Origin of the sequence: Capnocytophaga canis (assembly GCF_043187445.1) — a bacterium.
Classification (GTDB): domain Bacteria; phylum Bacteroidota; class Bacteroidia; order Flavobacteriales; family Flavobacteriaceae; genus Capnocytophaga; species Capnocytophaga canis.
Window position 1 is genome coordinate 1,528,528 of record NZ_CP171121.1, and the last position, 57,671, is coordinate 1,586,198.

Below are 57,671 nucleotides of genomic sequence, written 5' to 3' on the forward strand. Positions count from 1 at the left end.
CTTCCTGTGGGCGACCCAACGCTTTCTGATAAGGAGATCATCGGGAACGAATCGCAGGAACGTATGGGATTGGTTATTGGAAACAAACATATTGAAAAATTAAAAACCATAGCTGAACGTGAACGAAGCCCAATGTATGAGGTAGGAGAGGTAACTTCTGATAAGCGTTTTTCAATAACTTCTAAAAAGAAAAACACGAAGCCTTTGGATTTCCATCTGTCGGATATGTTTGGAAGTTCTCCAAAAACCATAATGGAGGACACTTCTGTCAAAACAGAATATGAAGATTTAGTGTACTATCAAAGTAATATAAAATCATATTTAGAACAAGTTTTACAACTTGAAGCTGTTGCTTGTAAAGATTGGCTTACTAATAAAGTTGACCGATGCGTGGGTGGGCGTGTAGCGAAGCAGCAATGTGTAGGAGCTTTGCAGTTACCACTTAATAATGTGGGAGTTATGGCTCTTGATTATCAAGGCAAAGAGGGAATTGCGACAACCATAGGGCACTCGCCTCTTACAGCATTGATTGACCCTGTGGCAGGAAGCCGAAATGCAGTTGCAGAAGCTCTGTCTAATATTGTGTGGGCTCCGCTTAAAAATGGAATCAAGGGAGTCTCGCTTTCAGCTAATTGGATGTGGGCTTGTAAAAATAAGGGAGAAGATGCTCGTCTGTACGAAGCTGTAAAGGGCTGTTCGGATTTTGCTATTGAATTGGGAATCAATATTCCAACAGGGAAAGATTCACTCTCAATGAAGCAAAAATATCCTAATGGAGACGTGATTGCCCCTGGTACGGTAATCATTTCATCTGTTGCGAATTGCACGGATATTACCAAAGTAGTAGAACCCGTTTTGAAACGAAACGGCGGAGCGATTTATTATATCAATCTCTCACAAGATAGATTCAAATTAGGAGGTTCTTCATTTGCTCAAATTTTAAATAAAATTGGAAAAGAAGCTCCGACTATTAAAGATGCTGAATATTTCAAAAAGGCATTCAGCGCTATTCAATATCTTGTAAATCAAGGACAAATACAAGCGGGACACGATATAGGAAGTGGAGGACTCATTACTACTCTGTTAGAAATGTGTTTTGCTGAAAATGATTTGGGAGCTGATTTTGATTTTTCAGTTTTTAAAGAAGAAGACACAGCAAAATTATTATTTAATGAAAATATTGGTCTTGTTTTTCAGGGAGATACAGAAGCAGAAAATTATCTGAAATCAGAAGGGATTGAAGTTTTCAAAATTGGAACGGTAACAAATTCTGATATCCTGAATGTTAAGAATTTTGATACAGAATTATCGTTTAATATTTCAGAATTCCGTGATATTTGGTTTTTAACATCTTATTTGTTAGACAAAAAACAAACTAAAAACGATAAAGCAACAGAAAGATATCAAAATTATTCTGAACAACCACTAAATTTTGTATTTCCGAAGCATTTTACAGGTCAAAAACCTAAACTTTCGAGTGTGAAACGACCAAAAGCAGCTGTAATTCGTGAAAAAGGAAGTAACTCTGAACGTGAAATGGCAAATGCAATGTATTTGGCAGGTTTTGATGTGAAGGATGTGCATATGACTGACCTTATTTCAGGAAGAGAAACGTTAGAAGATGTGCAATTTATCGGAGCTGTGGGCGGATTTTCAAATTCGGACGTGTTGGGAAGTGCCAAAGGTTGGGCAGGAGCTTTTCTCTATAACGAAAAAGCAAAAACGGCTTTGGAGAATTTCTTCAAGAGAGAAGATACGCTTTCGGTAGGAATTTGTAATGGTTGTCAGTTATTTATGGAATTAGAGGTTATCAATCCTGAGCACAAAACACACGGAAAGATGATTCACAACGATAGTGGAAAACACGAAAGTGGATTTACTTCAGTAACCGTTCAGAAAAATAATTCCGTGATGCTTTCTTCGTTGGAAGGGACAACATTAGGCGTTTGGATTTCGCACGGAGAAGGAAAATTCTCCTTGCCAATGGCTGAAAATGAGTATAATATTGTAGCAAAATATGCCTATGAGGGTTATCCTGCGAATCCTAATGGTTCAGATTATAATACGGCAATGCTTTGTGATAAAACTGGACGTCATTTAGTAACGATGCCACATATCGAACGCTCTATTTTCCAATGGAATTGGGCAAATTACCCCGAAAACCGGCACGATGAAGTTTCACCTTGGTTAGAGGCTTTTGTAAATGCACGAAAGTGGATTGAGGAAAGGAGTAAATAATGTTTTAAGGTGCGTAAACACGCACCTTTTTTCATATTTTCAACTTAATAATTATTTTGTAACTTTGTGCTGATTTTCAGCAAAAACTAAAAATATTGTATTATGAAAAGTAATAATCTAATTTTTCTGGGACTTATCGGACTGGTGCTTTCCTTTGTAGGTTGTAAAGACAACTCGAAGCAACAAGCTACCCAACAGAATGTACAAAGCAATATTGCATCCGACTTTCATAAACCGGATGAAAATATCAAAAAAAATGCGGAAGGCTACAAGGAATATTTCTATGAACCCTCTATATCGGTAATTTCTGGTATTATAAAGATCAAAACATTTTTCGGACCTCCGGGGTATGGTGAAAGTCCAGAGGTAGATGCAAAGGAGGAGGTATTTATATTAGAACTCAGAAACCCTATAAATCTTGTTGCAGACGAAGAAGATGACGGGTTTAATCCTGCACAAACTAATATTTTAGAAGTTCAATTAACCTCAACTTCGGATATTAAATTTACAAATTATATTGACAAAAACGTCCGCTTGACGGGAAGTTTCTTCGGAGCACATACAGGACATCATTTTACTGATGTTTTGATGGATGTTGCACAAATTAAGAAAGAATAGATTGATTTATAAAAATACTTCAAATAGAGTTGTTTGTCATTTTGTTTTTAGAAGTAAAAATGGAACGTCTAAATTTTATTTTTGTCAGCAAAATAAAATTGCTAATTATTAAATAAAATCTTAATATTCTCAAAAAATAGACAACGAAAACGTTTGTGAGGTAATAAACTTTTGTTAAAGTTGAAATTAACTATTGTGTATTGAAAATTATTTGTACCTTTGCAATGCAATGAGGGTGGTAGCTCATTGCAAAACTTCAAATAATAGTTTTCATAATTTAAAGTTTTGGTTGGTTAATGGAAAAGTCCGGTATTATTATCGGACTTTTTTCCTTTCCAAATAAAATAAGGGTAAATTACAAGAGGGTAAAATACAGTGAAAAGTATACCCCAATGTTCGTTTATAAAATAAAGAATCATTGTTCCACCAATGAACGATGAAATTCCCAAAAACAGATGAAATCTCTTAAAAAATGGAATATAAGTCCTTATATCCACTCTTTTGCGTTCTTCTTCTGAAATTGTATTGTAGCCTGAAAGGGTTTGTTCAGCATTCTTTTCTGTAACTAAAAAAGCTACGACAATATAGCATAAACTTAAAATAACTATCGCGATCATTAGTATATAAATTTATTGTAAAAAAAACTGCCATAGCGTTCACAACCACAGCAGTTTATTATATTACTTTTCTTCCAAACGTACCTCAAAATCACTCAAAACGTTCATATAGTTGATAAACGCCTCATACGGAGAATCATACGGAGTGAAATACTTATGATAATCCGAAGTAGAGAAGAGTTTAGTCCGCATATGATAAAAATGTTCACTCGCTTGTAATCGTCCGTAATCGTCGGACAATTCTGCGTTCTTTTTCTTCTTTACAATAGACTGAATCCTAAATAATTGGTTGAACGCCTCTTTCTGTAATTCATTTCCAAGCCACGAAGTAATATCACGTTCTTCGTCTGTCCACGAAATTGGGAAAGGAACGGGCAAAACATCTTTCGCAGTATGTTTTTTAACAACTTCTTTTGGAATAAGAAACTGATAATCATCGTCTTCCATCATATTTTTTACAAAATACTCCAAAAAGTCGAAAATGCCACTTTCTTTGCGATTGTAATGACCGATAACATCGTAATTCATAAACAGATTAAGCACTTCGGTTTCTGCCAAACTATGTTTTACCCACGAAGCATATTTCTCGGAAGTAAGCGGATATTCGCCCCATTGTCTGTCAGAAAATCGAATGGCAATATCGTCACTTAACTTACTGTTTTTCAGTAATAAATTTAGATTTTCATCTATCGGATTTTTATACACAAAGTTCGGACTTTTCCAACCCAAAACGTGTTTTGCTCCGTCGGTAAGCATTGTTTTGAAACCAAGTTTGGCTACCCGTTCTCCGATTCTGTCAGAATAAATCAAAGACGTATTTCGGAACGTTACGGGCTTCTTCCCGAAAAGACTTTTTACCACATTTACGTGGCGTTTTACTTGTTGTTCAAACTCGTCCGAATCCTCTGAAAGAGAAGCCAATGAATGCGAATAGGTTTCCGCCAGAAATTCCACATTGCCAGTTTCAGCAAGTTCTTGAAACGAGCGAATAACCTCAGGAGTATGCATATTTAATTGGTCGATTGCCGAACCCGAAATCGAAAAGGCAACCTTGAACTTTCCGTTGTATTTTTTGATTAAATCCAACAGCAATGCATTGGTTGGGAGGTAGCAATTTTCGGCAAGTTCTTCCAATTCAGAACGATTGGCGTAATTGTCAAAATAATTATGTTTCTTTCCTATATCAAAAAAATGATATTTTCTAAGTCGTTCGGGGTGATGTATTTGGAAATAAATACAGATTGACTTTTTCATAAATAAAGTTGTTTTTTGCTGTTTACACTGATTTTTATGCTAAAAAGTTAGTCTTATCAGATTGGTTTTTGATTTTGTCATTCAACGCTCAAAATTATAAATTTTTAATGATTAAAGCAAGAGATTAACAAAAAAAGAAATTATATTTTACTGAAATAGAAAGCCCAGATTACAATGAAATGTAATCTGGGCTTTACTATTGACTTTTTAGTTTTTTTAAAAATTATATATTAAAGACAATTTCAATAGATTATAATTTTTCATTATGTATTTTTTGGTTTTATTTCCTACAAAATAATTATTCTGTGAATAAATACCAAAGCTACAATCTTTTCCTAATGGAATTTCTACACCAATTTCTAACGGAAAATCAACGTACCAGTCTGTTTTAGGAGGTTCAAAAGTTACACTGTTGATTTTTTGATGGTATTTTATCGCTTTATTGAACTGAAAACCCGCACTAAGTGTAAATTTTATATTTGTTTGTTCAAAATTCCATACGTATCCTCTTAATTTAAAAGGAATTTCTATGAATGTAGCTTTTACACGACTATAACCATCGGGAAGTAGCGCTCCATTGTTGAAATGAGTAACTCCAACACCAGTTAATATACCTCCTTTTGAAGAGAGTTTGTAAAATAATAAAGTGTTTATATTGTTTACATTTCCTGTGATTTCAAAGGCTTCTCCTTTGAGTTCTGCTGAACCTAATCCAAAAGAGATTTCACCTTTCCACTTCGACTTTTGTAAACTTTCATTCTGACTGTATATTACACAAAAACAAAACAAACATAAAATTGCTAAAAAGTATTTCATATGTATTTCATTTAATATTAAATAGGTTGTCCGAAAAGGGTTGTTTTGAGCAAAATTTTAAAAATAAAATGCTTATTTTCAATATATTAATTTTTGTGAAATCGCTAAAATTTGACTTTTCGGACAGTCTATTGGTCTCTTAGTTACTTAGGAGCTTCTGTAGTTTCTTTTTCTTCTTTTTCTGGAGCTACCCAATCTACTAAAACAGAAGCCGACACACTAGCTCCCAGTGCTCCAGCAACATTACCTGTAACTCCCCCAGCAACATCAGCAGCTCCTACTACAACCCATTTCCACCAAGGTCTTTTTCCAGTTTTAGAAGAAGGTTGTGATTGATTACTCCAAAAATAGAACGAATACCGAGCAACGGAAGTCATTTTTAAAACGAAATCTTTATCCTCTGAATTTAAAGAATAGGTATTGTCTAATATTTTAGATTCAAACTTAACAATTTCATCCTTTATAGATTCGTACTGTACTTCATCTTGTTTGGAAAAATCTTCTATTAGTCTAAAAAGGTCTTTAACAGCAATATTTACATTTACGTTATTTCCTGTATATTCTTCCAATATGTTCGCGTAGAAATTATCACTGTCATTAAGGATGTGTTTAATCTCATCTTTTGTTGATTCTCCCCCTAAGTCAACACCTTCCCTTCCATATTTTTCATTTAGTCTATTTAGGGCATAATCTAAATTCTCATCGCTTTTTACACTTTTTCCAAATAAATCAGGATTTTTTTTAAAATCTTTAATTTTCTTAGCTTTAAGTTCGTCTAAAATATCATTATGAATTAGTCCATAATGTTCCCAAGGGTTTTGTGGATTAGAAGCCTTTTTATATGCCTTATAAACTTTGGCATCAATTAAACCATTAACCCCTTCATGATTATTCTCTTTTTCTTTTGAACAAGAAAACAATAATCCCAAAACAACCACTGAATGAATAATTTTTCTTAACATAAACTTTAATTTTAAATTAATAATAGATTTATAATATGATACATACTACATCTTGCGCAAAATGAAAGTACGTAGCAAATATATTATTATGTTTTTACAAAAACAAGTTTTTTTAGCAAAAAAAATGCTATTATTTTTATTTTTTAATAATATATTTCATAGAATATTTCAGATAAAATTAAATTGTTGATAAATTTTTAACTAATAAAAAATGGTTTTAAAAATAAAAATGTTAATTTTTTGCTTTTTATTCTTGCATAAAATTCAGTATTTTTTAAATATAATAAAATATTTTAGGCTTATTCTTAGAGGATGAATTCTTAGAATAAGCCTAAATTTCATTACTTAAACCTAAAGTTATCTGAAAAATAATTTTGGATATGTTGAAGAGTCTGGAATCGAAATTTAATAATTAAAGGTTTTCAACTCTGTTCGTATGATAAACTACTTATCTTTCTCTCTATCATATTTATATATGCATCAATTTTTTATCTTTCCTTATTTCACAAGCTTTTCGTAAATGGTTTTGAGTTTCAAAGAGGCGTTTTCCCATTTGAGCTGATTTACCTCATCGTAACCTTCGCGTGACATATATTCGGCAAGAGTAGGATAGGAGAGGATTCCGTGAATGGCATCTGCCAAGGCATCAATGTCCCAATAATCGACCTTGATGGCGTGATCTAAAACCTCAGCCACACCCGATTGCTTCGAAATAATAGTAGGCACACCCGAACGCATCGCTTCCAAAGGTGAAATCCCGAAAGGCTCTGAAACCGAAGGCATCACATAAACATCGCTATAGCGGAACATTCTTTGCACTTCGCCTCCTTTGAGAAAGCCCGTGAAATGGAATTTTGTTCCGATGCCCAGCTGTGCCACTCGTCGGACAAGCGGATTCATCTTTTCGCCGCTTCCTGCCATTACAAAACGCACATTGGGCGTTCGTTTTAACACCTTTGCGGCGGCTTCAACGAAGTATTCCGGACCTTTTTGCAGGGTAATTCTTCCTAAGAAAGTTACGATTTTCTCCTTAACCCCTCGTTCTTCCTTTTCGGTAGTTTCAGCAGAAAAATCAACCGCATTATGCACCGTGATAACCTTTTCCGGATTGATGCCGTACTTCTCTACCACGATGTTGCGCGTCCAGTTACTCACCGTAACCACAATGTCGGCGGCTTCCATTCCTCGTTTTTCGATGTCGTAAACTAATGTATTTCGATTGTGTTCCCCGCCTCTGTCATATTCCGTAGCGTGCACGTGAACAACAAGCGGTTTTCCCGATAGTTTCTTAGCAACTATCCCCGCACTGTACGTGAGCCAATCGTGGGCGTGAATAACATCAAACTGATGATTCTTTGCCACTGTTCCGGCAACCAAAGCATACCGATAGACTTCCTCCATCAGGTTTGCGCCGTACTTTCCCGAGAATTGGAATTTATTTCTGAAAGAAATTTTCTCCTTACTTTCGCCCGTTTTCAGATAAGCTTCGCGTTCGCGGGCAAAGGTTTCGGGGTCTAAATACGGAACCAGATTCGAGCCGATTTCCATAAAGTTGATGTTCTTCCAGAATTCTTCAATGTTTTCCATATTTTGAAGCATTTCCACATCACTTGCGTTAATGATGTCAGCAACCGAACTATCTTCATCGCCTCCTGCCTTTGGCATCACGAATAAGACATTTACGTTGTGTTTTGCCAATCCTTTGGCGATGCCGTAACAAGCCGTGCCAAGTCCGCCACTGATATGGGGCGGAAATTCCCAACCGAACATTAGTACTTTTACACTCATATCACTCTTATTTATTTGGTGTTTCTATTTAAAATTCTATTGATTTTGATAATTTTTTCTATTTTCAAGCTGAATTAAGCTGTTTTTCTTGTTTATGATGAAAGATTTTTATTGTACTTCATCAGGTTTTTCATCTTCTTCATTTATTTCAAAATTTTCAATTTCTTTACGTATTTCATCTAAAAGTTGTTTTTCTGTTGGCAAATACAATTGGTATTTACTTGTTATAATATGCTTTTGATTCTCAGGAAGAGTATATTTTACCACAGCGTCATTTTTGTCGGCACAAAGTAAAATGCCAATAGTTGGGTTTTCGTGGCTGAGTTTCTGTGTGCGGTCATAATAATTGACGTACATCTGTAACTGCCCTATATCCTGATGGGTAAGTTTATCGGTTTTGATTTCGATAATCACAAAACTTTGTAACAAACGATTGTAAAACACTAAATCTACGAAAAACTCATCTCCCTCAATATGAATGTGTTTTTGCCGAGCTACAAACGAAAATCCGTTGCCTAATTCCAACAAAAATTCTTGTAAATGAGAAAGCATTTTAGTTTCTAAATCCTTTTCATAATAGGTACTTTGTTGTTTCAAACCCAAAAACTCCAAAACCATAGGGTCTTTGATTATTTCCTTTGGGTCAGAAGGTTGCCTTTCATTTCGAGCAACGGCAAGTACGCTTTCTTTATCGTTCGAAAGCAAAAGTCTTTCGTACAAAGAAGCGTTTATTTGTCGTTCCAACTGCCGAGAAGTCCAATTATTTTTTGTTGTTTCGGCGATGTAAAACTCTCGTTTATGTTGGTCATCTATTCGCATAAGTATCTTATACTGAGTCCAATTCAATTGTGAATGCAGTGCGTTCACAATTGGGAAAGTTTTGTAAAATTGCCTATATAAGTTCAGTTGTCGAAATGAACAAAGACTCCCGAAGTCGGGTTCTAACTTGGCAGAAAGCTCCTTAATGAGGTAACTTCCGTAATCTGCTCGTTTTTTACCTTGCTGTTCTTCCTCAAAAATACGTTTACCAATATGCCAATACATCAGCGTACGTGCGTTATTGACTGAGCGTACCGCCTTTTCACGAGCCTGTAAAATAATGTCTTTTATATCGGTAAATAACTTCATTGTTTAATAACTTCATCTTATTGAATTTCAGTGCTATTACTGAAAATACCTATTACTTGTGATTCATTTCGAAAATATTACAATAACAACTTCACACACGCCCTCACATTGATACGTTTCGTAACTGCGGAAGGGATATATCCCCTCCCTACATTGTGCAATCTTACCGCCTATCGTTTATCCTCAAAACCAAATTCTCGCCAACGTTCTTGCGGTTCGCCCATTTTGATGTATTTTTTCAAAAAGGCATATACCTCTTCCGTTTCGGCAATATGTTTTTCTAACTCGGCGGTTTTTTCTTTGAGTTGGGCTTTGAGTTTTTCCTGTTCTACATTGACTTCTGCTGCTTTTTGGTAGGCAGTGTTTAGTTTGTCACGCATTTGAGCGGTAACACCCACAGGCAAATTTTCACCTCGTTCGGTGAGGGCTTTTACTAATAGTTGTGCCGATGTGATGATTTCGGCAAATGACCTTTTTCTCATCTTAATTTGTCTTTTATATTATAAAAATAGTTATTCTTATTGATTTTACAATAAAACAGATGTAGAATTAAAATCTTCTTTAGTAGAACTTTTATATTCTAATGAAGAATTAAATAATTCATCAGTAGCATTATATTATCCATAAGAAGAAACATTTTCTTCATCAGAAGATTTTGTTTCTTCACGTGTAGAAGTATTTTCTTCTTATGAAGATAAAGATTCTACGTATTATCTGTTTTATTTTTTGTTATTATCATTTATATTTACTTATAAAAAGGTTTTCTTTCCTGAACATTTACACGCTTTTTCGTAACGTACATATTTACCGATTTCGTTTTTATTTATTCAATAACCCCTTGTTTTCAAACTGCTCACGTGCTTCAATGAAGGCTTCGTGTAATTTTTTTTCCAATTGTTTTTTAGGAGGTAACTCTGTCCAATACTCGGCAACCATAATACCATCTTTATGAATTTCCAAAAGTTCTACTTGTTCCTTGCTATTTTCAGCACACAAAATCAGTCCGATAGGAGCTTCTTCGCCCTCCTGACGTTCGTATTTATTTAACCATTTGAGGTAAAGTTCCATTTGTCCTTTGTGTTTGGCTTGGAATTTACCGATTTTTAGCTCAATGGCAATCAATCGCTTTAATTTTCTATGGAAAAACAAAAGGTCTAAATAGAAATCTTCTCCATCAATAATCATTCGTTTTTGGCGTTCTACAAAGGCAAATCCTTTTCCAAGTTCTAAAATAAAGGACTCTAATTTATGTAAAATAGCTGTTTCAATATCTTTTTCCAAATAATCACTTCGAAGTCCTAAAAAATCCAATAGATAGGGGTCTTTGAAAGTATTTATAGGAATAATTTCCGATTGTTGAACCTGTAAATTAGCAATTTGCATTCTCTCAAAGGCTTTGGTAGTGATTTGCTTACGAAGTTCTCGTTTTCCTAAATTTTCAGATACTGCCAACTCAGCATAAAACATTCTTGCTTCGTGATTTTTAAGGGGGATAAGTATCAAAAAATGCGACCAACTCAATTGTCGTGCCAGTGGAACGACAATTTGAAAATCAGGAAATACCTCTGCAAACTGCATCATTCTTCGGATATTTTTTTCCGTAAAATTACGTCCGTATTTAGATTCCAACTCATTGGCAATCATTGGTACAATCCGTTTTCCGTAAGTAGCTCGTTCATTATTTAATACATCTTCATTGATACGCTTTCCAACCTGCCAAAAGACAAGGGTAAGGGTGCTGTTGGCATAATAAACTATCTGTTGCTGACCGTTTTCTATTAAGACGGAAAGCTCCGAAAGTAAATTTTTGTTCAATGGTTTCGTATCTTTTTTCATTTCTTAATCGTTTATGGATTGTATTTTCCGCAGGGACGAAAAATATTTCACCCTTACATTTTACAACTCATAATTCATTGTCAGCTGTTTGGCTCGAAGGATTTCGGCTACATTTCGGGCTTTAGAAATGCAACCTCGCGAACGAAATGGCGGATTTCCATCATAAATTGCCGAAATGGTACTTACGCCGTGTCCGCTTAATTCTTCCTCGAAATCAGCTAAAATTGCTTCTGCATCAGGGATATAGGTTTTTCCATAAATTTTTAAATGAGCTTCTATATAAAATCCTATAAACCAAGGATGTACCGACCCGTTAAATGTAGCTCGGTCACGGTCGTACACGTTGCCAATACTTACGCTTTCGTAACTTTTATTTTTAGGTGATAACGAACGCAATCCTCGTGGTGTGAGCAATTCTTGTCTGACAATGTCCAAAACGCGTTTCTTACTTCGCTCATCCAAAGGAGAATACGCCAACGCACAAGTTATCAACTGATTGGGGCGAACATCACGATTTTGATGAGCATAATTCACATAATCTGCCAAGTATTTTTTGTCAGCAATCCAAAAGGTTTGATTGAAATTTTCAGCAATCATCGTAGGTAAATCGCTCCATTCTTTCAGAAAATCTTTATCCTTTGAGGCTTCTGCCAAAGCCAATGCGTAACATACGGCGTTGTACCACAAAGCATTAACCTCCACCACGTAACCATTTCGCGGAACAATCGCACCGCCGTCAAACTGAGCATCGACCCACGTAAGCGGACGGCTAATATCTTCCGACCAAATGAGTCCGTTGCTGTCCATTCGTATGGTTTTGTGTTGCCCATTTCGATAGGTTTCCAAAATGGTTTGCATCATTTCGCCAAATTCTTTCCAAAGCTGTTTTGCCGTTTTTTTGGTGTATTTTTCGTACTGCTGAATCGTCCAGAAAAACCACAAAGACGTATCGGCATCATACTGAGGATGAGCTACGTGCGTGCTTATCGTTTTTTCAAAAAGCCCGTTGGAAAAATATTTCTTGGTTGATGTAAGTACGTCTTCAAACGTTTTTTGAGTATTTTCCGCCAAGGCAATTCCCGGCAAGGCGATGAACGTGTCACGCGTGTTGCTGTTATACCAATGATAGCCTTCTTTTACGCGAATTTCACCCGCTTTTTGAATCAAAAACTGCGAGGCAGAGTAGTGGAGGCATTCCTCAAAGGAATTTCGTTCACGTCGCTGATTGATAAGTCGGGTGAATTTTTGTTTGAGTTGCTTGCTGTTATTTTCCTCCGTACTTGCCGAAAATACAACACTTTCGCCTTTTTTGATGCTCAACTCGAAATAGCCGAGCGTAAGCAAATCTTCCGTATAATCGTATCCGCGTTCTTTTTCTTTCTTATAGAAAATATTGTAATTCCAATTCGGATTATATTCAAAATCAGCCTCTTGGCTTAATTGCAAATGCAAATACGGAAAATCGGGATAGAGTTTGGTTTTGATGCCTCCTTCTATTTTTTCAATGTTTTTATTTGCCAAATCGTTGGCTTTACTAAGCGAATGAATGTCCCGAAATGCTAATAACGGATTCAACCTCAACTTAGTAGGGGAGTGGGCTTCGAGCAAAGTGTAACGAACCAAAACCTGAGGTTCATTATGTACCATCAAGATTTCCTTTTTGAGCGTTACGCCTCCCACCTGATAAATGACCGTAAAGGCTTTTTCGTAGGAAACGTCCACGATATATTTGTGTCCGCGAGGTTCGTAAGTTTCGGGATATTGATGCACCGCAAAATTGAATTCGCGTCCGTGCTGAATGATGGTTTCATCGAGCGAAGAAAGCAAAACGTGATTCAATCCTCTGCAATTTTCAAGCGGAACGACTAAAAGTCCGTGATATTTTCGGGTGTTGCAAAAAACAAGGGTAGAGGAGCTGTATCCGCCCCCGCGATTGGTGCCAAGAAGCTCTCTGTCAAGAGAATACTCCAAGTTGATTAATTCTTTCTTTTTGAATGTTAAATAACTCATTATCTTATTTTTTTATTCAGACGTTAATGAAATGTTCTGTTAAACGTATTATTAATTCTTTTTGTTCAGGTTTACTTTCAGCAACTAATAAAGCTAAAGCAACCAATGTATTGTCGTTGATTAAGTTTTCCACAGGTTTTTGCAAAAGATGTTGATTGATACGCAAATACCACAAAAACAAAAATGCTCCCGTACGTTTGTTTCCATCGGCAAACGGATGATTTTTTATGATGAAATAGAGTAAATGAGCCGCTCTACTTGCTACATTAGGGTAAAAATATTCCTCACCGAAACCTTGCTCAATGGTAGCCAATGCCGACTCAAGTCCGCTACTGCGTATTTGTCCGAAAAGTTCACTAGCCTCCCCCTTTTCAACGAGTGATTTTTTGAGTTGGTCAATGGCTTTTAAAACGTCTTCATACGGCAAAGCGTTCATTTCTTGGTTTTTTAAAGAACTTTTAGGTAGGCTCTGTTGGTCGTAAGCTTGTAATAAACTCCAACTTTTTGCATATTCTTGCACAACTTTCAGTACCGCAACACCTTCATCGTTTATCAAAGTTTGATTTTCCAAAGTGGAACTCAACAACGAAAGGACTTCATTAAATTCGATACCTCGCTCTTTTAAGCGTTGCTCATTAATAGTATAACCTTGAACCAAGTGTTGTTTTAGGGTTTGTGTCGCCCATTTGCGGAATTGTACTCCTCTTTGTGATTTCACACGATATCCAACAGATATGATTACATCAAGATTATAATAATCCACTTGATAAATTTTGCCATCGGAGGCAGTTGTTGCAAAATTTGCAACAACTGAAAGATAGTCTAATTCTTTTTCGTTAAATACATTTTTTATATGCCTTGAAATAACAGATTTATCCCTGTCAAACAACTTAGCCATTTGGTCAAGAGTAAGCCACACTGTTTCCTTTTCCAAGGAAACCTGTAATGAAACTTTCTCGTCATCGGTGGTAAATATTTTTATTTCATTTATCATTTAATTTTGATTATTCATTATCTTTTTAATTGTATAATAACTCTACAATTAAAAAACTACTCATTCATTTTCAAAACAATAGCTAACCTTGATGGAATATACAAACTGATTAAATTCTTCTCGTGCTTATACTGCGTAAAATGCTCGACATTTTCATCGACACGATTTTGACCTCCAAAGTTCGGATTATCTGAATTTAAAACATAGGTGTATTTTCCTGCTTCTACCTCAAATTCATAATTATTAAACGACTCTAACGGATTGAAATTAAAAACAAACAAATAGCCGCCCCGCTCAAAAGCCAAAATCTGTCGTTCATTATCCCGAACCAAAATAGTAGGCGTTTTCTCCAACAAATCATTTTCCCTAACGAAATGAATCATCGCTTTGTCAAAATTATTCAAATACTTGAATTTCAAGTTTTCATCATCAAGTAAACTCCACAGGCGACGGGCGTGGTCATAGCTCCAATGGTTTCCTTCACGCGGAAAATCAATCCATTCGGGGTGTCCCCATTCGTTGCCCATAAACGCCAAATAGCCGCCTCCTGCGGTGGAAATGGTCAGCAAACGAATCATTTTATGCAGGGCGATGGCTCTGTCAATGACCATATTCTGGTCGAAAACACTCATTCCCGTGTAAATCTCCTTATCCGCCAAACGGAAAAAAATCGTTTTGTCGCCCACTAAGGCTTGGTCGTGGCTTTCGGCGTAACTGATGGTGCGTTCTTCCAAACGTTTGTTAGTCAGTTCGTAATAAATATCGCCCACGTGCCAATCTTCATCCTTGTAATCTTCCAAAAGTTTAATCCAATAGTCGGGAACGCCCATATGCATCTTATAATCAAAGCCCATTCCGCCTCCTTCAATAGGAAACGCCAAACCCGGGATTCCGCTCATTTCTTCGGCAACTGTGATGGCCTGCGGATATACTTCGTGAATTACCCGATTTGCCAACGTAAGATAGGTTATCGCATCAACATCTTGATTTCCATCGTAATATAAAGAATATTCGGTAAAAGCCTTGCCCAATCCGTGGTCGAGGTAAATCATACTGGTAACGCCATCAAATCGGAAGCCGTCAAACTGAAATTCTTCCAACCAATATTTGCAGTTAGAAAGCAGAAAATTAAGCACTTGCGGTTTTCCATAGTCGAACAAACGCGAATCCCACTGCGGATGTTTTCCCCGCTCTCCCGAATGGAAATACAGATAATCCGTGCCGTCGAAAAAGCCCAATCCTTCCGACTCGTTGCTCACCGAATGCGAATGCACAATGTCCAAAATGACTTTTATTCCCAATCCGTGAGCCGTGTCTATCAACTCTTTAAGTTCTTCGGGCGTTCCGAAACGCGAACTCACCGCAAAGAAATTCGCCACCTGATAACCAAACGAGCCGTAGTAAGGATGCTCCTGAATTGCCATTAGCTGAATGGTATTGTAACCCAAATGGGCGATGCGTGGCAAGACAAACAATCGGAATTCGGTAAAGGTAGCCACTTTGCGAAGTTCAGACGACATACCGATATGAGCTTCATAAATCAAGGGCGGTTCGGTGTGGCTCGGACGGGTATTTTTCCATTTATAAGGAGTTGGTTTCCATACTTGTGCCGAAAAAACTTTGGTGTATTCGTCCTGAACCACACGTCGCACGTGCGAAGGAAGCCTTTCCGCTCCGCCACCCTGCCACTGCACATATAATTTGTACAAATCGCCGTGCGAAAGTTCCGAAGCAGGCAAACGGATTTCCCAATTTTCGTGGTCTATTTTTGTAAAAGCATATTTTTCAGTTGGTTGCCAATCGTTTTTGTCAAAAAGTAGATATATTTTTGTGGCATTCGGAGCCCATTCTCTTAAAATCCATTCATTTTCCGTAAAATGCAATCCGTAAAACAAGTGAGAATTTATATTATCAGACAAGCGGACGCAATTTCCTCGCATTTTTTGGCAAATTTTCAAAAAATATGAATGTCGAGCTTGAATTTTGTCGGCAAATCGTTGTAACAAAGAGTCTGTTTTTAGGATCGGAAGCATAGGCGGTTAATGGGTTAATATTTATTCTATGTTTGTTGGTTTTCAATGTTTTAAATAAAAAACACTTTCGCGGATAAAATTAATATTTTTTTAGGAAAAAAGCAATTATTTTATAATAAAAATAACGATGAATTTCAAAACCTTCATTGAAAAGAGATAAAATTCTTCCAAAATTTACGTATTATAAAGGATTTCGTAAGCTAAATCGGACTAAAAGTTTTTTGCTTATTAGGGGGTACGTGGTGAGTTAATATATTTTTCTATCTTTGCAAATGAAGTAATTTATGGCATAATGATTGTTAAAGGTTCATGAGTCGAGAATAAATTTACATAAAACTAAAAAAAACATACAATATGAAAAGAATAATTTTATATATCCTTTTTTTATTTCCTATTTTTGGAACACAGGTGATTGCACAAGATAATGATTTGCCTTTCAAAGGAGGTGAATGGCTAAAATTTAAGGTGAAATACGGAATTTTTAACGCCAGTGAGGCTACTCTGTTGCTTAAAGAAGCTGATTACAACGGAGAAAAGGTGTTTCATTCTGTAGGAAAAGGAGCTACAACGGGTTTGGCAAGAGTGTTTTTTAAGGTTGATGATACCTACGAAAGCTATTTTGGTATCAGTGATGGAAAACCTCGTCATTTCATTCGTAATATTTATGAAGGAGGGTACACTAAGCACCTAAAAATGGATTTTAATCACGATGTTAATAAAGTGAAAATCAAAAATATGGAGAATGGAGAATTGTCTGAAATTTCAGTTCCAATACATATTCAAGATGTTATTTCAGCTTTTTATCAGTTGCGAAGTAATCCAAAGATTAGTAATATCCAAAAGGGAGAGGAAATTGCGATGGATTTGATTTTTGATGATGATGAGGTGTTCAAATTCAAGTTACGTTACTTAGGTAAAGAAAAGATAAAAACTAAATTTGGAACTCAAAATACTATGATTTTTAGACCGTTAGTTCAAGATGGGCGTGTGTTTAAAGAAGAAGAGAGTATCACAATGTGGATTTCGGATGACAAAAATCGCGTTCCATTGCGCATCAAAGCTACTTTACGTGTAGGATCTTTAGTAGCTGATTTAGATTCTTTTAACGGGTTGAAACATCCACACCAATTGGAAAAATAGAGAATTAAAATTTCATTAAGCAAATGAAATTTTAAGAATATTTATTCTCTGAAGATTTATAAAAAAACAATCTCAAATTTGAAAATAATTTGTATTTTTGCCTAAAATACTAAAAAACTATGAAAAAAATCACGCTTCTATTGGTGTTTCTCGTCAACGGAATTGCTTTAGCGTTAGCACAACCTAAAGAAACTCATTGGCAGACTGCGAAACTTAAAGGTAAAGTGAAATCGGTTATTTCCATTGAACGTTCTATAGAAAACAGTCAGGCTTCTTCTTCGTTCAAAACATCATTCACAAACGAGGGTTTTGTGAAGGAAATTAATGCATTTGACGCACAGAATAAACAGATGATGCGAGTAGAGTTTGATTATGATTCGAAAAAGAATCAGACTGAAATTCGCAGTTTTTCCGAAGAAGGAAAAATGTACATGAAGTTAGTTGCTGTGTTTGACGCCAAAGGAAACAAGATTGAAGATACTACTTTTGAAGGAGAACAGCCTGTACAATATGGCAAATACCTGTATGATGAAAAGAGAAATTTGGTAGAGAAAAATTTATGTCTAACAGATGAAATGTGTGTTGAAAAACAAACATATGTGTACGATTCTAAAGGAAACAAAACCGAAGAAATTATTTTAAGTCCTGAGGGAAATATAGTGTACAAAACACAATTTTCGTACGATAAAAAAGGAAATGTTACTGAGGTACGTCAATTCGAAGGAGGAAGTAAATTTGTTGCTAAGATAAACTACACCTATGACAAACATGATAACCCAACGTCCTCTTTGTCTTATGATGCTGAAAATAAATTGGTTGAGCAGACAAACTCTTCCTATATTTATGACAAAAAAGGAAATTGGATAAAGAAAACTATCTCGAAAGAGGGACGTGAAATTTACGTATCAGAACAAAAAATTGAATATTACTAAAGGAAAATATATTACAGAAATTATGAATCAGAAAAGAAATATTTTAGGGTTTGTTTTTGCATTTTTTGTATCGTTTGCTTATTCGCAAGTGGTTGTAAATCAAAATGATAATATTACTGAAATAATGGAACTGAAAAAAGACGTCGCAAAAAACGAAGTTCTTTTCCAAATTCAAATCTATAACGGCACTATTTCAGGAGCTAACGAAACTATGAAGTCCGCTAAAGAGCAATACAAGATGCCACTTTTCTTAGTTTTTGAAACTCCAAACTACAAAGTACGTTTAGGAAGTTTCAGAACTCGTTTAGAAGCAGAAAAAAACTTAATTGAGATAAGGAAGGTATATCCCGCAGCCTTTGTTATGTCTCCTAAAAAATAGGTAACTCCTTTTAGGCATGTTAAAAAAAGATTCGCTTCGATTTCGTATATTTTTGAGTATGACCTTTTTGGTTGTAATTGCTTTTGCTGCCATTGCGGTTGTGATGGTGTTCCAATACCGAAAACAGGCGGAAGAATATCATATTGAGCGGCTTATAGACAAAGAAAATCAAATTAAAACGCAAATCCAATATGTACTTTCACAAACCACTTATCCGGTGGAAACGGCTTATGTTCCGTTGATTTTTAGGGAATCTATATACAACATTGCCAATATTTTAAATGTTAATTTTGACTTATACGACCTTAATGGAAGTCTTTTGAAAAGTTCCCGTGCTGTAATTGATAGTAAGGATACGCTCAGTATTCCCACTCCTGTTTTGAAACAGTTAGCCTCCACTTTGAATAAACGACTTTCCGAACATCATTATCTTGAAGATGGGAGGGGATACCAAAATTCCTACACCTATGTAACGGATCTCCAATTCAAACCCATTGCAGTACTCAGCATTCCTCATTTTGAAGACGACACCTTTAATGAAAAAGCTCTCCAAGGCTCACTTTATAATATATCTTTAGTCTATTTTTCTTTATTGGTGTTAGCTTTGGGATTTGCTTATTTCATTTCGAGTTATATTACCAAATCCCTAAAAACGATTGAGAATCGTTTGGAGAAGACTCGATTACTGGAGCGTAATGAAAAAATCATACTGAAATCACCGAGTACTGAAATTGGACAGTTGGTGGGGGCTTATAATAGTATGATTGACGAAATTGAACGTAGTAAGGTATTGTTGGCAAAATCCGAACGGGAACAAGCATGGCGTGAAATGGCGAAACAGGTTGCCCACGAAATCAAAAATCCGCTGACTCCCATGCGACTCTCCGTACAGAGTTTTCAACGTCGATTTGATCCTAATGACCCCGAAGTAAGGGATAAAACCAATGAGTTTTGCGAATCACTCGTTCAACAAGTTGATATTCTGAGTAATATTTCTTCGGCATTTTCAGCCTTAACTAATATGCCTGCGAAGCAAGAGGAGTTTTTCAATGCTGTTCCTGTGGTAAAACGAACCTTAGATATTTTTGATTCGAAACATATTTCTTTCATTACCACCGATGAGCATATTTCTTTATTATTTGATAAAGATCAATTGGTTCGTGTGGTAACTAATTTAGTCAAAAATGCTATTCAAGCTACTGAAAACAAAGAAAATCCAAGGATTGTTGTTTCTCTGAGTAAAAAAGAATTTCAAGTAGAACTTACGGTGAGTGACAATGGTGTAGGCATTCCAACCGCTGACCAAGAAAAAATTTTTGAACCTCAATTTACTACCAAAACAGGAGGTACAGGTTTAGGCTTAGCCATGGTCAAAAGTATCATCACAGCTGCAAATGGCTCTATCAAAATTCAATCACAGGTAGGTAAGGGGAGTACGTTTATTGTTCATCTTTAAGTGTTTTCTTGTACCTTATGTTGTTTTTATAAATGGTTGTAACTCAACTTCAAATTGATATAATTACTATTGAACCCTAAAATAGGATGGTTCTATTTTTAGCAGACATGTATCAGAATCTGGGTCTTTCCTCTGGAATTATATCTGTCACATCATAATCGGCAAAATTTCGTAAATAGTTTTGTAGCGTTGTACCGTTAGCATCGGCGAAGGAGTAATTACCTTTACGTTTAAAGTATTGTTTCACACTTTGCGCTCCTGCTAAATGGGCAGCCGCTAAAATCCCAGATTCTGTGATGTTTATCCCATTTATTTTCTTACCCACAAAAAGATCTATTTCTTCGCGTAAAACCCATTTGTTTCTTTTTATACTCAATGTGAACAATCGTTCTTGTTGCTCAGGAGAATTCAAAAATTCATAAGTGTCTGTAACTCCGTAGAATCGTAATGCAGATTTCCCGAATTGGTATTTACCCATATACCCAAACGGATTTACTACAAAATAATTGCCTCTTGACTCTCTGTAAGCTAAAGCCTCTTTGAATCCGACAAATGTTCTACCAATAAAAGGAGGGGTTACTTGCTCTTTGAGCTCCGACTCAGGGGGAATAACAACCAATAAAGGTTCTTTCACTATAAAATCTTTGTGGATACTAATTTTTTTAGTACTAACTTCTATGATGGTGAGGGTCATTAGTAAAACGCTCAACATCCCCAATAACATAAATAAATACTTCTTTTTACTTTGTATCATTCTGTCTATTTTATTTAAGACTTATCGTGAATTTGTAGTAAAATTACACTGCTTAAAATTTTCAGGCGGCAAAATTACATCTTTTGTATTGATACACAAGTTTATATGTTATCGAAAAGTTAAACTAAAAAGAAAACGATAACAAACTTTAACACGCTTATTCAGCTACCAAGCATAATTTTATACGTCTGTTAAGATTTCTGACACTAAATGTTAATTTATTTTCTGAGCAATCTCAGTAAATAGGGGCAGTTTCTTGTGTTTTTAGCATACTTAGTAGTCATTTGTATGTAAAAAATCGTATATTTGCGGGTGATTCTCAAGTTACTTAATGCGAGAGTTGGGAGAAGATAAAGAATAGCATTACATATCCATTGCTATTTCCTGAGAGTTATGGAATAAATTTGTGAGGAGTACTATGAAGATGAAATTTTTAAAAACCCTTTTGGTGTTTTTTGGTGCACTGTTTTTTGGGTTTTCGCAGACAAAAGAGTTAATAAAAGCTCATAAACTCTATAAAAACTATGATTACGTAGGAGCGATAAAGGCATATGAAAGCATTGCTAAAAAGGGGTTTGTCAACCAAGATTTATTACAAAATTTAGGCAATTCTTACTACTATAATGCTGATTATGAGAGTGCTAATATTTGGTATGAACAACTTTTCTCTAAGGAGGAATATAAGAAATCATCGGAATATTATTATCGATATGCCCAAACACTAAAGTCTGTTGGAAAGTTAGAAGATTCGGACAAGATAATGGATAAATTTGTAGCTATGGTTGGTAAAAGTGACGCTAGAGCTGTCATTTTTAACAAAAATAGGAGCTATCGAAAAGACATAGAGCTTAACTCTAATCGACTCGAATTACAACCATTGAAAATAAATTCCCCAAATTCAGAATATGGAACGGCTTTCTACGGTAAGAAGATTGTATTTTCAAAAAGTTCAGGCCTTTTCAAAGGAAAATCGACATGGACTGGTGATGCTTACTACGATTTATATGAGGCCAAGAGGGATTGTATGAATGTTTCCAAGGTTTCAAAAATGAACAAAATAAACACCCGATTCAATGAATCTACAGCCGTTTTTACCAAAGATGGAAATACAATCTATTTCACACGAAACAACTTCCTCAACAACAAGATAAAAACCAACGGCGATGATACGGTCTTACTCAAAATATTCAAATCCACAAAAGACAAAAACGGAAAATGGAGTAAGGAAAAGGAAATGCCATTCAACAGCAATATTCACAATGTAGCACATCCTGCATTGAGTCCTGATGAGAAATATCTCTATTTTGCTTCGGATATGCGAGGTTCGTTCGGCGCTTCGGATATCTACCGAGTAGAACGCCTTGAAAAAGGAGGCTATGGAAAACCTGAAAATTTAGGCAATGTAGTAAACACTGCTGGTCGGGAATCTTTCCCTTTTGTAAGTAAGGATAACATTCTTTATTATTCATCTGATGGATATCCTGGATTAGGAGGGTTAGACATCTTTGCTGTAAAAATAAACGAAGATGGGTCTTTTTCAAAACCCGTAAACATAGGTGCACCAGCAAATAGCTCTAAGGATGATTTCTGTTTTGTTATTGATAGTGATACAAAAGTGGGATTCTTGACATCCAATCGGGTAGGAGGGAAAGGAAAAGATGATATTTATGCTTTTCAAGAACATAGACCTGTGTCTTTCAGTTGCACAAAAAATATTTCAGGAATCGTAAGAAATGCTACTACACGTGAAATTATCAAAGATGCAGGGCTAGTTTTACGAAATGCTGATGGTAAACCCATTGAAACTAAGCTTTCTGATGTTGACGGGAATTTCTCTTTTGCATATGAGATTGATTGTACAAATGGAAGTACGTTTAATATAAACGCTGAAAAACAAGGTTTTATACCTAAGAAACAGGAAGTTATCATTAAGGAAAAAGACGAGCTATTCTACGAAATTGCATTAACACCTATTGAACGCCGAAAAATAGAAAAAGGAACAGACTTGGCAAAAGTTTTGAAGATTGACAATATTTACTTCAATTACGATAAAGCAGATATTCGCCCCGATGCTGCAGAACAATTGGCAAAAATCGTGGATGTAATGAAGGAGTATCCTACGATGAAAATTGATGTTCGTTTGCATACGGATAGTCGTGGTTCAGATAAGTATAATTTGGCACTCTCGGACCGACGAGCCAAATCAACCATCAAATGGTTGGTGAAGCACGGTATCAAAAAATCACGTATAACTGGTAAAGGCTATGGAGAAACTCAATTGACCAATCACTGTGGTAATGGTGTTAAATGTTCAGAAGAAGAACATCAGGCAAACCGAAGAAGTGAATTTATTATCATTTCAATGTAATAATAGAGAAGAAAAAAATATATGATTATTAATTCATTGTGTTTGTAGTGATTTAAACACCTGTTACTTTTATACGGAGTTATCTATGCGTTTTGGAATATACAGAATTTTTAAAATTCCGTATCTTAGTTTCTTCGTTTAAGCATCCAAAATATACAAAAATGATCCTTGTCAGTCAGAAATAGTGAAAAAAATGCTTTTGAGCATTCAGTCTACCGATTGTAATTTTTATAAATATGGCAAAGCATCATATCTTAAAAATCATTACCTTTGCCTCCATAATTAATTTTTGTTTACACCCATGCTAGATCTACAAGATATTTTAAAACAACATACACAAAAGGCTGTTGAGCAACTTTTTAGTGTTCAACTCGAAAACATTGAACTTCAACAGACTAAAAAAGAGTTTGAGGGAGACATTACCGTTGTAATTTTCCCGATGTTACGTCAGATTAAAGGAAATCCTGAACAAATTGGACAACAAATCGGAACTTTTTTACAAGAAAATGTAAAAGAGGTAGAGAGCTTCAATGTAATCAAAGGATTTTTGAATTTAGTAATTTCGGATTCTTATTACATTGATTTTCTGAAAAGTATAGAAAATGAAACCAATTTTGGTTTGGCTCAGCCCAATTCCAAAAAGACCATAATGGTTGAATATTCGTCGCCTAACACCAACAAACCCTTGCACTTAGGGCATATTCGCAACAACTTGTTAGGATATTCAGTCGCCGAAATTCTAAAAGCAGCGGGACATAAAGTATATAAAACTCAGATAATCAACGACCGAGGAATACACATCTGCAAGTCAATGATTGCTTGGCAACGTTTTGGCAATGGCGAAACACCTGAAAATTCAGGACTTAAAGGCGATAAACTTGTCGGGAATTACTATGTAGCTTTCGATAAAGCGTATAAATCTGAAATTGAGCAACTTATTTCAGAAGGAAAAACCAAAGAAGAAGCTGAAAAACAAGCTCCTATATTTTTGGAAGCACAAGAAATGCTTCGAAAATGGGAGGCCGGAGACGAGCAAGTTATTTCCCTTTGGAAAGAAATGAATCAGTGGGTTTACAACGGATTTTCAACTACTTACAAAAATTTAGGTGTCGATTTCGATTCATACTACTACGAAAGTGATACGTATTTATTAGGAAAAGACATCATCGAAGAAGGCTTACAAAAAGGCGTTTTCTTCAAGAAAGAAGACGGCTCGGTTTGGTGTGATTTAACCGCTGATGGTTTGGACGAAAAATTAGTACTTCGCTCCGACGGGACTTCCGTTTACATAACCCAAGATATTGGTACCGCAACGCAACGTGTGAAAGATTATCCTGACGTAAAAGGAATGGTTTATACCGTTGGAAATGAGCAAGATTATCATTTCAAGGTTTTGTTTTTAATTCTGAAAAAATTAGGTTTTGATTGGGCTGAAAATCTGTATCATTTGAGTTATGGAATGGTAGATTTACCGAGCGGAAAGATGAAAAGTCGTGAAGGAACTGTGGTCGATGCCGACGATTTAATTGCCGAAATGGAGCAAACAGCTGAAGAAATTTCGCAAGAATTAGGCAAATTGGACGGATACGATGATAATCAGAAAAAGGAATTGTATCACACCATCGGTTTGGGAGCTTTGAAGTACTATATTTTGAAAGTTGACCCCAAAAAACGTATTCTTTTTGATCCGAAAGAATCTATTGACTTCCAAGGGAATACAGGTCCTTTTGTGCAATACACTTATGCCCGAATTAAATCTATCTTACGAAAATACAACGAAATAGAAGTTTCAAAATCAGAAAATTATTCAATTTCTGAATTACATCCTAAGGAAAAAACGCTTCTTAAAAATATGGCTCTTTTCCCCGAAGTGGTTCAAAACGCAGCAGATTCGTACAGCCCTGCGGTCATTGCCAACTACGTATATGATTTGGTGAAAGACTTTAATTCATTTTACCAGAATGTATCCATTTTAGGAGAAGAAAATGTGGCAAAAAGAGAATTTCGGGTATCGCTTTGTAAAAAAATAAGCGAAATTATTGCATCGGCTTTTGCAATGCTCGGGATACAAGTTCCTGAGAGAATGTAAAATGCTTTTTAGATAGAAAAATATTTTTCAAAAAAAAGAGAAAATATTTGCCAAGTAAAAAAATGTTGTTATCTTTGCACTCGCAATCGGTTAGGGGTTGCTTTTGAAAAATATTGTTTTGCGAAAATAGCTCAGTTGGTAGAGCGCAACCTTGCCAAGGTTGAGGTCGCGGGTTCGAACCCCGTTTTTCGCTCTTTTATTGCCTTAATAAAGGGCTCGGATGGTGGAATCGGTAGACACGCTGGACTTAAAATCCAGTGGGCAGCAATGCCTGTGCGGGTTCAAGTCCCGCTCCGAGTACAACAAAAAATCGTAATGCTTTTATAGTGAAAGTGTTGCGATTTTTTATTTTGTGATTTAGCCGACATTTAGCCGACATTTTCAAAAATGCTATTTTGTCAGGTGTTTTTTTTAGGTTTAACGAACGTTTTTTTGTTGGTTGGATATTAGGTATATTAGATAATTCCCGAAGTAAAATATTTTGCGTCTGTACAGCGGGTAGTATTGAATAATATTGAAAGTCCCATAAAAACCAAAATTTCCGTTTTTATAGTGGCATATTAAAAATTATAAAAAACCGTGTTATGGATTGTTCGGTTTGTACGGGCGGGGTCGTACGTGTGCGTGGCTTCAAAAATTCAAAAAATCATTTTCTTACCAGTACGGAGGTATATTAAAAGATATTAAAAGTAAACCCCATTGCGGGGCTTTGTAATTGCATTAGGAAGGTTGGAGTTTTTTTATAGTGTCTAATTTGTCAAACCTCAACGCCTATACATTCGTTATTTTGGTTAATCACAAACAAAGGCTGTTCTACAAAGTCGGCTTTTATTTCGGTTTTATCGGTATATCCTCTATCTTTTGCCTTTGTCTTTAAATAAAAGATTATTGCGGTAGTGTCGTTCTTTTCGATATTCTCAATTAACTTGCTTTCTACATAGTCTTTTTGCTCCTCCTGAATATCATTTACTTGCTCCTTAAATTCATCGTCTGAATTTATCCAATTGTAGTACGTTTGGCGTGTTATTCCTGTACGTCTGCAAGCAACGGATATAACGCCTAAACACTTTTCAAAGTGCTTTAAAAAACGTTCTTTGAGGTTGTCGGTTTTTGTTGCGGTTCTTTTCATATTTTCAGTTTTAGAAACATTGCAAAGGTACAAAAAAACTCTTTTTTGTCGATTTTTTATGCAATTTGTGCATTTTCAGAAATAAAAAAGGGACTGAATTAGCCCCCTTTGATTTACTGGTACATTAGCCCGAACTTCAACCCCAACGCCTCTGCAATACTTATGAAAGTGGATAACTGCATATCGGTTTCCCCACGTTCAAGGCTTGCGATGTATTCCCGTTTTTTGCCTATCTTTTCGGCTAATTCTTTTTGTGTTATCTTGCGTTGTTTGCGTTCCTCTTTCAGAAGTTCAGCAAAATACCACGCCTTTGCTTTGGCGGTAAACTCCTTGCGGGTGGGTGTACCGACTGCTCCGTACATTTCGGCTAACAATTCCCGCCCCGTTGTGAGTTTTGCGATTTTTTCGGGGTCTATTTTTGTGCGGTCTATCTTATTCATTGTCGTGCGTGTGTTTTTGTTTTTTATCACGAATGTAAAAATAAAAATAACCTACCACCGCAACAAGTGAAATATAAATCATCATATAAATTGCTCCACTCATATTTATTTTCGTTTTTTAGGTTTATTTTTTTGCGTTTTCTCTTCTTTTGGGTCTCTTACAAGTAACAGACCGAAAATAAGCAAAATTGTTGTTGTAATACTTGCTGTTATATATAGTTCCGAACCTTTAATGTCTGTAAAAATATCCGAAACGATAACCGCTGTAACGACATACTTCACTATGTCAAGTAATAATTTTCCTAATTCTTTTCTCATTGATTAAAACTAAAAAATTATCATTTCGCAAAGGTAAGGAATTTATATCAAACTATAACAAAAAATGTAATTTTTTTCATACTTTCAAAGGTCGGTAATTTTTCGACAATTTTAGGTTATCGGTCGGTTTTTACTTGGTTTTTGTCTCTTGGAGGTCGGTAAGGTAGTGGGATTTTTTTACTTCCTGATGAGGTTTTTAATAAATTTATCAAATACCAAAAACAACAAACGTGCGTTTTAAGGCGGTTTTTTTACCTGTTTTACGTGGGTTTTATGGTGTTTGCGTGTATTTGTGTGATTGAGGTCTTTTTAATTAGTTTTTGCCTGTTTAAAATCGTTTTTGAGGGTTCAAGGTTTAAAGTTCAACGTTTGAAGGCGTTTTTTCGGGGTTTCCTTGCTTCGGGTGGGTGTTTATAACCTCAACGGCAAAAACACAAAAAAACGCCCTTTGTTTGCGTTTGGGCGTTCGTAGGTTTGAAACTTGGTTTTTTGATTTCTTGGAACTTTAAAACAATTCAAGTTGATTTTTGAAATGCTTTTGCAAAGGCGGTTTATTAGTTTTTTTGCCTTTGTTCGGATTGTTGTACAAATTCCGAACTTGTTTGCATAAGTGCATTATGATATTTTTTTCTCTTACGGGTTTGTAACCTGTTTGAGGCAAAAGGTAAGAGCAAAGCAAAATATATCTTTCGGGGTCGTGTTCTCGCAAGTGCAAAAAAGTTGCCGTCCGAATGTACCTCGCACCCTCCTTTTCGTGGGTCAATTCTATACCCGTAACCGCACAAACTTTTTTAGTTTTTTTGCCCTCATTTTTTGATGAATTTTCAACCTCGTTTTTTAATCCAAAATCAGTACTTTTTTTGTCTAAATTTTCAACCTCGTTTTTTGCATTTTCAGAGACTAAATTTTTGCCATTTTCTGAAAAGGCGTTTTGCAACCAGTTTACCCTATACTTAAAGTGTAAAGTAGTATACATTTGCCCTTTTTCGGAGGTCGGTAAAGTAGTATACATTTCTGTATTTTCAGGGTCGGTAAAGTTGTGTACATTTTTACCACTTTCAAGGGTCGGTAAAGTAGTATACATTTCTGTATTTTCAGTGCCTAAAACTTGCTTAAAAACTTCGTTCATTTTTGACTGAATTTGCCCTTTTAAATTTTCCGAAAATTCAAGTACCATTTTTTCTAATTGCTTTCTTTTTCTGCCTCTTTGTATCTTATTTAAACCCCTCCAATATTCTTTATTTTGGAATAGTACCGCCTTTGCTTGGCCTTTGTCGTTGAGGTCGTGCGTGCGGGTGGTCTTGTCAAAGTATACCAATTCTTCAAACTCCTTGTAAAGCACTTCAAAGGTTTGCGACAACGTAAGGGCGTTTATATCCTCCAACGTCTTTAATTCAATTCCTGCCGTGTGTAGTTTTTGCATTTTACGAACCTTTATCTCTACACGGATAACGTGTGTATCCATTTGATACTGACGGCTTTTGTTGTAGAGTTTTAAATAATATTGGTTGTGGTCAAACTGCACGTAATTACCCTCGTGTTTTACGATATAATCGTAATTGTTGCGGTGGTATAGTATGCCCGTTAAAAACTCTTTCGGGTCAAAGGAAACGGGGTTATTTAGTCCGATTTCGATATTTTGCAACTTACACACGGAGGGGCAAACGTCCAACGCCTCGCAAAGGGTGTCAATGGTTTGCGTAATTTCGTCCAATGTAAACAAGTCGCCGTTAAACCCGCCGTGCTTTGCGATTTGCTCGGGGGTTGCGATATTGTGTATTTGACTTCGGAACTTATGCAAACTTCCATAGAGTAAAACCCCGCCCGTTTGCGGTTCAATGACCATATTTTTAAATAAATACGTCTCTTTGGTAACCTCCGCCGTTGCGGTTTCTGTTTCGGTGGTCGCAACTGCAAAAGTGCCGTTATTTACCAGTTCTTTAAACTTGGCGGGGTTGGAGTAACTGATACGGGTTTTAAAATAATCTACCATAGTTTTATTGCTTTATGTTTTATGCCTTATGCTTATGGCTTACAACCTATTGCAATCCAAAATATCTTTTTATTTGAACTGAAATCATAGTTATTGCTAATGTTGTATCCATTGGGTAATAATTCGGATATTCTACTATTGCTAATTTGGTGCGGTCGGTATTGAATACGAAAAATAACAACGTATGTTTTTTATAACGCCCGTAATGGTCTTTGCTCGATATATCGCCGTAATAGATTTGCGGGTGTGCGGTTCTGAAAAGCCCCGTGAGTACTTCGCCCCATTTAGCACGTGTGCCGTCTGCCTTGCGTGGTGCGGGTTTGTACCAAAAGGCTACGTTTTCCGAACGATTGAAGTTGCGTTGTACAGATATATTGGCAAAGTCCAAAATATGCCGACTATTTGCGGTTTGATGTATCTTTTCAAAGTGCGTAACTTCTTTGTATTTGTCCGATGTTTCGATTTTGACAAACTGATGTATGTTTGCTCCGTTTAGGTTATTCATATTTATTTAATGATTAAAAGATTAAATGATTAAAAAAATTACTTGGATTTTGTTACTTTTTACTTGGTTCTTTGAACTTTATACTTTATCCTTGTTCCTTTTTTTAAGGCAAAAGACCCCCACGCCCCTAAACTTGGGGGCTTTGCCTGTTTGATATTTTTTGAATGATTATTTAACGAATTAGGGGCGGTAATTTTCTGACATTTTGCCCCTTGTGGTTACTCGGTGGGGTGCTGTTCTTTGAACTTTTGGATAAATTCGGTATAGGTTATTTCATCGTTCATAAATGAATAGTTGAGGTGTGCGTATTCGTCTGTAGGGTCTTTAAACCAACCTAATAAATAGCAATCTAACTCATAATCAGGTGTGAAGTACAAATTGTCGTGTACGTAATAAAACGGCTCAGAAAGTTTGTACAATTGCTTAACGACCTCAAAATATTGCTTTTGGTCGTCTTCTGTAAAGTCTTTGCCACTTTCCAATATCGAAGCCAAAAGGCGGTAAAAAATGCCTGTATCGATTGGCTTTTTATCAAACTCTTTCAGGAAAAGGTTAAGGCGGTTTGTGGTTTCGATAGCCTCCAACGTCAATAACGAATATTTGAGGGCGTCTTTTTGGGTATGCATTCCAAAATCATTTATAGGAATAAACGTACCTAATTCTTGTTGCGGGTTGCCTTTGTAGTTTTTGATTGTCAAGGTTTGTTTTTCTAAAACTCTCATATTATTATTTTTAAATAGTTACTTAATTACTTTGCTTCGGAATGATTTCATAATATTATATATTTAAGTGTTATTCTGTGGTGCAAATGTATATATAAAAATATAATCTACCAAATAAAAAGTAACTTTTTTATATAATTTTTTTTGATGTAGTATATTTATGTATTAACTTTGCTCCGAATTTATAACTAAATCAATATGTTAAGAATTAAAGACGTTTTAAAGGAAAAAGGCATAAATCAGATTGAACTTGCTGAAAAATTGGGTGTTACACGTGTGGGGCTTAATCGAATTATTAACGGCAACCCTACCATTGAAACCCTTTTAAAAATCGCAAATGTTTTAGAAGTCGATGTAAGGGACTTAATCGAACCGACAACCGCAACCGATACCACGCCCCTATATATCAAAGACGATAACGGCAACTTAGTTGAGGTGGGCAGTCTTAACAAGGATAAAGGATAAAGGGACAAGAACCAAGTACCAAGTAATCAAAATCCAAGTAACAAGAACTTGAAACCTTGAACCTTGTAACTTTGAACTTTATACTTTTTTCCGTATCTTTGCCACGTTCGTACGCACAAAACTTTTCTAAAACACTTGGGGGCTTTTGCCCTCTTTTTTATGCTTTCAGTTCGATAACGGCACTTTCTACCTCGTGGCGTTTGTAGTACACACGTCCACCAATTCCGTATGATTTTAGTATGCCTTTGCGTGTCCAATTGTTCAGGGTCGTAAGGTTCACGCCTAACAAGTTAGCCACTTCACGGCGGGTTAAATACTCGGTTGGGGCTTTGGGTTGAAAATGTTTTTTGAGTTCGTTAATTTGGGATTGTACCACCTGCGAAAATTGCTCTTTGAGTTGCTCGGGGGTAATCTGAATAAATTGTACTGCTTCCATCGTTGAATAAATTTTTATGTTTTTCGATGGGGCAAAGGAATAGAAAAGAAACAGCACCATTCGAGCCAGTGGCTGTGATGGTGCTGTATAATTTAAGAGACTTTAATATTTTTAGTCCTTTCCTGTTATAAAATTCTCTACGGAAATCATTAGTTTTTCAAGGAATGGGGTAAGAGTAGTTGTGCGGTTTTTCATTTTCTTTTTCTTATCCTCGTGGTCAAAATCTATTTCAAAAAAGGCTTTAAAACGGCTATATATTTCTTTTTGTGTTAATTCAGGGTTAAGTAACTTACTTTCAATTAACGCCTGTACTAATTCGGCTAATTCTATTACTTCGCCTTTCCATTGTAGGGGTTTGATATTTTGATTTTGAGGTTCTTCCGAAACAACGGGGGCGGGTTGGGCTTCCCAAAAATTGGGGACGGGTTGGTTCTTTAATTGTTCTCTTCGGGCTTCGATGAACTCTAAAACACGACGTGCCGATATTTCAAAGTTTTTGTATTTTTTATCATCAAAAAATATAGTATATCTATCTTCATAAATATCGCTAATTTCTAAGAAAGGAATGTAATATTTAAATGTTTCGTAAGGTATTCCATATAATCCTTTATCCAAAATTTTCTGTACTACATAATTCCCTAATATATATTTTCCACCGTCTAACGTGTCTTTTATTTCCTCAATATTCTTAAAAGGTTTTACCTCTTCTGAATAAACATCTATACATCTTTCTATTTCAAAGATAAAATCAGAGTAGTGTATTTCTGTACTATTGATTTTGATATATTCAGAAAAAGGGAATATATTATCTCTATTAGAATACATATGATAGCACAAACTATCTTCTAAAAAATCCAAATAATCAACTTCCACGCCGTCGGGATAGTGCTTTTGCCACTCCTTAAAATCGTTGCCGTAGTTATTTATAAAGTCCTTATAAGACAAATACGTGACGCCTATTTTTTCGGGTTTTTCCATACCTCAACTTTTCTAAAACATTCTTATTTTCAAAAGGTTTGCCCTTAATTTATTGGTTTTTACGCCCTAAAATTACCTTAGGGCTGGTTTTAAGGGGTTTCCGTAACAGAACCCCCCGTTAATGTTGCGTTTATGTAGTCATTTACTCTTTCATTTATACGAAATGCCGTTTTTGTATAAACGTGGTTACGAACGTGGTAAATTTTAGCCTTTTTTTTCCACGTGGTTACGAACGTGGTAAAAATTCAGTATTTTTTTCCACGTTGTTTTTTTCCCTCATCAGCACACTTATTAACGTTTCATTGATGTAATAGTTTGATTTTCCTATTTTTATTTTAGTCATAAATCCTGCCTGTGAAATCGTATCTAAATAGTTCAACGCTGTACGTTTGGAAACCCCTAAATCATTTTGCAAAAACTCTATTTTGGTATATGGGTTTTTGAATAGGTTATTTAATAAATCTTGGCTGTATAGTTTTGGAAATTCGGTGCGTAGCCGTTGTTTGGTGCTTTGCATTACTTGTTTTATTTCCTGTACTAATTCAATGGTTTGTATGGCTGTAACCTCAACGCCTTTAAGCAAATACATTACGAGGCTTTCCCAATCATTACGGGTGCGTACCCCTTGCAATACTTGGTAATATTGTGTTTTGTTCTGAATGATGTAACGACTTAAGTACAATATGGGCAAATCCAAAAGCCCTTGTAATACCAAATACAAAATATTGATAATTCGCCCCGTACGCCCGTTGCCGTCATAAAAAGGGTGTATACTTTCAAACTGATAATGTATAACCGCCATTTTAGTAAGGGGGTCAAGTTCCGAAAATTCATCATCATTGACAAACCTTTCAAGGTTCGCCATTAGGTTTAAAATTTCGTCCTTGTCTTGCGGTGGGGTGTAGATAGTTTCGCCGAGTGAGTTCATTAATTTTGTACCCGCCTGCGTTCTGAACCCTGCCTTGTTTTGCTCTAATGTTTCCTGAATTTGTAAAATATGTTTGTTAAGTAGTAGTTTTTCAGTTCGTACGATTTGAAACCCCAATTTTAACCCTTGTGCGTAATTAACCACCTCTTTGCTGGCGGGGTTTTTGGTTTCAATCAAAATATTTTCCTTGTATAAATCGTCGTGTGTGGTTACGATATTTTCTATTTCACTACTGCTCTTGGCTTCTTGTAGAGCAAGGGTGTTTATTAAAATTTGCTCGTTCGGAATGGTTTTAACCACGCCTTTAAGTTCCGCCAAGTGTCGGTGTGATTTTGCTAATTGTCGTAATACGGAGGCGGTTTCTATTTCGGTTGTTGGAGGTAAAAATGGTATTTTGAAGTTATTCATAACTATTTTATATTTAAGTCGTTCAATTGGTTTAGTTCTTGGATTAGTTCGGGTTTGGAAGTTAAGAAATCGACCATTTGTAAAGCGGTTTCGGCTTCATTTTTACCGATGTATTTTAGTAACATTGCTTCGGTGGAATGCCCCGTAACGTTCTTAATTATCGTCGTGGGTAACTTTCCGTATAGGTTGGTTGCAAACGACCGCCTACATACGTGCGAGGTTATAAACTCGTATTTTGGTAAGGTTACTTTTATGGTTCGTTTGTTGCCTTTGCCCTCGTAATTACCTTTATCGTCTTTCTCTATGGCGTTGCCGTTGCGGTCAATCAGCACCGACCTTGTGTGTGTTATTGGAATATCAATACCCGCCAACTTACATACTTCTTTAATGTATTCGTTAAGGCGTTGGATACTGATAGGATAAGGAAGCCCCGCATTTTTTATTTCTAATATTTCAGAGTTAAGCCCCTCGATGATAGGAACGATAACTATTTTACCTGTTTTTTGTTGTCTTATTCTAACTGCAGGAGTACCATTGTCCAAATAAGCAAAGTTTGAAAGGTCTATCTTTAAAAGGTCGCCCCCACGTTGTCCCAAATGGCAACCCAACAAAAGCCACTTACGGGCGTTGTGCAGTTGTAAGTTTGTTATTTTGCAGTCTCTTATCTGTTGGAGTTCCTGAGGATTGAGGTATATAGGCAACTCTTTTTCGGGTGTCCCTTTGGCTAATTTAGGCAGTTGGGGGCTTGTCTCAATGCCTAATGTATTTGCTTCGTTGCATACGGCTTTGAGGTTGTCCATTAGTTTGAGGGCGTAACTATCTTTATGCTGTCTTGTATTTATTAGCCAATCCAAAAAAAGGCGTTCAAACTTTAAATCTATATCCTTTGCCTTGTAATGCTTTCGGGTTTTGGATTGATAAGCGTTGAAAATGGTTTTTAATGTTTGATAAGATTTTACCCTACTTTGAGAAAGTCCCAATGTACCCCGTCCGTTTTTGCGTGTGTGTGCGGTTTGTATGATGTAATCGATAAGGTCAAGGATAAACGCACTTTGCCCCGTGTTGGGGTCGTCTATTCGTTTGAAAAAAATATCGATTTGCGTTTGTAGCCAATCGGCATTGATAGGGTTGCCGTCCCTTTCAGCAATATTTACACTTTCACGAATGAATGCCCGTAGTTGTTCAAGGGTTACAATGGTGTTTTTGTTTTCGGGGTTGTTGGCTTTGGGTAGCCCCTTTGTTTTGTTCCAATATTCGGAATTGACAAAAAGCCCTGTTTTGCGTTTTATATCTTTGCCTTTACCTCGACCTAAAACCATTCGTAGGTAAATAGGGATATTTTCCCCTTGACTTTGGAGTATAAAATTTAACGTTGCCATTATGTTACTTTTCTAAAACAAAGCAAAGGTACGAAAAAAAATACACCCTAAAAATTTAGCCGACATTTAGCCGACATTTTCTGTTTTGCTTTCAACTTTATTGTATTGTTTTGTATTATTTGCAACAAATTTTTTAAGGCTAATTAGTTGAATTACAGAACAATAATGCTGATTTTAAAGAGAATACGAAAAGAGTTAAAATACAGGTGTCTTGTCCCGCTCCGAGTACATCAAAAAATCGTAATACTTTTATAGTGAAAGTGTTGCGATTTTTTTATTTTCATTTTTGCTGATATCCATCAAAAAATCAATCATTAAATTTGTAGAACAAGTGAAACAGGGGATGTTTACCAATCCTTGTAAGACGTGATTTATCATTAGTAAAGATGAATCAGAACTTCAAGATATAACTATAATGATTCATAATTTGTTTTTCAAAATCACCAACATAAAAAGTAAAAAATGCTTTAATCTTGAATATTATAAAAAGATTTTTATTGCAGTAAATTAAAAAACAAATGGGTATTACTTACAATTTCTGTATGAAAAGAAAAAATTAAGATTTTTTTAGAATAAAATAAAGATACATTTCTTACATTTGCCCAAATTTTAAAATATGACGATTCAGCAAGTTCAGAATGAGATTATAGAAGAATTTTCATTTTTCGATGATTGGATGCAACGTTATGAATATATGATTGAGCTTGGAAAGTCGCTCCCTTTAATTGATGAGAAATATAAAACGGATGATTATCTGATTAAAGGATGTCAAAGCAAAGTGTGGCTGTTTGCTGATTTTGAGGATAGTAAAGTAAAATTCACAGCCGACAGTGATGCAATCATTACTAAAGGAATCATAGCATTGTTAATACGTGTTCTTTCAAATCAGAAACCGAAAGATATTGTTGAGGCTCCGTTGGATTTTATTGAAAAAATTGGATTAAAAGAGCATCTTTCGCCAACACGAGCTAATGGATTGGTTAGTATGCTTGAGCAAATGAAACGATATGCTTTTGTATATCAACTAAAAGAATCATAATTATGTCAAATACTATAAATACCGAAGACTTAGGCGAAAAAATCGTTGATATGCTCAAAACGATTTATGATCCAGAGATTCCTGTTGATATCTATGAATTGGGACTCATATATGACGTTTTTGTCAATGAGAATTACGATGTAAAAATATTGATGACCCTCACGACTCCTAATTGTCCTGTGGCAGAAGTATTACCTCAGGAGGTACAAGAAAAAGTTAAGAGTATAGATGAAATCAATGAGGTGGAGGTGGAAATTACTTTTGATCCACCTTGGCATCAGGATATGATGAGTGAGGTTGCAAAATTAGAACTAGGATTTTTGTAAGATTTGACACAAGAAATCGTAAATAGAGTAACTAAAAGTGCGTTGGAAATCTTCGACTTGGAAGATTATTACCCAAATGAAAGACGTTTACTGCTTGACATTAAGGAATTCCTTCATGAGGGATTTATTCTCAGAGAAAAGGAATTTAGAGAGGCTTTGGACAGCTACTCGTGGGAAACGTATGAAAACGCTTATGTAGCGATATATTGCTCCACCGAAGCTATTTTACCGGCGTGGACGTTTATCCTTATCGCATCAAAGTTACAGCCTTATGCAAAGAAAATTGTACAAGGTGATTTGCAGAGTTTGGAGGTAGCTATTTTTCAGGATATTATAGCAGGGGTGGATATCTCCTATTTAATCGACAAGCCTGTGATAGTGAAGGGTTGTTCAAAAAAACCTATCCCCGAAGAAGCATATGTCATGGCGGTGCAACGTATTCAGCCCATAGCTCGAAGCGTCATGTTCGGGGAAGCGTGTTCAGCAGTGCCTATTTACAAGAGAAAAAATATGTAACATTTTTAAAATTAATTATAACAAACAATGAAAAAACTTTTATTATCGGTTTTATGCTTATCTTCATTAAGCATTTTTGCACAAAACGAAGAGTCAAATTGGAAAAGAGGAGGTAATGCTTCTTTGATGTTTAACCAAGCTGCATTCAATAACGAATGGACAGGAGGAGGAACAAGCAACGTTGCGGCAAATTTGGCTATCAGCTATGCTGTTAACTACAAAAAAGATGCATGGACATGGGATAACAACTTCTTCATTGACTACGGTATCACAAAGTTGAAAAATGATGAATTTGCAAGAAAAATCAATGACCGTTTTGAAATTAATTCATTATTAGGTAGACAAGCATCAGAGTTTTGGTATTATTCACTTTTTATGAATTTTAAAACACAGTTGAGCAATGGATATAAGTATTCTGCTTCTGACAAAACACTTATAAACAGATTTTTATCTCCTGGTTACTTCCAGTTAGGGCCTGGTATGTTGTGGAAAAAAAGCGATAATTTAAAAGTGAATCTTGCTCCTGCAACATTAAAAGTGACTTCTGCAAGAAAGCAATTTACAAATTATGTTGATAGTTTTTACGGGGTGAAAAGAGGTAAAAATTTCAATTACGAGCTGGGTCTTGCTGTTGGAGGATATGCTAAATTCAATTTAATGGATAACGTTTCTATGGAGAATATCTTGAATTTGTATAGCAACTATTTAGACAAACCACAAAATATAGACATAGACTACACTGCTAATTTGGTGATGACTATTAACAAATATTTATCGGCGAACTTTACTTTCCAAGCGATTTATGATGATAACGCTGTAAAAGGATTCCAAGTTCGTGAAGTATTAGGTTTAGGAGTTAACTACAAGTTATAATATTCTATTAAAAGATTTGCAAAATGAGGCACTCGAATTCGATTTGCCTCATTTTCATTTTACTAGGAACCCTAACACAATTCATTTAAGTATAAGATGTTGTTTACGAGATTCAGAATTTGTTCCTCTGTGTTAAAACTATGTAGGCAAATTCGTAGGCGTTCCTCTCCTTTTGGAATGGTAGGGGAGAGTATAGGCATCACGCCAAAACCTTTATTTTGAAGTTGTTCAGCTACCGATTTCACAAAATCATTCCCTGATACAATCATCGCTTGAATTGAAGAGTCAGAATGAATAAATGAATAAATTTTTTTATGTTTTTCTAAGGTATTTTTGAAAAGAGAAATGTTTTCCTGTAATTTTTTAATATGTGTTGTTTTTTTTAATTGCCTATATCCTGCTACAATATGAGCAACACTCTGTGGAGGCATTGCTGTAGTATAAATCAGTGAACGGGCGAAATTTATTAAATAATCTTTTACCACCCCGGAGGAAAGTATAGCAGCTCCGTGACATCCTAAGGCTTTTCCATAGGTTACAATACGAGCGAATACTCGATTCTCCAACCCCAGATGTTGTACCAAGCCACAACCAAATTGACCGAAAACTCCTAAAGCATGAGCCTCATCCACAATTAGGAAGGCTCCATACTGCTCACATAGTTCTGTCATTTTTAATAAATCAGGAGAATCTCCATCCATTGAAAAAACAGATTCGGTGGCTACAAAAGTAGTTTGTTTGGAAGAAGAAAATTTCTTGAGGAGTTTTTCCAAATCGGATAAATCATTATGTTTAAATTTGTATGATTTTGTCAATCCCAACGAAATTCCATCACGAATGGAAGCGTGTATATAATTGTCATACAACATAATATCATTCCGTTGAGGAATACATGAGAAAAAACCAACATTAGCATCATAACCCGAATTAAATAACAAAGCACTTTCCGAATTATGAAATTTAGTAATCTCATTTTCAGCAACTTCATACAATGAATGATTCCCTGACAGTAAGCGAGACCCTGTCGCCCCGTGTTGCCATTTTTGTTCAGCTAATATTTTTTCTACTTCGGCATGAATTGCTTTTGACGAGGCAAAGCCAATGTAGTCATTGGAGAAAAAATCTATTGTGAACAAATTGTTTTTAAGTGTCCGAAAGGCATTATCTGCTTTTCTATCCGCTATTTTTTTATGTATATGCTCAGGAATACGCATCTAATTAAGTTGAATATGAATGTAACACCATTAATTTTTGAATGGACAACAAAAGTAAGCGAAAAGTTTAATTTCTACAATTGCTTGTAAATTTTTATGGTATTTCAATTTTTTCTCCTAAAAATTTTGGTGTAACACCAAACAAAAGATCTATGAAGAGTTTTGTTCTGGCTAAATATTCACGAATTTGGGTTTTAAAACCTAAATGTGTAGGCAAATCTTTGGCATTAAATCCAATGGCATCTATATTATTTTTCAGAGCGATATAAATAGCCCGTTCATTATGAAATTTTTGTGAAATAATGGTAATTTTTTCTTGTCCAAAGATAATCTTGGCTCTTACTACTGAATCCAAGGTTCTGAAACCAGCATAATCTAAAAAAATACATTCTTCGGGAATTCCTCTTTCAATCAAAGCTTCTTTAAAGGCTTGTGGTTCATTGTAATTACTGTTGTTGTTATCGCCACTCACCAAGATATAATCAATTTTTTTAGCTTCAAATAAGGCTAGTGTAGCGTCAATCCGATATGTAAAATAAGGGTTCTCGGCTCCGTTAGAAAGTTTTGGGATTGTTCCTAAAACTAACCCTACTTTATTGTGTGGAATCTCATCTAAGTTATTGTATGTCATGTTTTTGGTTCTTTTTACAATAGTTGTATTACACATGAGAATACCTAAAAAAAGTAGTAAAGCTGAAAAAACAACCCATTCGAGTACTTTTTTTATTTTGAAAGAAGAAAAGTATGTAGAAAATGTTTTTTTCATGATTGATAGACGTTTTATCATAGGCGTTTCTACACTAATGATTCGAAAAATACAATTCACCTACAGCCAGATATAACTCAACTGTTAACTTCTATGAAGATTAGAGATAACGGATCACATCATCAACTTAGATTCTCTTATATTGGGTTTGTTGCTACTTTCCTGCAAAAATTTTGACATCTGTTTCTGAGATTTCTTTGCCTCCTAAAATAATAAGTCGTTCTACCACATTTCTCAATTCACGTATGTTTCCTGTCCAATCTTGTTCTTTGAGTAAATTGATGGCTTTTGTACTGAATTTTTTAGGTGAAATTCCCTGTTCTTCGGCAATTTTTTGAGAAAAATGCTCTACCAGCAGAGGGATGTCATCACGACGTTCGTTCAATGACGGTACTCTGATCAGGATTACTGCCAATCGATGGTACAAATCCTCGCGGAAGCGACCTTCGGCAATTTCTTTTTTCAAATCTTTGTTTGTGGCAGCAATGATACGAACATCCACATTGATATCCTTGTCGCTCCCCACGCGTGAAATTTTGTTTTCTTGCAATGCACGTAGCACTTTTGCTTGAGCTGAAAGACTCATATCACCAATTTCATCTAGAAAAATAGTTCCATTATGGGCAGCCTCAAATTTTCCAGCACGGTCCTTTACCGCAGATGTGAAAGCTCCCTTTATATGTCCAAAAAGTTCACTTTCAATAAGTTCTGAAGGTATGGCAGCGCAGTTTACTTCCACCATTGGCGCTTCGCTTCTTTCGCTTTTTTCATGTAGAGCATGAGCTACAAGTTCTTTTCCTGTTCCGTTGGATCCAGTGATCAGAACTCGAGCTTCAGTGGGTGCTACCTTGTCGATAATCTGGCGGATTTGTTCTAAGGCATCACTCTTGCCAATCATCTCGTAGTTTTTATTAATTTTTTTCTTAAGGCGTTTGTTTTCAATTACTAACTCCTTTTTGTCTAAAGCATTTCGAACAGTGTTAAGTAGGCGATTTAAATCGGGAGGCTTGGAAATATAGTCATAAGCCCCCAACTTCATTGCATTTACGGCGGTTTCCAAATCTCCATGGCCTGAAATCATTACAAAAGGGATTTCAGGTTTTATTTTTTTAGCTTCGGTCAGCACCTCCATACCATCGAATTTTGGCATCTTAATGTCGCATAAGACCAAATCAAAATCGTCTTTTTTTATTTTTTCAAGTCCTTCCAATCCGTCGGGAGCTTCTTCAATTTCATAGTCTTTACTTTCCTCCATGAGTATTTTTCCAAGCACTCGACGGATGGCAGCTTCATCTTCAATGATTAATATTTTAGACATAAGGTCAATATTTTTTGCGAAAGATACGTTTTTATTCGTAAAAAGCAACGGTTTTTAGAATTTTTAATATTCGTAAAAAGGAAAATTGGAAAATAATATAAGTTTGTTTTTCAGTGAAATATGTATAATAAACAGATGTTTTATTGATTTTTATTTATGATAAATTTAGTATTTTCTTATCTTTGCGATAATAATCAAAATAATCAATAATGAAAAATAAACGTATTTTAGTTATTTTAGGCAGTTTACTTCTAGTGGCCTTTTTGTTTCAATCTTGTGGAGGAACCAAGAGAGCTAAGCACTCGTCTCATGCATCACAACGTAAAACAATTTCGCACACTCCAAAGTCAAAAACTTCTGTGGAGACAGGAATTTACAAACGAAATGTGGTGGCTGCATACTATCACGACAAGTTCAATGGTCGAAAAACAGCAAGTGGAGCTATTTTTGACAATAATAAACAAACTACAGCACATCGAAATTTGCCTTTCGGGACGCAATTGAAAGTTACCAATCGAGTGAATGGAAAATGGGTGTATGTAGTAGTTAATGACCGAGGTCCTTTTACAAAAGGAAGAGAACTTGATATGTCAAAAAAGGCGTGGATGAGTATTACACATGACACAAAAATAGGATTATTAGATGTTGATATAGAGATAGTTAAAAATTGATTAACGGACATTTAAGAATATATTATTTGATAATGACACATATTATTTGTACCTTTGAAGCAAGTTTTTTAAATTGATCAAAAATATACGCCATGAAGGAGCAATTAGAAAGAGAGATACGCATACTCGCTCAAAATATCGTTAATTCCGTGGGAAGTTGGGATTTAGTTTTTTTAAAGAAAGAAGCTGAGAAGTTGCATGAAAAGATAACGATATTGAGTTTTGTTGAAAAATATTACGTTACCTTAGGTGTTACAGAAGGTAGAATGGATTATACGATGCGAAAAGTCGCTAATTTCATTGAGGAACACCAAGATGACGAAGATATTTTCGCTGTTCCTCCTCAATATTCTGAGCCTATAGCTACTCCTGCTTCGTCGAAAGTGGAGAGAACTCAACCCACCGAAGACCCCGTTCAAGTTCAGTCTGATTCTACGGTCGCAGAACATGCCATACAACCTCAAGAAAATAAATTTGCAGAACCTGTTTGGAGTAAGAATCTTGAGTGGGCGAAACCTGAACCAAATGAACAACCCGCAGAGAATCAATCGTACGCTACCGAAATAGTACAATCATCTGAAAAACAAGAGGTTCTTCCAGAGGAATCTGTTAAAGATCATTATACAGATTGGACAAAACGCTTTCAAGAAGACGAACTTACGAATGTTCAATCACATGAGACTGAGACAGTGCAACCTGTTCAAACACAAGAGATTCTTCCCGAGGAGCCTGTACGTGATCATTATGCGGATTGGGGAAAACGCTTTCAAGAGGACGAACCTAAGGACGTTCACCCTCATGAAACAGAGGTGGTAGAGCCTGTTGAAACACAAGAAGTTCTTCCAGAGGAACCTGTACGTGATCATTATGCGGATTGGGGAAAACGCTTTCAAGAGGACGAACCTACACATGTTCAATCGCACGTGACAGAGGCACCACAGCCTGTTGAGAAACAAGAATTTACTCCTGAAGAGCCTGTACGGGATCATTATGCGGATTGGGGAAAACGCTTTCAAGAGGACGAACCTACACATGTTCAATCGCACGTGACAGAGGCACCACAGCCTGTTGAGAAACAAGAATTTACTCCTGAAGAACCTGTGCGAGACCATCATATCGAATGGGCACCCCCCCCACAATTGCAACAATCCGTTGAGGAAGAAGAGCAGTATACAGGATTTCAATCGCAGTTTCCTGAAACAGAATCCGTGGCCGAAACAAAAGAAGTTTCTTCGGAAGAGCCCGTACGAGATCACTATTCTGATTGGGCAAAACCCGTAGAAACAGCACAACAATCAGATGTTCAGCCGAATCCTACAACGATGGAGCAATCAACAGAAGTTCCGTTTGAAGAATCTCCACAGGATTACCATATTGAATGGGCAACACCAGCGCAGGAAGAACAACAGGTTGATTTTCAGTCCTATTTTGTGCAACCAGAGCAACGGGAGCGACAAGAGGAAATTCAGCAAATTTTAGAAACTCCTGTGGTGCAAGAGCCTGTATTACCAACAGTGAATGAAACGAACGATAGTAAAAACGAGTCTGTCATAGATTCCATATTCTCTCAAACTCAACAATTAGAATTTGAGAAAAAGGAAGAAAAACCGCGAGAATTGATATTCGAAACACCACCTACGCAATCATTTGTTGTTGAAAAACGAGAGGATACAGAGGCAAAAACTCCACCATCGTTGAATGACCATCTCGGAAAAAATATGCCAATCGGTTTGAACGACCGCCTAGCATTTATCCGCTATTTGTTTTTAGGCAGTGAAAGTGAGTACAATGCTGTTTTGCAACGATTGAATGAAATGAATAGTATGTCAGAGATCGTACTCTATTTAGAGCAAAATGTCAAACCAATTTACAATCATTGGAAGGGTAAGGATGAGTATGAAGAGCGATTCTTGAAATTGATTCTTAAACGGTTCGAAATCCAATGAGTAAACTATATCTGATTCCTACGCCTATCGGAAATTTGGAGGACATTACTTTACGCGCATTGCGATTACTCAAAGAGGTTGATATGATTTTAGCAGAGGATACTCGTACGAGTTCTAAACTGTTAAAACACTATGATATAGCAACTCCAATGCAGAGCTATCATATGCATAATGAACACAAAGTGGTAGACTATTGGGTACAGCGAATAAAAAATGGTGAAACAGTGGGTCTCATTACTGATGCTGGAACACCAGGGATTTCTGATCCGGGTTTTCTCCTGACAAGGGCTTGTTTGGAGCAGTGTATTGAAGTTGAATGTTTACCGGGAGCTACAGCTTTTGTCCCTGCTTTGGTTAGTAGCGGTTTGCCTAACGATCGTTTTATTTTTGAAGGGTTTCTGCCCGATAAAAAAGGAAGACAAACACGTCTGCAATCACTGGCAGAAGAGAAAAGAACTATGGTCTTATACGTATCTCCGCATAAGCTATTGAAAACCATCGGTGATTTTATTTCTGTTTTTGGAGAAAGTCGAAAGGCGAGTATTTCGAGGGAACTAACTAAATTACATGAGGAGACTCAACGAGGCACTCTGTCAGAATTGAAATCGTACTACGAGAAGAAATCTCCAAAAGGTGAAATCGTGATGATTGTTCAAGGGAAATAGAATTTTATAGACAACGAAAGTTCACAACCACATCTATTTGATAATGGATGTGGTTTTTTGTTTTTAATAGGATTTGGAACATGATTTATTCCCTTTTTTAAAATATATCTTATACCAATGAGTTAAATAAATATAAAAATATTGTTAAATGGATGTTTTTTATGTTTTGAAAAAATTAAACAGTATTTTTTTTGTTTTAAAATGACTTTGTTAGTAAAATAGTCATGCTATTTTGCTTTAAAGTGTATGAAATTCTATAAAGTAAAAATTTATGGAAAACCATTCTTACTGATAAAAGTCAGTTTTTTTGTCATATACGCAAAACTACAACGTTTTCGTTTAACATATGTATATTTAGATTGGGTATAAATTGATTATTTAATACAAAAAGCTCTTTTTTATTACGCGTTAATGTTGTAATTTAGTCCTCGAAAAACAAGATAATGTACTGATATGGCAACTGGAAGTAAAGAAAAAAAGAAGTTTTCGCTAATCCCACCACCCCAGTGGCGATTGCCAGCATTGATTGTTATAGGAGCGATGTTTGGTTTAGGGTTCTATGCATTGTATCTCAGTAGGGCTACATCCTATATGTCAGATGATCCCAAAGCCTGTATCAACTGCCATGTGATGACACCTCATTATATGACTTGGAATAAAAGTTCTCACCGTGAAGTAGCAAGCTGTAACGATTGTCATGTTCCACAAGACAATATGTTCAGTAAGTACTACTTTAAAGCAAAAGATGGGCTTTGGCACTCTTATGTATTTACCACGAGAAACGAACCAGAGGTCATTCGAGCTAAAGATGCTTCAGTGGAGGTTATTCATCAGAATTGTGTGCGTTGTCACATCGATCAAGTAACCGATGCTAAGCTGGAAAGCGATGTAGCTAATCATATTCACAGTCGCACTGACCGACTCTGTTGGGAGTGCCATCGTGAAGTGCCTCACGGAGCAGTCAAAAGTCTGTCGTCCATTGGATTTCAGATTGAACCTACTCAGTTTGATAACGGAAGAGATAGTGTTCGCGTGATGGAGTGGATTAAAAAGAGTAACGAAAGTAAAAGCAAATAAACATTTTAAAACTGACAACAATGAAAAATTGGGTATTTTTTATCGTAACAATAATTGTAGTGTTTGGACTGGGATGGTTAATCTCAAACATCACTGACAGAAAGGCAGAGGCAAAGTTTGCCTATAAGCCAAAAGTAGAAATTAGAACGGACAAAATTGAGCCACGAGACTCTATTTGGGGATTGAATTATCCACGCCAGTATCAATCATATATGAAAACAGCAGATACTACCTATAGAAGTCCATTCCGTTCAAGTGGTCATTTAGATGCACTTGAACACGAACCAGATTTGGTGATTCTTTGGGCAGGATATGCGTTTAGTAAAGACTATAATCAACCTCGTGGACATGCTTATGCAATTCAAGATTTAAGAAAAACCTTGCGTACGGCTTCTCCTAAATTTGATGGAGATGGTCCGATGCCTTCAGCTTGTTGGGATTGTAAAGGGCCAGATGTGCCTCGTATGATGCAAGAGCTTGGTCTACCAGAATATTACAGCAAAAAATGGTCTGATTTGGGTAGTGAAATGGTTAACTCTATAGGTTGTGCAGATTGTCACGATCCTAAAACAATGAATTTGACGATTACCCGTCCAGCGTTGGTGGAAGCGTTCAAAGTGCAGGGATTTGACATCAACAAACAATCTCATCAAGAGATGCGTAATTTAGTGTGTGCTCAATGCCACGTAGAGTATTATTTCGATAAGAATAAGGTGGAAGGCTCTATGTTTGTGGTGTTCCCTTGGCACAATGGTATGACAATGGAAGGAGCTGAAGAGTATTATGACAAAATCGGTTTCTATGATTGGGTTCACCCGCTGAGCAAAGCTAAAATGTTAAAAGCTCAACATCCTGATTATGAAATATATAAGACAAGTGTTCACGCAAAACGTGGGGTTTCTTGTGCCGACTGTCATATGCCTTACAAATCAGAAGGAGGACAAAAATTTACAGATCACCATATAGGTTCACCGTTGGCTAATGTTGAAAATTCTTGTTTTGTTTGTCACAGAGAGAATGCCAATGATTTGATAGGAGATGTTTATGAGCGTCAAGCAAAAGTACAAGAAGGAACGTCACAATTAGCTCGTCAAGTGGCAATCGCTCATATTGAAGCTAAAAAAGCATGGGATTTGGGTGCAACAGAGGCACAAATGGCTCCAATTTTAGCCAATATCCGTAAAGCACAATGGCGTTGGGATTATTCAGTAGCTTCGCATGGAGGTTCTTTCCACGCTCCTGTGGAAACACAACGTATTGTAAATAGTGGTTTAGGATATGCCCGTGATGCCCGTTTAGGACTTTCTAAAGTGCTTTCTAAGCTTGGATTTGAAGGCGAGGTGCCTCTACCTGAATTCAAAAAAGAAGTACTACAGGCTTACATCGGGTTGGATATGGAAAAAGAACGTGCTAATAAAAAAGAATTCTTGAATACTTTAGTTCCTGAGTGGATCAAAAAAGCTAAAGAAAGAGAAGCTAAAATGAGTAATTAATTTTGTTAGGACTCCATAGCTGGACTATCCGTAGGATTGCGTATCTTTGCTCCTTGTCAGCGAAATAGGTAATTTTACGGATAGTTTTTTAGTATGCCTCTCATCACATCAGTTTATAATCCTCCTTTGTTATTCCGTCAAGCGGATATTTCAACGATTTATTCGGGCAAAATACGCCAAGTAAAAGGCGTTTTTCAGTCCAGAGAGCGTATCGAACTTCCCGATGGTGATTTTTTAGATTTGGATTGGAGCTATGCCTTTGAAAAAACTAATCGGTGTATTGTTATCCTTCACGGATTGGAGGGTTCAGCAAAGCGTCCTTACGTTTTAGCAACAGCTAAGTTATTCAATCAAAATGGATATGATGCCTGTGCGATGAATTTTCGCGGGTGCGGTGGCGAACCCAATCGTCTGTTTTCAACGTATCATTCAGGAAAAACAGATGATTTAGAAGCTGTCATACTAAAAGTACTTCAACTCGGATACTCCCAAGTTTTCATAAAGGGATTCAGTATGGGAGGAAATATTGCATTGAAATATGCAGGAATGCATTCGCTTCCGACGGAGGTAAAAGCCGTTGTAGGGGTGTCCGTGCCTTGTGACTTGAAAGGGGCTTCGCTTAGGTTGTTAAGTAATCGTAATTGGCTTTATGCCAAGCGGTTTCTTAGAACACTTATTGTAAAAATTAAAGAAAAACAACAGCGATTCCCTACAAGAATAACCCTTGATGAAATACAATCTATCAGAAATTTACGAGATTTCGACAATGTGTATACTTCAAAAGCCCATGGTTTTAAGGATGCGGATGATTATTACGAACAATGTAGTTCTTTACCTAATTTAGGAAACATTCAAGTACCTACGTTGTTGCTTAACGCTAAAAATGATTCGTTTCTTTCGCTAAGTTGTTTTCCATACGATATTGCTAAAAATCATCAATTTTTGTGTTTAGAGACTCCAAATTACGGAGGGCATGTGGCTTTTTATGACGCTCAGAACATCTATTATAATGAGAAAAAAGCGTTACAATTTTGTGAAAGTCATTGTTCCTAAAACGACAAAACGTGTATTCATTCCAAATTCGACTTGATAACATTTGTTACAAATCGGAGATTCGCTATAGAGATAATTTTTTATGTTTAGTTCTGATCATCATAGTTCAAGTAAGGCGTTTTGCAATATAATACCCATATTTAGGGGGAGTATTGACACTTACAATATCATGTCATTTGAATGGTTAATACATTCAAAATAGGATGCACTAAACGTGGTGTTTCTCAATTCAGTACCACATCGAAATGACATGACTAATAACAATTGCTGTTAGTTTTTTTATCGAAATACCTTTACAGTAATAGCTATTTAATTTCCTTGATTATCAGTAATTTAACTTTGTATCTAAACAAAATAAATGGTATGTTTACTTGTTTTTTTTATAGAAAACTTGCATGATAAAAAAAATATACATACATTTGCAACGTATTCACATTGAGGTTTGGTAGTTCAGTTGGTTAGAATACCTGCCTGTCACGCAGGGGGTCGCGGGTTCGAGTCCCGTCCAGACCGCAATTAAAATTTAGTTGTGTTGTTTTGTGTAAAAACTTTTTACACAGGTTTATGGTAATAAACCAATGGAGGCTTTCCTAGTTTAGGAAGGCTTTTTTTGTGATATGAAACACCTTTTCTTTTAAAAATCAGAGATTTAAAAGTAAATCACATAACGCTACATAGTTTTTCTACACATCTATCGTGATTTTTTGCTTAACTCTTCACAGATCAGTAATTATGGATAATGAATGTAAATTCTGATTAAAAACGAAAAATTGACGTTTTTAAGTTTTATGTACTTCTTACTCATAATGGATTTTGATATACATGAATCTTCTCAACATACGACTGTTTAGGAATGCTACGTTTTTTGTTTTTATACTTCTTTTAACATCAGAAATTTGTTTCTTTTCATGTAAATATAGATTTTTGTAACTTGAAATGGTATGCGTATTAAAAATATAAATTTATGAAGAGATATAGCTTAAGTGTTTTATTTGGTCTGTTAGTAGGAAATCTGGTGGCTCAAACACCTCAAAACGTGCCGAATGACACTATCAACAAAATAGAACAAAAATCTGATGAGATTTTTGACAATTCGCAAGAAACTCCCATCTACATACGTGAAGAAACAACAACTCTTAAAGATCATCCGAAGGCTGAAAGTTATGACAAAAAATGGTTGAAAGAGCTATCTAATTCCGATCTTTTTTTTCAGATGAGCGAGGTTATTCACAATGAACCTATTGAAGATGTGATGTTCGAGGAACTTTCTACCGAAGTATTGAAACAACGCTTAGAAAAACTTAATCAGAAAACGCCTTTTAACGTGGAATACAATCCTATTTTGGAACGAGTTATTAAATCATTCCTAAAAAATAGACGCAGTTCGTTGGAGCGATTAATGAGTTTGAGTGACTACTACTTTCCTATGTTTGAACAGGAAATGAGTAACCACAAAATCCCTTTGGAAATGAAATACTTGGCAATTGTAGAGTCGGCGTTAAATCCTAAAGCACGTTCTCGAATGGGAGCGACTGGTTTGTGGCAATTCATGTTTACAACGGGAAAAGCATATGGTTTGGAAGTGAGCAACTATGTGGATGAGCGTAGTGACCCAGTACGTTCCACCAAAGCGGCAGCTCGTTTCTTGAGCGAACTCTACAAGATTTTTGGTGATTGGGATTTGGTGTTGGCGGCATACAATTCGGGGCCAGGCAACGTAACCAAAGCAATGCGACGCTCAGGAGGCAAGAAAAATTATTGGAATTTACGTCCTTATCTGCCACAGGAAACCGCTGGTTATGTACCCGCATTTTTGGCGACACTGTATATTTTTGAGTACGCCAAAGAACACGGATTCAGACCACAAAAACGGGCAAACCATCATTTTGTGACAGATACTGTGCGAGTGAAACAGGCTGTTCCGTTCAAAAATATCGCTGAATTGACAGGAATGGACATCCAAGAGATTCAATTTTTCAACCCTTCTTATCAATTAGATGTGGTGCCGTATGTGGAAGGTCGAAATTATGCGTTGCGTTTGCCAATTGAAGAAATAGGTAAATTCGTAGCAAATGAGGATATGATCTATTCCTACATCAGTGAGGAAATTTCCAAACGTGAAAAACCGCTTCCCGCATTGTTGAAAGGGGATTACGTACGTGGAGGTAAAAAAACGACCTATATAGTCAAAAAAGGAGATGTGTTAGGGAAAATTGCATCCCGACACGGTGTTACAGTTTCAAACCTTAAAAATTGGAATAAAATTAAGGGAAATAACATCAGAGTAGGGCAAAAATTAGTGATTTACAAGTAGTTTAGGAAATCGTTTGTTTTGGTAAGCTTTTTGATAAGCTATTTGAATTAAAATATTTTTTATGAAACGATTGTTTTTCACTTGTGCGTTTTTTATATATTTGTTAAGCTCTGCTCAGATGACTTTCTCGGAACGAGTTGAGTATTCTGAATTAGCTACTTCGAAGGACAAACAACTTTTTTTTGTTGATTTTTGGGCAACATGGTGTGTGCCATGCATTCATGTGTCTACCTATTTGAATACTGTACAAGAACAATTTCGCGAAGAGCTTTACATTGTTTCTGTTACTCAGGAAAATTCGGATGTTGTACGTCCGTTTTTGATAAAGCATCCGACAAAATTGGCGGTAAGTATTGATTATGATGGTCAGAATTTTAAAAAACACAATGTTCGTGCGTTGCCTTACGGGGTGTTGTTCAATGCTGAAGGAAAAATCTTATGGAAGGGAAATCCCGCTGATTTCACTCCCAAAATAATCCGTGAACAATTGGCAAAAAACAAGAAAACTACTCCGATTTATGATTTCCTAAAGTACGCTTCTTATCAAAATGAAGTAGAAACAACGCTTGATTTTAACGGAGATTACAAGATCCAACGAGCAAATAACCCGTGGGGGTCGTCGCCCGTAGTGGAACGTAATGGAGATATTACAATAATCAAAGGCTCTATTACTCAAATCATAGGATATTTGCTTAAAGTTAGTAGTCGCCAAGTGACGATGAAAGGTGAAAATGCCCAGTATGAGCTATTGATAAAGAAAACAGTAAACAAAGCAAGGCAAGAAAGGCAGATAGCCGAGTCTATCGTCAAAGAATTGGGGTATAAACTTCGAAAAGAAGAGCGGTCGGGACAAATTTTAGAAGTGCGTTTGCCCGAATCTACCGCCAACTATTGGAATACTGACCAGATTGATTGGGGAACAAAAAATTCTAAATTTTTAGTGGATGATAATCAGTTTTCTGCTGATAATATCTCAGTATATGATTTTCTGTATAAATTGTCGGAAGTGGTGGGTAAACCCATCTCAGTCAAAAATTCACATTACGCAAATGACCAGTTGTTTGACTGGCAAATGCATTATTGGTTTCGAGATTTAATGGTTGACAATCTATCTCAATTGGGAATCCAAGCTCAAGAGACATCTGGAAATTTTACGAGATATTTTTTGGAGTAAATTACGGTTTTATAATTCACCAATTTTAAGGCATATAATCAATATGAAGCATTCAAAACAAAAAATCACGGTTCTTTTGCAATTGTTTTTTATAGGATTCGGACTTGTTTCATGTAAAAACAATCAACATCCCGAAAAAAATACAATCGTCTTCGAACAGAAAGTGCTTTCTGCTCCTGAGGAGATTGCAAAAACAGAGGGTATTGAAGACAATAGATTTGATATTGTCGAAGTAAAAACCACTCCAGAGGGCGTTACCACTGAAAAAGACTCTTTAGAAATAGAAAAACAAGCTATTTACGATGATTTTATAAACATCAAAAGCCTCTCTGGAGATTTTGTTTTAGATATAAAATATGCTACTGAGGATAATTTTTTAGGACAAGCCGTATACGATTGCCCTGAGTGTTTTCTACGTAGAGCAACAGCTCAGGCGTTACACAATGCTAATGAAGAGTTTAAAACTTTGGGCTATCGTATTAAAATCTTCGATTGTTACCGACCTCTTTCTGTTCAAAAAAAAATGTGGAATATACTTCCTGGAACGAACTATGTTGCTAATCCAGCAAAGGGTTCAAAACACAATCGAGGAGCAGCAGTGGATCTGACATTGGTTGACAGTGAGGGCAATGAACTGGATATGGGTACACCTTTTGACTTCTTTGGAAAAGAAGCACATCACACCTATACTAAGCTCCCGAAAGAAGTTTTACAAAATCGTAACTTACTAAAAACCACGCTTAATAAACACAACTTCAAGTCTATTTACTCCGAATGGTGGCACTATGAATATCGTCCTGAAATGGAATCAAAAGTAGAAGATTTCGTGTGGGAATGCAATTAGCCCCATTCGTAAAGCATTCAGTTTTTCCAAAGATTAAATTTTGCTTTCCTAAAACCTAAATGAGCCAATGGGTTTTATCCAATAAAGAGTCCGATGAATACTTTTTAAATAGCTTTAGAAAAATTCCTCTTGAAAATTCAAATTTTTCTCAGGAAAGGCTAAAAAGTAGTTTGTCAGGTCGAGACTTTTGTGTTTATAGCAATTGATACTTTTAATATAAACTCTTTATTTTGATATTTTCACCAAATATTGAGGCTTGTTTATAGTCAGCGTACGAACTACTTATTTGAAATAAAAATAGTTTAGAAGTTTTATTAAAGTACTTATTTGAGTTCCATTTTTTCGGCAAAATACTCACAAAAATCCCGCATTGTATCCCGCATTTTTTCATCTTCCGTAGCACGGTAAAACGTCTCGGCCATCGATGAAAGCGTTTGATAAAAGAAAAGTTTCATTTCATCAACAGGCATTTCTTTCGTCCATAAATCAATGCGTAGTGCTTCTTTATTTTTAGAATCCCAAACCGACAAGAAGATGGCTTTTGCCTCCTCATTGTAAATTCCTCCATCTTGAGCATTCCAAAAAAGTTTTTCAGGAATTTTATTTTCGTCCAACGCTACGGTTAATTCAATTTTTGATGTGTTTGCCATTATTTTTTAGGTTTATAAAATGATTGTTTAAAAATTTCATCTGCATCCATTGCTAATAGCTCAATGAGCGATTTACCGTTATTTTTTTGAGCATAACTTTTTACGATTTGCAACCCGATGTATCGTCCGATTTGCCCCGGGGATTCATTGTCAAGCTCTAAATAGAATTTGGAGAATGGAGCTGGATAAATGAATCGGTTGAGTAGCTGTTTGTTAGTTTGGTAAAGCAATTCGTTTTCAATGAAGTAACGCCATATTTGACTTTCATTTTCTGTAGCCCATTGTGTTTTTTCCGAATCGTACTTCAACAAATCACCATCCGATTTCTTTGGGAGTAATTGTGATAGTAAGTAGAGCTTCTTACCTTCGTAAATCATATGATCTAAAAAAGAAAGGTGTTGATTCCGAGGGACTAATTTTTCAGCGAAAGTTTCGGCTATATCTGTAACAATATGTTCTTTTTTGAGCTCCGAACGTATGTATTTCTGAATATTTTCGTAAAAATAGTGTTCTTCGCCTAAATAGTTATCCAGCTGAATAAATAAAAGAGAATCGGCATAAATGACTCTGGAGTGATAGTCCACCTCCGATGTCACTGTAATTACCTTAGGAGCTACAAACTTCGGGAAATAGTATTTTACGTGTTGGAACAGGTGTTTTATTGCTGTTTTTTCATTGGAGAAATCACCAAAAACCTTGTTGATTTCTCTTACAATCTCTTGATTAAGAGTGTCTTTTTGGTATTCTTCCCATTTTTCGTCCTCTGTATAGGCAGAAAACAAATAAGGGTATTCTTTTTTTAATTCGGATAATTTCCCAGCGGGTGATAAAAAGAACAAAGAATCGAAGCGGATGGTTTCAAACTCCATAGGAATCTGAGCGATTTCTCGTTCTTTTTTATCACCGCAGGAAATAAAAAATAAAATAACGACAGCGAATAAGATTTTTTTCATGGAGGATACCTTTTGTTCGTGCAAAGATATATTTTTTAGGAAATAAACGCAAAAGAAATGCACTCACTAATAGAACTATAACTAAAGTAGCTCAAGAAAAAGTTCCTGTCATGATAATAAAATCCTAAATCGCATCTTTTTTCGGGAAAGCTACGATATAATCCCCTTCCTTTTTGAAAGCTAACTCTACGTCATTAAAGTAAATTTCTTTCAGTTTTCCCACAAAACCACAATGATTTTCAATATAACCTTTAATTCTCAAAGTGTCTGTCTTTTCAGCTTGTCTGATTAAAAAACGCACTTCTTTCCCTGTGTATATATATTCCACTACATTTTTTTCCCAAGCAAATACCACTATATTACCTTTATAAAGAGCTACCTCTGCAATATCTTTGATAAGAAGACTGTCTTTTTGAAGAAAAATCGAAATATCCTTCCCAAAATTACGATGGGCAAGGTCATAAAAGCTGGAAGGAAGGTTTTCATTTTCTTGGATGATTAGTCTCAAGTCAGCAGGAGGGGGGAACATCTTTTCTTTTTCTCTTCGAGAGAAGAATCTTTCTTACAGGCAACAAAGCCAATTAAAGCTAAAAAAATATATAATTTTGATTTCATATGTTTGTATTTAAATGTTAAATAGTTCATTGAGAATCAACGATTATAAAGAAATATTCTTTACCATACGTTTTAATAGAAGTAATTATTACTCTTTTTATTTTTGTTCTTATTGTATCCCTTTGATAATAGCCAGATCAGTATCAAATTTCATACTATACATACTGGAAGGTTCTTTCTCACTGCCTGGCTATTGTATGCGATGGAAGGAAGGGGCTTATTCAATCATTTAACGGAATTCCAGTTCAGATGTGCCAATTTAGCTCATTAGATTTTTATTTTTTTATGGAATTCGCTGATTTAAAAATTCATCAGTCAGCTATTATAAGAAGATATTTGACCAAAAAGCCAAAATTACAAACAGCAAAGGAACTAATGAAAGTAGTTGATTTGATGATAATTACTGATAAAGAATCTTTTGAAGGGGCTTTGAGTTTATGGCTTGAAAAGTGGGAAGATTTTCTAAATGAAAGAACTATTAATCCTTTGACAAACAAAAGTTTCTATACATATAAAAAACTCAGAAGTGCTTACAGAAGTTTAAAAACAATCTGCCTTGGTTGTTTACTTGGTATGATAATTATGAATTAGGTATTCCCAATACAACTAATGCTATTGACGGTCATTTTGCTGATTTAAAGAATAAATTACGCAATCATAATGGATTGTCCTTAAAGCGTAAAATGAGGTTTATAGATGAGTTTTTAAAGGCATAGAAGCTCTCTAAAAATATCAATCAGACAAAGAAAATGCTATTTAAATTCAAATCAAAATTTAGTAAAAAATTAGAGCCTAAAAAATGTCCATTAGAAACAATCGTCTAAAAAACAGCCTAATTTTTGTCCATTATACCAGTTTTTATAACTTGAGCCTTTCTGCAAATATAAGCATAAATTGGTTTAAAACAATACCCCAATTTTGGATAGGCATACTCCATTTTTTGGTAGCTTCCCTCAGTGCTAAGAAAACCGACTTTTGAACGGCTTCATCTGTTGGGAAAGACGGCTTGTTTTTGGTGTATTTTCTAATCTAACCATTCAGATTCTCAATAGCCTTGATGAATGATGATCCTATGTTTTTCCAACTGATGATTGATTTCAGAAAGCAAAGAATCAAAGGCTTTCTTTTCGGTAAGCTCGGTGCGAAATTGACTTAAAACACTGTAGCTCGGTACAGAATCTTCCAACTGCATACCGCAGAATTTCATCGCCGATAGGCTATCATTTACATGCTCTTCTACCTTGACATCCGAGAGGTTGTTCCACATCCCGATAAGTAGCATTTTGAACAGCAAGAGTCCATCGTAAGGTTTTTCACCCGAGGCGGAAAGTCCTTTTTAATAGTGTTCGTCGATGATAGCGGAAATAGGTTTCCAATCGATAATGGTATCGACTTGTGCATAAAAAGAGCCTTTTCGGGTGCGTCTTTCTACATCGTAAGCAGCAAAGGACATAGCGGATAGGGTTTTGGTGCGTTTCATGAAGCAAATATATAAAATAATCAACTAAGAATCAATTGGTTAAATGATTTCTTCTCATTTTTTACCGTGCAAAGGGCTCGATTTTTTATAGTATCATACTTTTTGCTGAACGATCAAAAACTTTAGGAAAACCACCAAATAAAAAGGGAAGCTGTCCGAAAAGGCAGCTTCCTCTTTTCAGTATTTTTACGATTAAAATTCCTAATCAAAATCTTCTATGATTTTAACGGTCAGAACGTCAGATTTGCCACTATGTTTATCTTTTATGGTAACCTGGGTTTCTCCAAGCTCAAGAGCTGTAATATAAAGATATATAACTCCATTTACATCCAATTCTTCAGTTCTTGTAAAATTAATTTTTCCTGGTTCTGAAACAGTAATCTCAAAATCACCACTTCCTTGTATTTCCACGGAAGAGTTTTCGCCTTTAAACATTATTAATCTTGTCAAATCCAAATTGAAATCAGGTAGCTTTTTTACTTCTACGTCAACCTGATGAGAAGTAATACCATCAGAAATGGTAACATTCGTTCTACCAACATTTACAGCTTTTATATATATTGTTTCGGATTCTTCTACTCTGTCGAATACAGCAATATTTGGATCTTCCGAAACACAGTGTTCCTTAATAGGCATCCCCTTAAGGAGAGCCGTAGTTCCGTATTTACCAACAAATACGCTTATTTTTGTACGACCTATTTCTAATACTTCTGCTTTCTTAACTTTTACACTAATTGTCTTATTTTTATTAGATTGCGTGTCAGTTACAGTGATAACTGCATCTCCTTCTGAAACTCCGTTGATGGTTAATGTTGTGCCCGAAACATTTACAGTTGCCACACTTTCTGCATTAGAAGTGACTGTAAATTCTCCAGAGCCTCCGGTGATAGTAACTTGCTGATTTTGATTTTCATTAAGTGTAACATTACTTGTAGATAACTGGAAGTCAGTATTTTTCTCTCTTACAGTAACCTGTATCACTCCTGAACTTTTTGTTACATTATCTGTTATTGTAACTTGAGTTGTCCCTGCTTTTTTACCCTCAATACCAAAAAAGTAAGTATCGCCTCCTCCATAATTATTAGGTTCTGAAACTGTTACAAGATCAGAATTTTGAATACTTATGGAAAAATTACCACTTCCTTGTACTCCTGCACCAATGGAGGATTCTCCCTCTTTTATGTCTATTATATTTTTAAGTAATTTGAATTCAGGTACCTTAGTTACTATCGCCGTAACCTGAAACGAGGTTACACCATCAGAAATCGTTACTTTTGTAGTCCCTTTACCTACTCCTCTTATGTAGGCATAAGTCTCCCCAAACGTATTGGTTTCTACTCGGTCAAACACCGCTATACTCGGATTTTCTGACGTACAATGTTCCTTCACAGGCATTCCACTAATAACCTGCGTATCTCCAAAACCTCCTACAATCAGCTCAACTCTTTTTCGAACTATGTCCAATTTTCCAGTTGCTGCCTTAACTTTCACATTGATGGTTTTGGTTTTGTTAGATTGTGTGTCAGTTACGGTAATAACAGCATCTCCTCCTGAAGCTCCATTAATAGTCA

Annotated in this window: 54 protein-coding genes, 3 tRNA genes and 1 pseudogene (2 of these 58 only partly in view); 26 read left to right on the forward strand and 32 right to left on the reverse strand. The window is 35.9% G+C overall.

The features are described 5' to 3' along the window. Positions 1–2,238, forward strand: the 3' portion of a protein-coding gene (purL, locus tag ACF3OB_RS06465) for a phosphoribosylformylglycinamidine synthase (protein WP_392447149.1). The gene continues 1,425 nt to the left of window position 1, outside the view; 2,238 of the gene's 3,663 nt are visible here — the last part of the coding sequence; its start codon lies off the left edge, out of view; the stop codon is at positions 2,236–2,238. A 102-nt stretch (positions 2,239–2,340) separates the two neighbouring features. After that, on the forward strand, positions 2,341–2,856 hold the full coding sequence (locus tag ACF3OB_RS06470; protein WP_042007237.1) for a DUF4431 domain-containing protein: 516 nt from the start codon (positions 2,341–2,343) through the stop codon (positions 2,854–2,856). A gap of 293 nt (positions 2,857–3,149) precedes the next feature. On the opposite strand, the gene ACF3OB_RS06475 is transcribed toward ACF3OB_RS06470, so the two are convergent. From ACF3OB_RS06475 to ACF3OB_RS06525, 11 genes are all read right to left on the reverse strand, one after another. After that, the gene (locus ACF3OB_RS06475; protein ID WP_392447151.1) at positions 3,150–3,473 is read right to left on the reverse strand and encodes a DUF3784 domain-containing protein; all 324 of its coding nucleotides are present in this window, start codon (positions 3,471–3,473) and stop codon (positions 3,150–3,152) included. Between the two features lie 63 nt (positions 3,474–3,536). Further along, on the reverse strand, positions 3,537–4,727 hold the full coding sequence (locus ACF3OB_RS06480) for a glycoside hydrolase family 57 protein (protein WP_392447153.1): 1,191 nt from the start codon (positions 4,725–4,727) through the stop codon (positions 3,537–3,539). Positions 4,728–4,943: 216 nt separating this feature from the next. Beyond that, positions 4,944–5,543: a hypothetical protein gene (locus tag ACF3OB_RS06485; protein WP_212895681.1), complete on the reverse strand. Its 600-nt coding sequence runs from the start codon at positions 5,541–5,543 to the stop codon at positions 4,944–4,946. Positions 5,544–5,686: 143 nt separating this feature from the next. Continuing rightward, positions 5,687–6,505 carry a hypothetical protein gene (locus tag ACF3OB_RS06490; RefSeq protein WP_392447155.1) on the reverse strand — a complete coding sequence of 273 codons (819 nt, stop codon included), beginning with the start codon at positions 6,503–6,505 and terminating at the stop codon, positions 5,687–5,689. A gap of 498 nt (positions 6,506–7,003) precedes the next feature. After that, positions 7,004–8,293, reverse strand: a complete 1,290-nt coding sequence (locus ACF3OB_RS06495; RefSeq protein WP_392447157.1) for a glycosyltransferase family 4 protein — start codon at positions 8,291–8,293, stop codon at positions 7,004–7,006. A gap of 108 nt (positions 8,294–8,401) precedes the next feature. Continuing rightward, positions 8,402–9,421 (reverse strand): YhcG family protein, encoded by a 1,020-nt coding sequence (locus tag ACF3OB_RS06500; RefSeq protein ID WP_212895679.1) that lies wholly within the window; start codon positions 9,419–9,421, stop codon positions 8,402–8,404. A 170-nt stretch (positions 9,422–9,591) separates the two neighbouring features. Beyond that, positions 9,592–9,903 (reverse strand): hypothetical protein, encoded by a 312-nt coding sequence (locus tag ACF3OB_RS06505; protein ID WP_013996524.1) that lies wholly within the window; start codon positions 9,901–9,903, stop codon positions 9,592–9,594. 337 nt (positions 9,904–10,240) lie between these two features. Then, entirely contained in the window at positions 10,241–11,257 is a 1,017-nt protein-coding gene (locus tag ACF3OB_RS06510; protein WP_392447159.1) for a YhcG family protein, read from the reverse strand. A 60-nt stretch (positions 11,258–11,317) separates the two neighbouring features. Beyond that, a complete protein-coding gene (locus tag ACF3OB_RS06515; RefSeq protein WP_392447161.1) occupies positions 11,318–13,267 on the reverse strand; it encodes a glycogen debranching enzyme N-terminal domain-containing protein in 1,950 nt (649 codons plus the stop codon). A 16-nt stretch (positions 13,268–13,283) separates the two neighbouring features. Next, positions 13,284–14,261, reverse strand: a complete 978-nt coding sequence (rhuM, locus tag ACF3OB_RS06520; protein ID WP_095893683.1) for a RhuM family protein — start codon at positions 14,259–14,261, stop codon at positions 13,284–13,286. 56 nt (positions 14,262–14,317) lie between these two features. Next, positions 14,318–16,294 (reverse strand): alpha amylase C-terminal domain-containing protein, encoded by a 1,977-nt coding sequence (locus ACF3OB_RS06525; protein ID WP_392447164.1) that lies wholly within the window; start codon positions 16,292–16,294, stop codon positions 14,318–14,320. A 354-nt stretch (positions 16,295–16,648) separates the two neighbouring features. Between ACF3OB_RS06525 and ACF3OB_RS06530 the strand changes: the two genes are divergently transcribed. From ACF3OB_RS06530 to ACF3OB_RS06545, 4 genes are all read left to right on the forward strand, one after another. Next, positions 16,649–17,434, forward strand: coding sequence for a DUF3108 domain-containing protein (locus ACF3OB_RS06530; protein ID WP_392419879.1), 786 nt, complete (start codon positions 16,649–16,651; stop codon positions 17,432–17,434). Between the two features lie 119 nt (positions 17,435–17,553). Then, positions 17,554–18,366: an RHS repeat domain-containing protein gene (locus ACF3OB_RS06535; RefSeq protein ID WP_392447166.1), complete on the forward strand. Its 813-nt coding sequence runs from the start codon at positions 17,554–17,556 to the stop codon at positions 18,364–18,366. Positions 18,367–18,388: 22 nt separating this feature from the next. Beyond that, the gene (locus ACF3OB_RS06540; protein WP_042008335.1) at positions 18,389–18,745 is read left to right on the forward strand and encodes an SPOR domain-containing protein; all 357 of its coding nucleotides are present in this window, start codon (positions 18,389–18,391) and stop codon (positions 18,743–18,745) included. Positions 18,746–18,761: 16 nt separating this feature from the next. Further along, complete coding sequence (locus ACF3OB_RS06545) at positions 18,762–20,201, forward strand: PAS domain-containing sensor histidine kinase (protein ID WP_042344015.1); 1,440 nt, start codon at positions 18,762–18,764, stop codon at positions 20,199–20,201. 112 nt (positions 20,202–20,313) lie between these two features. On the opposite strand, the gene ACF3OB_RS06550 is transcribed toward ACF3OB_RS06545, so the two are convergent. Continuing rightward, entirely contained in the window at positions 20,314–20,952 is a 639-nt protein-coding gene (locus ACF3OB_RS06550; protein ID WP_369800751.1) for a peptidoglycan-binding protein LysM, read from the reverse strand. Positions 20,953–21,373: 421 nt separating this feature from the next. Here ACF3OB_RS06550 and ACF3OB_RS06555 point away from each other — a divergent pair, with 421 nt between their 5' ends. From ACF3OB_RS06555 to ACF3OB_RS06570, 4 genes are all read left to right on the forward strand, one after another. Further along, complete coding sequence (locus tag ACF3OB_RS06555; RefSeq protein ID WP_095912082.1) at positions 21,374–23,323, forward strand: OmpA family protein; 1,950 nt, start codon at positions 21,374–21,376, stop codon at positions 23,321–23,323. A 301-nt stretch (positions 23,324–23,624) separates the two neighbouring features. Then, complete coding sequence (gene argS / locus ACF3OB_RS06560; RefSeq protein WP_392447168.1) at positions 23,625–25,412, forward strand: arginine--tRNA ligase; 1,788 nt, start codon at positions 23,625–23,627, stop codon at positions 25,410–25,412. A 120-nt stretch (positions 25,413–25,532) separates the two neighbouring features. Then, positions 25,533–25,605: transfer RNA gene (locus ACF3OB_RS06565), tRNA-Gly, on the forward strand. Positions 25,606–25,626: 21 nt separating this feature from the next. Further along, positions 25,627–25,712: transfer RNA gene (locus ACF3OB_RS06570), tRNA-Leu, on the forward strand. A 457-nt stretch (positions 25,713–26,169) separates the two neighbouring features. Here the strand turns inward: ACF3OB_RS06570 and ACF3OB_RS06575 are convergent. The 6 genes from ACF3OB_RS06575 to ACF3OB_RS06600 form a co-directional block, all read right to left on the reverse strand. Next, a complete protein-coding gene (locus ACF3OB_RS06575; RefSeq protein ID WP_392447170.1) occupies positions 26,170–26,541 on the reverse strand; it encodes a phBC6A51 family helix-turn-helix protein in 372 nt (123 codons plus the stop codon). A 113-nt stretch (positions 26,542–26,654) separates the two neighbouring features. Continuing rightward, positions 26,655–26,981: a helix-turn-helix domain-containing protein gene (locus tag ACF3OB_RS06580; protein ID WP_095893676.1), complete on the reverse strand. Its 327-nt coding sequence runs from the start codon at positions 26,979–26,981 to the stop codon at positions 26,655–26,657. A gap of 105 nt (positions 26,982–27,086) precedes the next feature. Then, positions 27,087–27,299: a DUF6722 family protein gene (locus ACF3OB_RS06585; RefSeq protein ID WP_095893675.1), complete on the reverse strand. Its 213-nt coding sequence runs from the start codon at positions 27,297–27,299 to the stop codon at positions 27,087–27,089. 505 nt (positions 27,300–27,804) lie between these two features. Continuing rightward, a complete protein-coding gene (locus ACF3OB_RS06590; RefSeq protein ID WP_392447172.1) occupies positions 27,805–29,292 on the reverse strand; it encodes a hypothetical protein in 1,488 nt (495 codons plus the stop codon). 46 nt (positions 29,293–29,338) lie between these two features. After that, positions 29,339–29,797 carry a hypothetical protein gene (locus ACF3OB_RS06595; protein WP_392447173.1) on the reverse strand — a complete coding sequence of 153 codons (459 nt, stop codon included), beginning with the start codon at positions 29,795–29,797 and terminating at the stop codon, positions 29,339–29,341. A 218-nt stretch (positions 29,798–30,015) separates the two neighbouring features. Further along, positions 30,016–30,519: a hypothetical protein gene (locus ACF3OB_RS06600; RefSeq protein WP_392447175.1), complete on the reverse strand. Its 504-nt coding sequence runs from the start codon at positions 30,517–30,519 to the stop codon at positions 30,016–30,018. 198 nt (positions 30,520–30,717) lie between these two features. Here ACF3OB_RS06600 and ACF3OB_RS06605 point away from each other — a divergent pair, with 198 nt between their 5' ends. Continuing rightward, complete coding sequence (locus ACF3OB_RS06605; RefSeq protein ID WP_392447177.1) at positions 30,718–30,984, forward strand: helix-turn-helix domain-containing protein; 267 nt, start codon at positions 30,718–30,720, stop codon at positions 30,982–30,984. A gap of 157 nt (positions 30,985–31,141) precedes the next feature. On the opposite strand, the gene ACF3OB_RS06610 is transcribed toward ACF3OB_RS06605, so the two are convergent. The 4 genes from ACF3OB_RS06610 to ACF3OB_RS06625 all read right to left on the reverse strand — a co-directional run bounded on the left by ACF3OB_RS06610 (position 31,142) and on the right by ACF3OB_RS06625 (position 35,113). After that, positions 31,142–31,420: a helix-turn-helix domain-containing protein gene (locus ACF3OB_RS06610; RefSeq protein WP_095893670.1), complete on the reverse strand. Its 279-nt coding sequence runs from the start codon at positions 31,418–31,420 to the stop codon at positions 31,142–31,144. 111 nt (positions 31,421–31,531) lie between these two features. Then, a complete protein-coding gene (locus ACF3OB_RS06615; protein ID WP_392447179.1) occupies positions 31,532–32,398 on the reverse strand; it encodes an RteC domain-containing protein in 867 nt (288 codons plus the stop codon). A 226-nt stretch (positions 32,399–32,624) separates the two neighbouring features. Continuing rightward, on the reverse strand, positions 32,625–33,734 hold the full coding sequence (locus ACF3OB_RS06620) for a Fic family protein (RefSeq protein ID WP_392447183.1): 1,110 nt from the start codon (positions 33,732–33,734) through the stop codon (positions 32,625–32,627). A gap of 2 nt (positions 33,735–33,736) precedes the next feature. Beyond that, the gene (locus ACF3OB_RS06625) at positions 33,737–35,113 is read right to left on the reverse strand and encodes a tyrosine-type recombinase/integrase (RefSeq protein ID WP_392447185.1); all 1,377 of its coding nucleotides are present in this window, start codon (positions 35,111–35,113) and stop codon (positions 33,737–33,739) included. A gap of 616 nt (positions 35,114–35,729) precedes the next feature. Here ACF3OB_RS06625 and ACF3OB_RS06630 point away from each other — a divergent pair. Genes ACF3OB_RS06630 through ACF3OB_RS06645 form a run of 4 tightly spaced genes read left to right on the forward strand, consistent with a single transcriptional unit; the run spans position 35,730 to position 37,867 of the window. Next, entirely contained in the window at positions 35,730–36,152 is a 423-nt protein-coding gene (locus ACF3OB_RS06630) for a SufE family protein (protein ID WP_095912072.1), read from the forward strand. Positions 36,153–36,154: 2 nt separating this feature from the next. After that, positions 36,155–36,478: a DUF59 domain-containing protein gene (locus ACF3OB_RS06635; protein WP_042008329.1), complete on the forward strand. Its 324-nt coding sequence runs from the start codon at positions 36,155–36,157 to the stop codon at positions 36,476–36,478. A 3-nt stretch (positions 36,479–36,481) separates the two neighbouring features. Next, positions 36,482–36,994, forward strand: a complete 513-nt coding sequence (locus ACF3OB_RS06640; RefSeq protein ID WP_172917902.1) for a DUF2480 family protein — start codon at positions 36,482–36,484, stop codon at positions 36,992–36,994. 27 nt (positions 36,995–37,021) lie between these two features. Further along, positions 37,022–37,867, forward strand: a complete 846-nt coding sequence (locus tag ACF3OB_RS06645; protein ID WP_042005384.1) for a DUF3078 domain-containing protein — start codon at positions 37,022–37,024, stop codon at positions 37,865–37,867. Between the two features lie 71 nt (positions 37,868–37,938). On the opposite strand, the gene ACF3OB_RS06650 is transcribed toward ACF3OB_RS06645, so the two are convergent. The 3 genes from ACF3OB_RS06650 to ACF3OB_RS06660 all read right to left on the reverse strand — a co-directional run bounded on the left by ACF3OB_RS06650 (position 37,939) and on the right by ACF3OB_RS06660 (position 41,165). Further along, a complete protein-coding gene (locus ACF3OB_RS06650; protein WP_392447188.1) occupies positions 37,939–39,081 on the reverse strand; it encodes an aminotransferase class I/II-fold pyridoxal phosphate-dependent enzyme in 1,143 nt (380 codons plus the stop codon). A 94-nt stretch (positions 39,082–39,175) separates the two neighbouring features. Beyond that, the gene (locus ACF3OB_RS06655; protein ID WP_255395918.1) at positions 39,176–39,712 is read right to left on the reverse strand and encodes a vancomycin high temperature exclusion protein; all 537 of its coding nucleotides are present in this window, start codon (positions 39,710–39,712) and stop codon (positions 39,176–39,178) included. Positions 39,713–40,001: 289 nt separating this feature from the next. Then, on the reverse strand, positions 40,002–41,165 hold the full coding sequence (locus ACF3OB_RS06660; RefSeq protein WP_042005387.1) for a sigma-54-dependent transcriptional regulator: 1,164 nt from the start codon (positions 41,163–41,165) through the stop codon (positions 40,002–40,004). 209 nt (positions 41,166–41,374) lie between these two features. Between ACF3OB_RS06660 and ACF3OB_RS06665 the strand changes: the two genes are divergently transcribed. From ACF3OB_RS06665 to ddpX, 10 genes are all read left to right on the forward strand, one after another. Continuing rightward, positions 41,375–41,836, forward strand: a complete 462-nt coding sequence (locus ACF3OB_RS06665; protein ID WP_042005388.1) for a septal ring lytic transglycosylase RlpA family protein — start codon at positions 41,375–41,377, stop codon at positions 41,834–41,836. Between the two features lie 92 nt (positions 41,837–41,928). Next, positions 41,929–43,782: a hypothetical protein gene (locus ACF3OB_RS06670; protein WP_392447190.1), complete on the forward strand. Its 1,854-nt coding sequence runs from the start codon at positions 41,929–41,931 to the stop codon at positions 43,780–43,782. Next, positions 43,779–44,447 (forward strand): 16S rRNA (cytidine(1402)-2'-O)-methyltransferase, encoded by a 669-nt coding sequence (gene rsmI, locus ACF3OB_RS06675; protein WP_392447192.1) that lies wholly within the window; start codon positions 43,779–43,781, stop codon positions 44,445–44,447. The genes ACF3OB_RS06670 and rsmI overlap by 4 nt, the downstream gene beginning before the upstream one ends. 453 nt (positions 44,448–44,900) lie before the next feature. Next, positions 44,901–45,524, forward strand: coding sequence for a cytochrome c nitrite reductase small subunit (nrfH, locus tag ACF3OB_RS06680; RefSeq protein ID WP_042005392.1), 624 nt, complete (start codon positions 44,901–44,903; stop codon positions 45,522–45,524). Positions 45,525–45,544: 20 nt separating this feature from the next. Beyond that, entirely contained in the window at positions 45,545–47,017 is a 1,473-nt protein-coding gene (gene nrfA, locus ACF3OB_RS06685) for an ammonia-forming cytochrome c nitrite reductase (RefSeq protein ID WP_095893661.1), read from the forward strand. A 93-nt stretch (positions 47,018–47,110) separates the two neighbouring features. Continuing rightward, entirely contained in the window at positions 47,111–48,070 is a 960-nt protein-coding gene (locus tag ACF3OB_RS06690; protein ID WP_392447195.1) for a YheT family hydrolase, read from the forward strand. Between the two features lie 439 nt (positions 48,071–48,509). Beyond that, positions 48,510–48,583 (forward strand) — tRNA-Asp (locus tag ACF3OB_RS06695). Positions 48,584–49,034: 451 nt separating this feature from the next. Further along, positions 49,035–50,384 carry a lytic transglycosylase domain-containing protein gene (locus ACF3OB_RS06700; protein WP_042005396.1) on the forward strand — a complete coding sequence of 450 codons (1,350 nt, stop codon included), beginning with the start codon at positions 49,035–49,037 and terminating at the stop codon, positions 50,382–50,384. 61 nt (positions 50,385–50,445) lie between these two features. Then, on the forward strand, positions 50,446–51,558 hold the full coding sequence (locus tag ACF3OB_RS06705) for a TlpA family protein disulfide reductase (RefSeq protein WP_392447198.1): 1,113 nt from the start codon (positions 50,446–50,448) through the stop codon (positions 51,556–51,558). Between the two features lie 280 nt (positions 51,559–51,838). Next, on the forward strand, positions 51,839–52,402 hold the full coding sequence (gene ddpX / locus ACF3OB_RS06710; RefSeq protein WP_042005417.1) for a D-alanyl-D-alanine dipeptidase: 564 nt from the start codon (positions 51,839–51,841) through the stop codon (positions 52,400–52,402). A 323-nt stretch (positions 52,403–52,725) separates the two neighbouring features. Here ddpX and gldC read toward each other — a convergent pair whose 3' ends face one another. From gldC to ACF3OB_RS06725, 3 genes are all read right to left on the reverse strand, one after another. Then, positions 52,726–53,052 (reverse strand): gliding motility protein GldC, encoded by a 327-nt coding sequence (gene gldC, locus ACF3OB_RS06715; RefSeq protein ID WP_042344001.1) that lies wholly within the window; start codon positions 53,050–53,052, stop codon positions 52,726–52,728. Then, positions 53,052–54,005, reverse strand: a complete 954-nt coding sequence (gene gldB / locus ACF3OB_RS06720; RefSeq protein WP_042344000.1) for a gliding motility lipoprotein GldB — start codon at positions 54,003–54,005, stop codon at positions 53,052–53,054. The genes gldC and gldB overlap by 1 nt, the downstream gene beginning before the upstream one ends. A gap of 124 nt (positions 54,006–54,129) precedes the next feature. Next, positions 54,130–54,534 carry a hypothetical protein gene (locus ACF3OB_RS06725; RefSeq protein ID WP_392447201.1) on the reverse strand — a complete coding sequence of 135 codons (405 nt, stop codon included), beginning with the start codon at positions 54,532–54,534 and terminating at the stop codon, positions 54,130–54,132. Positions 54,535–54,905: 371 nt separating this feature from the next. Between ACF3OB_RS06725 and ACF3OB_RS06730 the strand changes: the two genes are divergently transcribed. Then, on the forward strand, positions 54,906–55,211 hold the full coding sequence (locus ACF3OB_RS06730) for a hypothetical protein (RefSeq protein WP_232745206.1): 306 nt from the start codon (positions 54,906–54,908) through the stop codon (positions 55,209–55,211). 267 nt (positions 55,212–55,478) lie between these two features. Here ACF3OB_RS06730 and ACF3OB_RS06735 read toward each other — a convergent pair. From ACF3OB_RS06735 to ACF3OB_RS06750, 4 genes and pseudogenes are all read right to left on the reverse strand, one after another. Further along, positions 55,479–55,670: pseudogene (locus ACF3OB_RS06735) on the reverse strand (IS256 family transposase); the annotation flags it as partial. Further along, a complete protein-coding gene (locus tag ACF3OB_RS06740) occupies positions 55,666–55,902 on the reverse strand; it encodes a transposase (RefSeq protein WP_172914854.1) in 237 nt (78 codons plus the stop codon). The gene ACF3OB_RS06740 and the pseudogene ACF3OB_RS06735, both read right to left, overlap by 5 nt. A gap of 54 nt (positions 55,903–55,956) precedes the next feature. Then, positions 55,957–56,100, reverse strand: coding sequence for a hypothetical protein (locus tag ACF3OB_RS06745; RefSeq protein WP_157909006.1), 144 nt, complete (start codon positions 56,098–56,100; stop codon positions 55,957–55,959). Between the two features lie 201 nt (positions 56,101–56,301). Further along, on the reverse strand, positions 56,302–57,671 hold the final stretch of the coding sequence (locus ACF3OB_RS06750; RefSeq protein ID WP_392447202.1) for a hypothetical protein. The gene runs 1,864 nt beyond the window's last position; 1,370 of the gene's 3,234 nt are visible here — the last part of the coding sequence; its start codon lies beyond the right edge, outside the window — the gene reads right to left on this strand; the stop codon is at positions 56,302–56,304.

Coding starts and splice junctions, on each gene's coding strand:
- ACF3OB_RS06470 (WP_042007237.1), top strand. CDS start 2,341: ATGAAAAGTAATAATCTAATTTTTCTGGGACTTATCGGACTGGTGCTT.
- ACF3OB_RS06475 (WP_392447151.1), bottom strand. CDS start 3,473: ATGATCGCGATAGTTATTTTAAGTTTATGCTATATTGTCGTAGCTTTT.
- ACF3OB_RS06480 (WP_392447153.1), bottom strand. CDS start 4,727: ATGAAAAAGTCAATCTGTATTTATTTCCAAATACATCACCCCGAACGA.
- ACF3OB_RS06485 (WP_212895681.1), bottom strand. CDS start 5,543: ATGAAATACTTTTTAGCAATTTTATGTTTGTTTTGTTTTTGTGTAATA.
- ACF3OB_RS06490 (WP_392447155.1), bottom strand. CDS start 6,505: ATGTTAAGAAAAATTATTCATTCAGTGGTTGTTTTGGGATTATTGTTT.
- ACF3OB_RS06495 (WP_392447157.1), bottom strand. CDS start 8,293: ATGAGTGTAAAAGTACTAATGTTCGGTTGGGAATTTCCGCCCCATATC.
- ACF3OB_RS06500 (WP_212895679.1), bottom strand. CDS start 9,421: ATGAAGTTATTTACCGATATAAAAGACATTATTTTACAGGCTCGTGAA.
- ACF3OB_RS06505 (WP_013996524.1), bottom strand. CDS start 9,903: ATGAGAAAAAGGTCATTTGCCGAAATCATCACATCGGCACAACTATTA.
- ACF3OB_RS06510 (WP_392447159.1), bottom strand. CDS start 11,257: ATGAAAAAAGATACGAAACCATTGAACAAAAATTTACTTTCGGAGCTT.
- ACF3OB_RS06515 (WP_392447161.1), bottom strand. CDS start 13,267: ATGAGTTATTTAACATTCAAAAAGAAAGAATTAATCAACTTGGAGTAT.
- rhuM (WP_095893683.1), bottom strand. CDS start 14,261: ATGATAAATGAAATAAAAATATTTACCACCGATGACGAGAAAGTTTCA.
- ACF3OB_RS06525 (WP_392447164.1), bottom strand. CDS start 16,294: ATGCTTCCGATCCTAAAAACAGACTCTTTGTTACAACGATTTGCCGAC.
- ACF3OB_RS06530 (WP_392419879.1), top strand. CDS start 16,649: ATGAAAAGAATAATTTTATATATCCTTTTTTTATTTCCTATTTTTGGA.
- ACF3OB_RS06535 (WP_392447166.1), top strand. CDS start 17,554: ATGAAAAAAATCACGCTTCTATTGGTGTTTCTCGTCAACGGAATTGCT.
- ACF3OB_RS06540 (WP_042008335.1), top strand. CDS start 18,389: ATGAATCAGAAAAGAAATATTTTAGGGTTTGTTTTTGCATTTTTTGTA.
- ACF3OB_RS06545 (WP_042344015.1), top strand. CDS start 18,762: ATGTTAAAAAAAGATTCGCTTCGATTTCGTATATTTTTGAGTATGACC.
- ACF3OB_RS06555 (WP_095912082.1), top strand. CDS start 21,374: ATGAAGATGAAATTTTTAAAAACCCTTTTGGTGTTTTTTGGTGCACTG.
- argS (WP_392447168.1), top strand. CDS start 23,625: ATGCTAGATCTACAAGATATTTTAAAACAACATACACAAAAGGCTGTT.
- ACF3OB_RS06575 (WP_392447170.1), bottom strand. CDS start 26,541: ATGAAAAGAACCGCAACAAAAACCGACAACCTCAAAGAACGTTTTTTA.
- ACF3OB_RS06580 (WP_095893676.1), bottom strand. CDS start 26,981: ATGAATAAGATAGACCGCACAAAAATAGACCCCGAAAAAATCGCAAAA.
- ACF3OB_RS06585 (WP_095893675.1), bottom strand. CDS start 27,299: ATGAGAAAAGAATTAGGAAAATTATTACTTGACATAGTGAAGTATGTC.
- ACF3OB_RS06590 (WP_392447172.1), bottom strand. CDS start 29,292: ATGGTAGATTATTTTAAAACCCGTATCAGTTACTCCAACCCCGCCAAG.
- ACF3OB_RS06595 (WP_392447173.1), bottom strand. CDS start 29,797: ATGAATAACCTAAACGGAGCAAACATACATCAGTTTGTCAAAATCGAA.
- ACF3OB_RS06600 (WP_392447175.1), bottom strand. CDS start 30,519: ATGAGAGTTTTAGAAAAACAAACCTTGACAATCAAAAACTACAAAGGC.
- ACF3OB_RS06605 (WP_392447177.1), top strand. CDS start 30,718: ATGTTAAGAATTAAAGACGTTTTAAAGGAAAAAGGCATAAATCAGATT.
- ACF3OB_RS06610 (WP_095893670.1), bottom strand. CDS start 31,420: ATGGAAGCAGTACAATTTATTCAGATTACCCCCGAGCAACTCAAAGAG.
- ACF3OB_RS06615 (WP_392447179.1), bottom strand. CDS start 32,398: ATGGAAAAACCCGAAAAAATAGGCGTCACGTATTTGTCTTATAAGGAC.
- ACF3OB_RS06620 (WP_392447183.1), bottom strand. CDS start 33,734: ATGAATAACTTCAAAATACCATTTTTACCTCCAACAACCGAAATAGAA.
- ACF3OB_RS06625 (WP_392447185.1), bottom strand. CDS start 35,113: ATGGCAACGTTAAATTTTATACTCCAAAGTCAAGGGGAAAATATCCCT.
- ACF3OB_RS06630 (WP_095912072.1), top strand. CDS start 35,730: ATGACGATTCAGCAAGTTCAGAATGAGATTATAGAAGAATTTTCATTT.
- ACF3OB_RS06635 (WP_042008329.1), top strand. CDS start 36,155: ATGTCAAATACTATAAATACCGAAGACTTAGGCGAAAAAATCGTTGAT.
- ACF3OB_RS06645 (WP_042005384.1), top strand. CDS start 37,022: ATGAAAAAACTTTTATTATCGGTTTTATGCTTATCTTCATTAAGCATT.
- ACF3OB_RS06650 (WP_392447188.1), bottom strand. CDS start 39,081: ATGCGTATTCCTGAGCATATACATAAAAAAATAGCGGATAGAAAAGCA.
- ACF3OB_RS06655 (WP_255395918.1), bottom strand. CDS start 39,712: ATGACATACAATAACTTAGATGAGATTCCACACAATAAAGTAGGGTTA.
- ACF3OB_RS06660 (WP_042005387.1), bottom strand. CDS start 41,165: ATGTCTAAAATATTAATCATTGAAGATGAAGCTGCCATCCGTCGAGTG.
- ACF3OB_RS06665 (WP_042005388.1), top strand. CDS start 41,375: ATGAAAAATAAACGTATTTTAGTTATTTTAGGCAGTTTACTTCTAGTG.
- ACF3OB_RS06670 (WP_392447190.1), top strand. CDS start 41,929: ATGAAGGAGCAATTAGAAAGAGAGATACGCATACTCGCTCAAAATATC.
- rsmI (WP_392447192.1), top strand. CDS start 43,779: ATGAGTAAACTATATCTGATTCCTACGCCTATCGGAAATTTGGAGGAC.
- nrfH (WP_042005392.1), top strand. CDS start 44,901: ATGGCAACTGGAAGTAAAGAAAAAAAGAAGTTTTCGCTAATCCCACCA.
- nrfA (WP_095893661.1), top strand. CDS start 45,545: ATGAAAAATTGGGTATTTTTTATCGTAACAATAATTGTAGTGTTTGGA.
- ACF3OB_RS06690 (WP_392447195.1), top strand. CDS start 47,111: ATGCCTCTCATCACATCAGTTTATAATCCTCCTTTGTTATTCCGTCAA.
- ACF3OB_RS06700 (WP_042005396.1), top strand. CDS start 49,035: ATGAAGAGATATAGCTTAAGTGTTTTATTTGGTCTGTTAGTAGGAAAT.
- ACF3OB_RS06705 (WP_392447198.1), top strand. CDS start 50,446: ATGAAACGATTGTTTTTCACTTGTGCGTTTTTTATATATTTGTTAAGC.
- gldC (WP_042344001.1), bottom strand. CDS start 53,052: ATGGCAAACACATCAAAAATTGAATTAACCGTAGCGTTGGACGAAAAT.
- gldB (WP_042344000.1), bottom strand. CDS start 54,005: ATGAAAAAAATCTTATTCGCTGTCGTTATTTTATTTTTTATTTCCTGC.
- ACF3OB_RS06725 (WP_392447201.1), bottom strand. CDS start 54,534: ATGTTCCCCCCTCCTGCTGACTTGAGACTAATCATCCAAGAAAATGAA.
- ACF3OB_RS06730 (WP_232745206.1), top strand. CDS start 54,906: ATGGAATTCGCTGATTTAAAAATTCATCAGTCAGCTATTATAAGAAGA.
- ACF3OB_RS06740 (WP_172914854.1), bottom strand. CDS start 55,902: ATGCTACTTATCGGGATGTGGAACAACCTCTCGGATGTCAAGGTAGAA.
- ACF3OB_RS06745 (WP_157909006.1), bottom strand. CDS start 56,100: ATGAAACGCACCAAAACCCTATCCGCTATGTCCTTTGCTGCTTACGAT.